We start from the raw sequence: 56971 nt of genomic DNA, 5'->3' as shown, positions 1-56971 counted from the left end.
GATTTACATATGGAACTGATGGTAGACAGTTATGAACGTTTCGTTGATCAGGCAATGGTCGAAGATGCCCTTTATATCTTCGAATGCTGTTTCATTCAAAACCCAGTCACGATTGGTTTGATTAAGTATGATGCAACTGAGGAAGTGATCACTTCATATGTAGAACGCCTGGCGAAAATCATTGAGCGCTTGGATCCTTTACTCATATACGTTGAACAAGACGACATCCGAAAGTCTTTCACGAAAGCATTTCATGAACGGCCGAAGGAATGGGCGGAAGGTTTTGTAAACTACTATAATAACCAAGGGTATGGAAAAACAATCGGAGCGGAAGGGTATGAAGGAACGCTCAGCGTACTACAAACCCGAAGTGATTTAGAAAATCGGATTTTCGAACAGTTACCGATGGAAAAATTAAGAATCAATAATTCTGCTTTTAATATGAATGGCATTAAAGAAACCTTAAAGAAAATATTAGATTAAAAATAAAACGCTCCTCCCACAAAACGTGGAGAGGAGCGTTTTTGCGGAGCGGGAATAGAGGATCGAAAATACGAGGCAAGAAGGAACTGGCATCTATGTTAAAATGAAAGAATGTGTGAACGAAAGAATAGTAGTTACTTTCAGCTTAGGAGTGGACATCAGTGAATAAAAAAGACATTGCGAATTTCCGCAAACAATTCAAAGTAGATACAGAATTATTAAAAATACAGGACGTCTTTTATGTGTATATCGTGAAGGAGTCTGACGTCATTTACCATCATGAAAGCATTCCGTTTGAAATGCTGGAAAAGGAACAGCAGGAGTTATTCATCGATAGCTTCAAAAGTGTCCTAACTGGACAATTGGACGAAAAGTTATTTGAATTGAAGTTCCAGCGTGATGTGGAAAATAGCAGCCAACTCATTCTCCATCAAGGATTATTGGCAAGCGATACAGAAGACTGGAAAGCGCAAATGCTCCGGATGGTTGAGAAGATGATGAAGGACAAGCAATATGAGATGGATGTTGTCATTACATTTGTCCGGGGAGAATATCGGAAACCAGTAAAATCAAGGAATGACGAGGCTGAAGTAAGTGAAATGGATTCCGTGTATTCTCATTCCTTTATTCTTTGCAGTGTCAACAAAACCCAAGAACCGAGAAAAGAATTACTCTTCGATTATGCGGAAAAAGGATTCAAATATAATATCGTCGTCGATCCAATCATCAATTTAAAAGCGCCAATCAATGGTTTCTTATTCCCCTGCTTCACTGATCATTATGCCGATGTGAATCACGTGCTATATGCAGCGGGGAAAAAATATGAATTGGACGATCATTTTATTTTAGACGTATTGAATGCTGAGGAAACGATGACTGCCCAAGACGATAAGATCATCTTCGAGGAAATTGTGAAAAAAGTGGCAGGAGATCAACTAAGTACATCGACTCTCTCCAACATGTATGATGAGATTAATCGTGTGATTGAAGAAAATGAGGAAGAAGAAATACCGAAACTGGACTATAAAGATGTAGAGAAGGTCTTAAAAAGCAGTGGTGTACAGGATGTGGATACGGAAAAGGTAGAATTCGCATTCAAGACTGTGTTGGATGATTCCCAATACGAGTTGAAAGCGAGTAACATCATACCAAAACCTACATCGAAGTCCATCAAAATCAAGACGAAATTAGCGGATATTGCGGTAAGTCCACAAGACTTGCGATACGTTCGTCAAGTCATGTTGAATGGAAAACTATGCTTAGTGATCGAGTTGGAGGAAAATACGGTCATTGAAGGTTTCCACATGATTCCGGAAGCATTAGTTGAAAAGTCGAAGGTTGAGCAGGAATAATTTAGATGCATGCTAAAAGAAGAGAGTTAGAAAATCGATCTAAGATTTTCTAACTCTTTTACTTAATTAACGTTTTTCAGTTTTTCATCAAGCAATTCAAATGCTTTCTGTAAATCTTCTTTCGGTACTGATTCGTATAAATCCCCGATGCTTACTTCATATGAACACTCATTCTCGTTAACCTCTTTAACATAGCCCGTCAATCCAATGTTAGACTCCTCATAAACACCTATCAGCACATTCTCGACACTATCTTTCGGCTTTTTAATATGAACATGGAACATATTCGAAACAATTTCTTGTGGTACTGTAAACACGTCATGGCATGAATTATAAAGGGATGCTAACTCAGTAGCCTCTTTATAGTACTGTTCAAACTTATCTTTCCGTTTTTCGTAATAGTAGTCCGAACTAATAATGTATGGATAAAGACTGATTAAATCGCCACCGTGGCGTCTTTTCCATACCTTAGATTCTTCAGTAAATGAATCTTCACCAGCAAGAATTGCTCCCGCAATGCCGCCGATTCCTTTGTAAAATGAAATATACACGCTATCAAATAGACTGCACACTTCTGCAGCAGTTTTTTGATAAAACGGCAATACTTCAAATAATCTTGCTCCATCCAAATGGAGTTTGATACCTTTTTGACGACAATAATTAGAGATTTGTTCGAGCGTTTCAAAGCTTGGCAACTGGCCGCCAATCTCCCGTTGTGGTAACTCAAGTAGAATACACGCTACATCCTCATTCAATTTCAATACATCATCGAATTCTATCACTCTGTGTGAATCTGCAAGATAGAACGTCTCAATATGATGTAATTCCTTTAACCCGTCTTCTTCGTGAATTTCCAAATGGGATAGTGGGTGATAGGCCACTTTATTTACACCTTTTCGGTCACACCATATGCGTAAAGCGATTTGTTGAGCCATCGTGCCGCTTGGGAAAAAAACAGCAGATTCTTTTCCTAAAAGATCGGCCATCTTTCGTTGGAAGTCTTCTATTATTTGACCCTTCCCATATATATCACTTTCGAGTGAGTCATCCACTCCTTCTAATGAGTCCAGGAGTACTTTAAGGTTTCTTTTACCGTTACCACCGACCTGATACGTTGTTTGTTTAAAAACTTCTATTAATGACTTTGCCATTGTGTGTATCCCCTAACTTTTGTTTTGTTCATAAGTATAACAAAGCCATTGCATTAAAGGATTAATGTTATTTTTGTTGAATAAAATAAAAGGGAAGCTTCGTTCGTTATTGAAAATTTTGTTTGGGGTGAGAAGTTGGGAAAATATATAAGTATTTTTATATTAATAATGATGGTTAATGCTTTTTTGTTTATAGCTTTAGTTAGTTTATTGAATGGGAAATATGAGGAAACATCAATTTACGTTTTTGGGATTATTATTGTTATTTTGCTTTCGGCTTTACTCACTGTACTCTTTTACATTGCAATCTTATTAAAGGAAAAGTTGTAACTAATTTTTTTGAGGTTTATTGGACTGGTTGAGAAATTATGGAACTATTTATCGATACAAGTTTAATAACGATAGAGTTGATAAAGAAGAAATTATATTAGAGGATATCAATATTCTTAACAATCGCAATGGTGACATAAAGGAGATATCTAATGGACTACAAAATCGTATTTTTTGATGTGGATGGGACTATTACTAATCATTTGGATGGAACGATTCCGGAAAGCACTAAGAATTCAATTAGAGAATTATTAAACAGTGGAATTAAAGTGGTAGCTGCAACAGGAAGACCATTATCTATGTGCAAAGAATTAGTGGAGTTGGGAATAGATACTTTTATTACAGCTAATGGGGGCTATGCAAAGCATAAGGATGAAGTGATTCATAAGATTCCGCTGGATAAGCAAATTCTCCAGGAAGTATTTGAATTTGCTGCTAAAGAAAATCATGCTCTTTCCTTTTATACTGAGGAATTTAGTATGAACGGCATAAATGACTCAAACATACTAAAGGCACTAAAGGAAACATTGTCATTAAACGAGTATCCTTCTACAAACACGGTAGTTCACAATGAAGAAGTATATTTAATGTGTTTATTTGCGAATGATGAAGACGTACAAAAATACATAAACAGATTTCCTCACCTGACTTTTAAAAGATGGCATCCTTACGTATTAAATGTTCTACAACATGATGTCTCAAAATCAATCGCCATTCAAAAAGTTTTGGACTACTTTGGAATTGAACGATCGGAAGCGGTAGCTTTTGGGGATGGTGAAAATGACATAGATATGTTGGAGCTTGTGGGTCTTGGAGTTGCCATGGGGAATGCAGGTGAAAGACTGAAGAGTATTGCCAACTATGTAACTAAAAATTCCAGTGAGAATGGTATTGAATTCGCACTTGAAAAGTATGGTTTGATCCAAATGAAAACGGTAAAGGTATTCAACTAAAGGCATTTTAGTAGGAAGGAAGAGTAGTTAAGACACGAATGGAGGGAATATTTATGGGTTTTTTTGAGATAATCGTAGTTATCTTAACTGTTTTTGGTTTCTACTTCACACTTACATTTTTCGAACATTTAAAATCTGGCGAGCAAAGAATAGTAAGACAATCAAAATTAGCGGCTGTAATTTGTATTGCTCTGGCTTTAATCTTGTGGTTCCCGCTATAAAACGCGACTGGCTAGTTGAAGAAAGGTAATACAGAAAAAAGAAGATTTGTTCATATATGAGACTATTTTTTTTATAGAGAAATGGGTATTAAAAATGACAAGACGAGGTACTGGAATTGCGTTTATAGCTATATCTGCTTTTTTAATATCCACGAAATATATAAGTGCTACGATCACTGTTTATGAAGACGGAGTAATTCAATATGACGATAAAGGAATACCGGGAAGGCTTTTGCAGTGCACCAATCCAAAGAAGGATACGAGATATTCTATCAGAATATCCTTCATGCTATGAAAACATACGAGAAAAATGAGCATTAAGACCGGATCGTTCGCTGGCTTGATCGGTATTTTCCGGAGTTTACACAAGTCTATCCAACCTTCGGGAAGATGGCCTTTGCTACTCTCGAGAAAACACCGTTACCACAGGATATCGTAGGAAAAACGGCTGAAGAGTTAGTCATCATAAGCATCGCAGAAATCCATTGTGCATCGAATAATGGATAAAAAAAGCTTATGTTTTTCATTAGTTTTAGCGAAGCGTACTCTCGCTTTGGTAATAAAAACAATAAATTCAAAACTATGTTTATAAATAAGGAGAAAAATAAATGTAATCCATAAGAAACAACCCAAGCTATAAGTAGTTAATGTAGATATCCCTCATAAACAAAGGAGAGCTGAAAATGAGAAAACTTGTTCTGTTTTTGCACACATCGCTTGACGGTTTTGTTGAAGGGCCAAACGGTGAAATGGACATTGGCTGGGTTTCCTATGATGCCGATTTGGAGAAACACGCGAAAGAAATTCTGAGTACTGCCGACACTGTCATTTGGGGACGTAGGACTTATCAGATGATGCACAGTTACTGGCCATCTGTGCCATTGAATCCATCAGCTTCGCAGCATGAACGGAATCATGCCGAGTGGATAGAAAAGACAGCTAAAATCGTGTTTTCCACGACGTTGGAGGAAGTCGAATGGAATAATTCCAGACTCGTGAAAGAAGATGTCGAGGAAGAGATCAATAACCTCAAACAGCAGCCAGGCAAGGATATGGTCATCCTCGGCAGTCCAAGGTTCGCACATTACCTTATGCAGCTTGATTTAATTGATGAGTATAAAATTACGGTTTCTCCCGTCTTGATTGGAAAGGGGTTGCCGTTATTCCAAGGTCTCAAGGAGAGGATCAATCTTAAGCTAATCGAAAACAAGACCTTTGATTCTGGAGCCATAGGTCTCGTTTACAAGACGATAAGATGACTTCGTCACTTAAGATGAGGACGCTAACGGGAGAAGATAGCTTAATTAACCGCCTTTTCACAAAGACGGTTTTCTTATGGTCAAATATCATTTAACATAGCCAATAATAAAAGTGGAGACACCTGGAGACAATTTATTGATAGTGACGAAGGACCAAGTGATTGGGAAATGATAACTTTGCCTATGGAATGTCGTCTATAATGTTTTTCTTCTTCAACTACCATGAAAATAAAATTCCCTGATCAACAGAATTTGGCAACACTAAAACAGACGCTTCTCAGTCAATTTTTTAAAAAAGGGGAGAGCGCCAAATCTTTAAACTATTAAGGGTTTATTGATTGGATTAAGATGCATTGGGCTCGGTTAAAGAAACGGTGTATCCTAAACTTTCAAGCCTTCGTAGCGAATGCCGAACGATCGATTGCTGTCTCTTTTTATCAAAGTAATCCTCACCTAAGTCTACGTACATTTCTTTACGGGTTAAGAGATAATAGGCGATACGTAAGATGGCATGAGCGACGACAATTCCTGCCCGTTTCTTTCCTTTTCGTGCAGCGATGCGTCGATACAGTGCTCCAAGATAGTTTTTTGAACCACGGACTGAATGGGCTGCCTCTATTAATGCTGATCTTAAGTACTTATTGCCCTTTTTGGTTTTGGATGATTTCCTTTTTCCAGCGCTTTCATTGTGTCCGGGGACTAATCCTGCCCAAGAACACATGTGGGCCGCGCTTGGAAACTGCTTCTTAATGTCAGTCCCGATTTCAGCTAAAATCTGCTCAGCCATCCTGGTCGCTATGCCGGGAATTGAATCCAAGCGTTCTACATCCTCTTGAAAGGGACGTACCCGTTGAGCGACTTCTTCGTCTAACATCTCGATCTGTTCAGTTAAGAAATCGATGTGTTTTAGAATGGTTTTCAACATCAGGCGTTGATGAGGATTGATATATCCTTTAAGAGCTAAGGCAAGTTCGTCTTTCTTCTTTTTCATTGAACGACGTGCAAAGTTAGCAAGTTTTTCAGGATCTTCTTCGCCGTCGGCGATGGCATCCAACATATCTCTTGCCGAAACACCCATCACATCAGAAACGACAGAACCTAATTTGATATTCGCTCCTTCTAATACCTTTTGAATACGATTAAGCTGTCTCGCACGTTCTTCAATGATGCTCCGACGGTAGCGAACAAGCTCACGTAATTCTCTTTGTTCTCGATCAGGAATATAACTCGCTTTAAGTAGACCATGACGCAAAAGCTTGGCAATCCATTCGGCATCTTTGACATCCGTTTTACGTCCTGGTACAGCCTTCATGTGCTGAGCATTCACAACTAAAAAATCCATATTCTCAGCTTCGATCAAATTCACGATAGGCTTCCAGTAGACGCTCGTGCTTTCCATGGCAACATGCGTGCACTGATGTTGCTTAATCCAATCAACCAACTGTAGTAGGAATACAGTTTTAGTGGAAAACGTCTGAATCTCCTTTCCTTCTGGAGTAATGATGCAAGCAGTGATACTGTCCTTATGGACATCCATACCACATGCTCTTTCAATGACTACTTCCATTGAAACTTCATCCTTTCTACGGCTCGCAATATGATTAGAGGCTGGTGCAGCAACCAGAATAGGATTAATCTACCATGTGTGCTTCCCGTAAGGGAGCGACAGTCAGTGGTGCACCGTGGTCGTTGGAGTCAGACTATAGGATGGGCTCTCACGCACCATAGTTGATCGACCTTCCTCTCCCAGCCGTAGAAATCTATACCCAGGATATAAACATTTTCATTCCCTGTGGTGCAGCACTGATTTTACGCTGCATGAGTGGCTATAGTGGGCTTTAGAGAAAGCGTATCTTTAAAGCTTCTTCTTTATTTAAATGTGTCTCAAGAGAATAGCTTACTAAAAAAACTGAAACCTTTTTTCGCTCAAGGTCGTAGAAAAGTTATAAATAATCAGGAGGCGGTAACGGTGACAAAGACAGAAACTGTACTTTTTAATGTCTCAGCCAATTTGAAAAAAGGAATTGAAACAGTTGGTGGTAAGTTAAAAATTACAGATGATGAAATCATTTTTACTCCTCATAAACTGAATGTACAAAGTGCACCAGTAACAATTAATATCGGAGAGATCAATAGAATCGAAAAAAGAAATAATTTATTTATTGTCCCTAACGGTATGTCTGTCATTGTAAAAGACGGTACTGAGTATAAGTTTGTCGTTAATAAGCGGGACAAATTGGTTGATCATTTAAATCAAACAATAGCCTCAAAATAAAATTTGAGGTTACGCCGGAAAATTTTTTACGCCAAACAACTCGTTTGGCGTTTTGTAATTTTTTTCAAGTAACTATAATACGTAAGGAGTTATATATGTTTAATAAGCATGGAATTTTAGTCAGTTTGTTAATGCTATTTGTAATGGTTCAATTATTATCTGGATGTTCAAAGGGAATTGATGCAAAGGAAGCAGAGGACATAGCGATTCAAACCGCTATAGCAGAAGGTTATGCAAACCCCCGATTATTTACAAAGTACAATGTAGAGACTGACCAAGTATATCAATTTTCTATTAAAGAAAATAAGGATCTAAAAACTTGGAAAGTAACATTAATCACAGATGAAAGAGAATACGTAGAGGGCATGCTTGGAGATATTGTTTATTTTATAGATATTCAAAACGGTGAAATTGTAGATAAGATTAGTGGAGTAGATTGATTTTGAATGTCAGTCGGGAGTAATCTACTTTTTTTGACGGGTGCTAATCCTGAAGGGATTGATGCCCTTTTGAAATTATAAGTACTGATTGGAGGCTGATGATGGTGGAGAACGAAATCTATGCGTATCACTTGGTTACTAAGAAAAAGTTCAGTCTTGGTCAGACAATTAACTTCGACGAGAACCAAAAGAATACCTTGTATAGCTTCTTTTTTGAAAGAGACCAAGTCAATTCTAAAGGCGAAGACTTCATTGATATTCTATACAGTCATTACTCTGATGAGGGATTGAACTTGAATAAAGAAAATGCTGAAGTTGCCATTAAATATGTAAGTCAGACAATTAGAGCTATTAGAGAAGTAATCGTGGAGATGGTGAGGCTACAAGAATACCCGGAATATCCTTCAAGATTATCCTGTTTATATGCTACAAAAAGCTATGAAGAGGCTTTGAAATGGAAAAAGGTGTTCGAATCTTATAACCGGAAGGTTCTACAAATTGTGAAACTACGAGTTAATGGAAGGTCGTTTGAAGGGGATGGAACCCTTTTGCCAAAGGAGGATGGGGTGCCTTTCTCCAAAAAAATAGAACAAGCAAGGGAATATTGGAGAGGAAACGTGAAAAATGAGCTTCCTGAACTTTTGGTTTGCGGGAAAATTGAAGTAGTAGAAATTATTGATGACTTCTCATGCTAAATACTATGCAATAAAAGACAATGGAAAAATTCTTGATTACATATAAAAAAGAGACATCCATTTCACAGAGGATGTCTCAATAATCTTCCAATCACGGAAACGGATTAATCGTCCAGCCTATAAAGAAGATGACAATGAGAAAGAAAATGAAATACAGGCTGATCAGTAATCCCCACAGTCCGAGTGGCCGGCTATGTTTCTTAAATAACGCAATGATTGCAAATAAGAAAGACAGGAACAGTAAAAGAGAAAATTGGTTTGATAGCGGCACATCGTAACCGGATAATATTGAAATATTAGCGATGGCCAATACAATTAAACCAATTACTACACTTAGCCATCCGACCCAACGGAAAATATCCTGTTTCAACGATTCCAATTCCATAATTTCACCTCTCCTACTTTCATAGCCCGGATCATGTCGGATCCTTGCAATGCTTCAATTTCATTCTTCGGACCCGTCACGACAACACCATATGTTTGGAAGCCATTGTTTTCAATGTAATTGATACGCTCTGGCAATTCCAAATTTTTGTGCGGGGATATTTCTTCTGCAATTGGCTCATACGGCACAAGCCCTTTCAGCATATCCAAAAATGTTTCTTCGTGCGATCTGGAACCTCTGAACGGAGACCAGTAAGTATTGTCCGGTTGTACCGGATAACCGATCGGGGAGACGAGTTCGCCATTTGCACTGATGAGGTCGTCCTCAACGCCTGTATAGATTGCAGCCCACGTAACATCCACGTTGTTCATAGCTTTTTCCACTTCGTCTACCGAGTATAATTTGCTAAGTGAAAGATAAGCTTCTACAACCGTTTCGTCTGGCAAGCCGGATAACACACGCCATTCTCGTTCACTGAAGAATTCCATCTGATTATTCGGATGAACGAGCCACTGGTTCGTCTGTGTTGGATTTTTTGGGTACACCTTCTCCAACTTAGAATCGATCTCTTTATTAACCAAATCATTTAAGACAAATTTTAAATCATATGTTTTAGCCGGGTACACTTCGCCACCGATCTGTTTATATTGTTGAAAACCGAGATCCATGGAGAACAAGGAGAAATCCATATCGAACTCCAACTCCTCTAACGTCGTGTTTGGCTCGGTAATATAAAGTGTATGGCTTGTGATATCCATTAAAGTTGTCGATTTCGTCCCGAAAGCATAGTAGAAAAACGTCATCATATAGCAAGTCGGAACGATAAGCAATGCAACGGTGATTGTCATAAGGACCATCCGCCATTTAGAAGAAGTGATCGCTTTTTTTACATTTCTCACTCCGTTTTTTGGTTCGAGAGTTTCCTTCTTTGCGTCATTGATCAATTTATCGTAGGAATCCATTAGTTCGCCTCCTCGGCTAATAGTACACGCAGTTTCTTTCGTCCACGTGACAGATGGCTTTTCAATGTGTTCAAATTCAAGTTCAAGATTTCTGCAGCCTGTTCATTTGTACAATCATGGACATCACATAACAGAATTGCCTGTTTTTCAATCTGCTTAATCCGATCCAAGTAAAGTAGTAACCTTTGGAAGGAGTCATTCTCCATTACGACTGTTTCAGGAGTCTTCAAGTCAATCATGTCGAAATCCTCTTTTGGGGCGACCTGTTTCTCTTTACGGTAGCGATCTATGTATGTATAATAGCCAACCTTGAAAAGCCAAGGCTTAATTTCTTTTATGTCGCTGGTTAGCAGGGCTATATATGCTTTCGTAAATGTCTCTTGCAACAAATCTTCTGCTTCTGCATGGTGTTTAGTCAGTGAAAATAAGTAACGGTATAAGTCATTCACATAAGTTATGTAGATCTCTTCAATCTCCATCCCTACCCACCTTTCACTGTATCCACGAGTGGCAATTCAAAATGGTTGCAAAGAACATCAAAAAATTGAACCCGCTCTATTAAACTAACAGATAATTGTTTCTTAATCCTCTTAACCAATCAACTATTAACTTAAACAGCTCACATTTTATAGGAATGTTTCTATGTATTATTAATCAAATATTCATACTAATCAAAAGGCGATAATGATAACATGGAAATGTATAGTTGACGAGGGGAAGTTGAACAGAAAAGGCTTTATGTACTTTTTGTTGAACTTATTGTACTAATGCGGAAGATTAGCGAAGAACACAATAAGGAGGGGAAATGATGGTAAGGATTTCAGCTAAATTGGAAGTTTTAGTAGGGATATTAACACTTTTAACAGGGTTACTTTATTTATTTCGAGTATTTGGTCCCACTGAATCTGAAGTTATTACATGGGGACTTTTAGCAGTAATTTTAGGTGGTGTTTTTGTTTTATTGAGTACTACCAAATTCCCAAATTTCATGAAAATGATTGTTGCATGTTTACTGGTGGTCATTCAAATTCCAGCCATAATTTTATGGGTATCATTTCATGGCAGCGGAATATCTGATGGCACACCAAAAAGTAATTTTGTAGCACATTGGATTTTCGCTTTTCCGCATATGATGATTGTAGTTTTAGGTATACTTTTAGTTTTTTCTCTAATCGACAGAAAAACAGAGAAATCATTAAACTAAGCACGACAGTCTATTTTAGTTAAGAAATTAAAATTCACACTTTTAAGGGAGGAAAGATTGTTGGTACAGAACACTTCAAATATATACAATCCACCAAAACATATCGTTTCAGCAGCAACTATTGTACTTAATGAGGAAAATGAACTTCTATTAATTAAGGGACCTTGGAGAGGTTGGGAAATGCCAGGCGGGCAGGTTGAGGAAGGGGAATCATTGAAAGATGCTGCAATCAGGGAAACTAAAGAGGAGACAGGTATTGATGTTGAGATTTTAAAATTTTGCGGGATATTTCAAAATGTAAGCAAATCAATTTGTAATACGTTGTTCTTAGCTAAGCCCATAGGAGGCGAATTGACCACGTCATCAGAGAGTTTAGAAGTAGGATTCTTTCCGATTGAGCAAGCATTAGAGATGGTAACTACATTGAATTTCAGACAAAGAATTGAATACTGTCTGGATGAAAGCTCTCATCCATTTTACATAGACTTTTGATTTTTTTACTTTTGATATTAGAATAAATAACTCTAAAAATCTTAATACAATAACAGGACTTTGTTCCATTATAGGATTAAGGTCCTTTTTTGTTGAATACTTTAACTAATGGCTTAAAGATATTTTTGTGAAAAAGACTAACAAAGGGGGTTTTTTTATGGTGTTAATTTTATTGATTTTGTACGGAATTATTACGGGGATTTTTATTTCAAAGAGAAAAATGAAAATTTCTCAAGCAGTCATACCAATGATGGCCTTTACAATTCTTTCAAGTGTTGCATTAGGCCAAAATTATACAGTTAGTTTAATTCCTGAAGCTAATGATGGGATAGGTATTTCTAATTTTTTTGCTGCATTTTTATTACCTGAAAACGGTTGGACTAGTGAGATGTTTTTAGCGAAATATGAATTATATTTGGGTATTTCAATTGCGTTAATTCTTTTATACTTCACACTTGTGATTGTAGATATGACAAACTCGAAAGTTAAAGCATAAGGGTCTTTATTATTGTGCTAGCATTGAGGGTAGGTTTAAGAAGACTTTTTACCGAACTAATAGGTAAAAAAGAAAGGCGGAAATATGAGTAAGATCATTAATTACTATAATCAATTTGATGAGTGGGGAAGACTTGAACGTGAACCTATTGAATTCCAAGTTAATTGGCATTATATAAAAAAATATATGCCCGAGAATGGCTGCATTCTTGATAATGGAGCTGGACCAGGAAAATACGCAATGGAACTTGCTAAAGACGGTTATAAGGTAACATTGACCGATTTAACGCCAAGATTAGTGGAAGTTGCAAAAAATAAAGCAAAAGAACTTGATATAGAAGGATGCTTTGAGGGATTTTATACAGCTGATGCCAGAGAACTTACTATGATTAAAGATGCACAATTCGACTCTTCATTAATGCTTGGTCCTATGTACCATTTACAGGAGGAAGATGACCGTATTAAAGCAGTTAAAGAGTTAAAAAGGGTGACAAAAAATGGAGGACTGGTTTTTGTTGCTTTTATGCCAAGAGTAAGGCACATACTGACATCACTTTTATTCCCCGAGAATTGGAGACCAAATGATAACTTGGACACAATAAACCAGTTTTCCAAAACAGGGTGCTTTAATCACGCAGAAGAAGGACGTTTTACAGGTGCGTATTATTTTAATATAGAAGACATTAATCCATTTATGGAATCACAAGGATTTGAAACATTAGACTTAATAGGATCTAATGTTGGTGCTATTTTAAACAATGACAGTTGGAATTACTGGAGAGGAAAAGGTGATGAGGAAGTAACAAAAATTATCAATTTACTAAAAGAAAAAGCTACAGACCCATACATACTTGGAATTTCATCTCACCTTCTTTACATCGGTAGGAAGAAGTGATTTTAGTATTTTCCTTGTTTAACTATAAGGGAGTTGAATCATTAAAGGATTTAGGCCCTTTATTGTTGAATCCTTTAGCTAAAGAGGCAGGATAATTTAAGCGAGAGTAAGAGGAGATTGAAATGCAGAAAGTTATCGAGAAACTAAAGGAAATTGAAACAGGGGAAATCGGAATAATTATTTATTCTAATTTTAAACAAGAGATAGTTTTGTCATTAAATAAAGAATTGATCGTCCCTTTAGCTTCTTCCGCTAAAGTTGCAATTGCATTTTGTATTGGGAAGTTCGTAGAGGAAAGACACTTTAAATGGAATGATCTTGTCAAAGATATTAGTTTTAACCCAAATGAAGATAGTAATCAGATATACCCTCACTTTCAAAATAGAGACGCCTTAACATTAGCAGAAGCCGTAGAAGTGATGATAGCCTGTCACGATAGTTACGTTGCTAATAGAATCGTTGAAATCTGTGGTGGTTGGAAAAGTATTGATAAAAAAATAAAATCATATTTCAGTAAAATTAATATTACTCAAAATCCAAGGGATCTTCATAACAACGGAGAAGTGAGCCAACTGTTAGAACTTTTGCGATTGATCTTTCAAGGATACAAAAATAATCCAGAACTATGGATTCCAATTATTAATGGTTTAGTTAGGCAAAGAGGTGAGGTCGAAGGAATACCGACCCAGTTCTTGAATCATATGACGGGTGGATTAGATAATGTTGTAGTTGATATTGGAATAATGGGAGAGTTCTCTCGAAATCCATTATTATACGTGTTGGGTGCAAAGAATTTACCTAATAGATATACAGACAAAGTGGCAGATGACAAAATTATTTATGCTCTAAAGTTACTGTATGATGAGTATTTGAAAGAACAAGGATAATTTCGAAGTCGATATTCAACTAATGTTGGTGTTGAACCCAAGAAGGAATTGATGTTCTTTTTGTTAATCTACGAAACACTAAAGAAGATTTAGAAAGGAACAGAAAATACATGATTACAAAGTACGTTAATTGGGGAGAAGCAAAAGTAAAATTAACTTGGAAACGTGAAAATCAACTCCCTCCAAGAGAACTTATAACGAGTGTTCATGGATTTTGTTTTAAAGATCATAATCTTTTATTAGTGAATTTAAATCATAGAGGTTGGGACTTCCCAGGGGGGCATATTGAGTTAGAAGAAAGCCCAGAAGAATGTTTTAAGCGTGAGGCATATGAGGAAGGATATGTTACAGGTAGTTGCTCATTTTTAGGGTATATAGAAGTTGACCACAATAATAACCCACTATGGGATGAAAATGGTCCTTACCCCAAAATAGGCTATCAATTATTTTATCGCATGGATATTAACCAATTGCATGAATTTAATGCCCAGTATGAGTCTGGAGAAAGAATTCTAATAAATCCCCATGAAGTAATAAGGTACTATCATGATTGGAATGAACTGTACCAAGAAATACTTGAATATGCGTTAAGGCAAAAATAATTCTCCTTCAACAACAGGGACGTTGATCTATTAAAGGATTAAGGTCCTTTTTTGTTGAATAGTTTATTTAATGCAATAGGGCGTCCAACAAGTATTTAAGTCCTTAGGGAGAAATAAATAACACTATTAAAAAGTACTGTATTTAGAAATTGAGATAATAAAGGGAGTTAGTAAAGTATGAAACCATTACAAGGGAAGATTGCTGTTGTTACAGGTGCATCCCGCGGAGCTGGTAGAGGAATAGCTTTCGAACTAGGCAGTGCAGGAGCGACGGTGTATGTGACTGGCCGAAGTGTAAAGGGAGCTACAACTGATAATAGGCCAGAAACCATTGAGAAAACTGCTGATGGTGTTACTTCACGAGGAGGTAAAGGCATCGCGATACAATGTGACCATACAAGCGAAAGTGATGTAAAAAAACTATTTGAGCAAATTGAACGGAAACACGGTCGGATTGATATTTTAGTCAATAGTGTATTTGGCGGCTCCGAAAGTTCTTTGCCTTCAGGAGATGGACGGCGTTTTTGGGAGCGCCCATTGGAACATTGGAATGCTATGATGGTCGCTGGTCCGAAAGCTTATTTGCTGACTACTCGTTATGCAGTACCTCTAATGACCAAACACCGTAAAGGGGTAATTGTAAATATCACTTTCTTTATCAAAGACAAAATCTCAAGTAATTTATATTATGATTTGGCAATGAATGCTATCAATCGAATGACATTAGGGATGGCAAAGGAATTAAAAGACTATAATGTTTCAGCCATTGCTGTTTGTCCGGGTTGGATGAGGACAGAAAGAGTTATAGATTCAGGTTTCGGTCCAGAGGATGGAGCTACGGAAACAACAGCGTATGTAGGTCGTGCAATTGTTGCATTGGCCACAGACTCCACTATTTCAAAGTTTTCTGGTCAATCAATAATGGTGGCTGAACTAGCAAGAAAATATGGATTTACAGATGTAGATGGAACTCAACCTTTGCCGTTTGAATAACCCAGTTCTAAAAAAAAATTGTGAAATAGTGCATTTAAAATAACTCCTCAATTTAATCGAAAAGGTTCAAGCTCTAAGAAGCTGTGCTGTTAAACGCCTTTTAAACTATCAAATACTATTACTAAACAAGGAGGGGAAAAGATGAAAATTATGCAACAATGGACTCAAGAGGATACTGATTATATAAAGAAGAAAGTAATTGAGCATAATCTTAAGAATGTTCCTGAAGAAGTAAAACATCCAGTGAAAAACGTAAGTTTTATACTTAGAGATGAAAAAGAAAACATTTTAGGTGGAATAACTGGAACAATATTTTGGTATCACTTACATATAGATTTCTTATGGGTTGATGAAACCTTAAGGGGTAAAGGTTATGGAGAACAGTTATTACGAAGCATAGAGGAAATCGCCATGACCAATAAATGTAGATTAATTCAACTGGATACCTTTAGTTTCCAAGCACCAAAATTCTATCAAAAGTATGGTTATGAAGTAGTTGGAATAGTTGAGGAACATCCTACAAGAGAACATCAACAATATTATCTCCTAAAGAGATTGACTAATTAGTGTTCCACATATAAAGGCGTAGATCCATTAAAGGATTTACGCCCTTTTTGTTGAATAGTTTAATTTAACAGAACAGTGTGGCATTTAGTTAAATACTTTACTCATAAGAGAAGGGGGCGTGCATGATTAGCCAAGTCGAAAAGCAAGTAATTGATATTGACACTACTCCGGGTAAGAGAAAGTTTGATATGGAGAGGATGAACGAATGGACGAAGGAAGAGTGGGAAGCATGGGTCGGTACACCGGAAGACCATCAAGGTATTCAAATTGACCTTCTCGATGAACATGATTTTTACATTAGAATCTCAGGTATTGGCCTCCATGAGCCTACGAGGGAAACGATCGTATGGTTTGACGTGGAAAACAGAAAAGATACCGATATTCAAGTAAGGTTTAAGTGGATCCAAACTGATCAGATTAAGATGAACGTTGAATATGCACCTCCAGTAATTCTTGAAGCTGGATCAACTGTAAAGGATGTTGAAGTCCGAGTTCCTGATGAGAATTTAGGTAACTGGATACATGGAGAATTCCAGGTATTTGAAAATGAAACTAATCATTGTATAAGGGATATTGTCTTTAATATAAAGATTTATCATGACTAATGAAAAGGGGGTGTTGATCCGGGAAGGGATTGATGCCCTTTTTGTAGAAGTTGTAAAGCAAAAGAGGAAGTTTAGTGAAAGAACTATCACAATTTTAAACCTGAAAAATTAGGAGTGATTAGTTATGACACTTAAATGGTTGTGGATATTGGTGATTGCGTTTAGTGTTTTAGAATGGGTTTCCCTTCCATTCATAGCAGCATTTACGGAAAAGCTGTACCAAGTAGTGGACGCTATATTCATTATTGCTTTTATAATTTACCCAATTTTTTACTTCATTTCTTTATTGCTATTACAAAAGGAGATTAGAAAAGTGGGTGCAGTAATCTTACTTATTCCGCTAATCATATATGCACCTTTGTTAATAAGTCTGCAACCATTGATTAAGTAAGTGTATTACATATTGATTTTGCTACGGGGGTACATATGAAAACTCATTATTATTTAGGATGGTTTAACAATTCTTTTCCAGAGAAACTGAGCAAGGTGTTACAGGAGGATATAAAACAAAGAAAGTTGCTCGTTATGATCAGCTCGAATCCATTTCATTATGAAAATGTTGGTTCTGCTGAACGCTCGTGGCTCGACCAGGCTGGCATTACGTTTGAAGAATATCGTTTAATTAATTAACGAGTGCAGAAGGATGATGCCCAAAAAATGATTCAAAATGCTTCAGTCATTTTCTTGTTGGGTGGAGATACGATTAAACAAAATGAGTTTTTGGTTGAATATGAATTATCGGATTCGATTAAAGGTAGCAATGGCGTTGTAATCGGGGCAAGCGCTGGTGCCATCAACATGTCAGCTAAATGGTTATGCTCAAAAAACTTTGGATATGAAGTTGAAATCAGCACTGTTTACGATGGAATCGGTCTGGATAATTTCTCCGTCCTGTCTCATTTTGATCTTGAAAATAATATGGCGATGGTTCAAAGCGAACTATCTTTCCTATCGGAAGAGATGGATGTTTATGCTTCGAACAAAGATTGCGCTGTACGTGTAAAGGGGGACAAAATCGATATTTTTGGAGATGTTTATTTAATTTCTCACTCAAAGATGCAGAAATTGGATGAGACGATCTAATAACACTTAATAAAAAGGGGAAGAAAAATGAAATTCTATGTAGCATCAAGTTTTAGTAATAGAGAAGCTGTAAATCACGTTGCCAATCATTTGAAAAAAAGAGGCCATATTCAAACCTATGATTGGACAATAAACGCAAAAGCAAAGGAAGAACAAACTTTTACATTCGATGACTAAAGAGATATAGGTCAAAAAGAGAAGAATGCGGTAATAGAATCGGACTTTGTTGTGATTATATTACCAGGAGGGAAAGGTACTCATATTGAATTCGGTATTGCATTAGGACAAAGCAAAAGAATTTTCATTTATTCACCAGGTGGGGAAATCAATAATTTTGAAACAACCAGTACATTTTATCATTTGCCTGAAATTGAAAAATGCTTTGGTACCGTAAATGAATTGATGGATACTATAGATTCAAAAATAGGCTTATTAAACTAATGGGGCGTTTATCCGAAAAGGGAGACAACCCCCTATTGTTTAGCTTATTGGGCAAAAGAGGAAGTATGGTTGAACAAGTAATTTCGTTATCAATACAAACTTTTATAATTGGAGAGGTGAGAATATGAGATTAGTTGTGAGTAGAGAATTAGGCGAGCAACTGGAAGATTCGGAAATAGAAACGTTAAGTTCTAGACTCAATGAAATTCAAAAAATAAATGGGAACTCAATGGGTGTAGAGATTCAAAAGTTTGGACATGCAACAGCATTTTCAGTGAAAAACATACCAGGTCCATCATTCAATACGGTTAAAGGGTTAAAAGGTACTGATGTAAAACAAATTAATAAAATAATAGAATTTTACAGGCAAAAGGAAATACCTGTACGATTTGAATTGACTCCGGCTCATACCTCTTCAGAATTACTTACCAGCCTAAGTGATGCTGGTTATTATCATAATGATTTCCATTCCACTCTTTATGCTCCACTTTCAAATGATTTAAGCGAAAGTCATGATTTAAATGAATCAAGGATCACAATTCGTAAGTTGAAAAGAAACGAATTTGATACGTATGCGGAAATATACATAAGAGGATTCCAAATGCCAGCTTTCTTAAAGAGCGGAGTAGCACAAAACAATGAAATACTTTATAACGTAAAAAATTGGACGTTTTATTTAGCAAGCTATGAAAATGAACCTGCTGGAATAGCTGCTTTGTTTATAAAAGATCGAATAGCTAATTTAGCTGTTGCTGCTACCTTACCGGATTTTAGAAATAAAGGGATCCAACGTGCATTAATAAATCATCGTATACACCAAGCAAAGTTGCAAAAGTGTGACTTAATTGTGGGGCAAGCAAAATTCGGCTCAATTAGTCAAAACAATATGGAAAGAGCGGGAATGAGTATAGCTTATACAAAGGCAATATGGATTGAAAAGTAAGTTCATGATCTCAGTAAACTTGTGGAGTTGATCTGATAAGGATTTTTCTTTATTAACAAAAGGGAGCAGCTTTTGTACAAGAAGAATATTGAGATTCGAAAATATAATTAGGAATTGGCCTTTTGGAGAATACTACTGCCTGAGACTCCAATAAGAATTGAGGAGAGCAAACTGGACTATCTAATTCGTTTTTCAATGGTCCTGCTCCTGCTTTCTTGTTATTCAACTGCAAGTATGGCTAACGAAATAAAGCATAATCATGATAGCAAAACGATTTCTGAAATACAGAAAGAAGTTATTTTTTAGTTTTTACGCCAAATAGAATTCTGAGGTTTACTAAGTAAAGTAAGGTATATTATATTATTGAATAGTTTCTCTTTAAGGACATGAAAAGTAGGTGAACAAAGTGGGAAAATATCAATTGGATTCCAAAGGTAAGGTAGCTGTGACAAAGTTTCATGAAAAACAGACGCCTTCCAAGTTTGATAAAAAGCAGCATCTTGAAAAAATACGTGCGGAGTATTTGAAAAAGAAGCAAAAACAAAATGAAACGGATTAATATTGAAGCAACCGTTTAAAGAACTAACAGTGGATTTGTGTTAGTCAATATTTTGATGTTTTTTGACGCCAAACAAGTAGTTTGGCTTTTTTTATTACCCTATTTGGGCAACAAAATGAAATGGCAAGGAAAATTTCTCTCTTTAAAATACGTGGATAGAGGGTATATATATAAGGTGATTTCTTTTAGGGAATACTGCAATTGACCGAAAAAGAGAGGAGTTTACTATGAATAGTAAATATCAGCCGTTATTCGAAGGTTATAAATTACCTTCAGGTGTTGAACTGAAGAACAGGCTATTAATGGCACCTATGACACACTCCTCTTCCAATAAGGATGGAAGTGTTTCTACTCAGGAGTTGTCCTATTATCGGGAGCGTTCTGCAGGAGTGGGTGCTGTCATTACTGCTTGCGCTTATGTGCAGCCAAGTGGCAAAGGGTTCAAGAATGCATTTGGGGCAGATGAGGACCAGCTTGTACCTGGTTTAAGCGAGCTGGCAATGACCATTCAAGATCAAGGAGCCAAGGCGATTCTACAAATTTTCCATGCCGGCAGAATGGCCATTCCTGATTTGTTGCCAGATCGGCAGCCGATTAGTGCAAGTGCGGTAGCTTCTGAACGTGAAGGTGCAGTAACTCCTCGGGAGATGACGGAGGATGAAATTGAAGAAACAATCATAGCTTTTGGTGAAGCGACAAGAAGGGCAATTGAAGCGGGATACGATGGAGTCGAAATTCACGGGGCGAACACGTATCTGATTCAGCAATTCTTTTCACCACACTCCAATCGGAGAACGGACAAATGGGGTGGGAGCGTTGAAAAGCGGATGTCGTTTCCATTGGCAGTCATTGATGAAGTGAAAAAGGCGGTTAAGGAGTATGCTGAAAATCCATTCATTGTCGGATACCGACTATCTCCTGAAGAACGTGAAAATCCGGGTATTACAATGGATGACACATTGCAACTTGTCGATGTATTAGCCAAACAGGGACTTGACTATGTTCACGTCTCCATGAGGGACTTCTTTGATGGATCGATGAGGGATCAAGACGATGAAGAGTCACGTGTAGTACTGGTTAAAGAGAGAGTCGGGGATCGTGTGCCTGTAATTGGCGTCGGTGACATTTTGACACCAGATGCTGCGATGAAAGCCTTTGAAACTGGTGTGCCGTTGCTTGCATTAGGACATGCATTGATCATGGAACCTCAGTGGGTCCAAAAGGTGAAGGATGGTCGGGAAGACGAGATACGAACAACATTATCTAAAACTGCTCAGACAGAACTTGTGTTGCCTGACCCGCTATGGATTAGTATTACACGTACTCCAGGGTGGTTCCCGGTAGTGGATTGAAATAAAAATGGAGATGCACTTTTGCATCTCCATTTTTATTTGGCATAATATAGAGTCCATTTTAACTTTGACGTATGACGGTTGATTGAAAATCCCCACCATGAATTTGAGTAAACATCTGCCCTGCTGCATTCAAAAGCTCTTTCGCTTCGTTTTCCTGCATGGAGGGACGCAGGAAGAATATTTCCATTGCCTCGGTCGTATGTTCTGTGACGGCTGTTCTTGCAGAATCAACGAATGGACTTCCGAAAGGTCCTTGATCATCATGCAGGGTCAAGATTCCTTTTAAAGAATTAAAGCGACCATTCAATCCTTCATATCCCGTATTCTCATCTCCGACTTGTAGCTGTACGTTTCCTTTAAGCTTATGTACATCGTAAATTCCAACAGGAATCTGATATTCCAAAGAGAAGAAGTTGTTCAGATCCACAGCCGAGTGGAACGGTTGCAAATAATTCTCCTTGGACACTCGTCTCATCAGTGCTTCCGCAGAATGGCGATAGCGGTTCGGATCAGCCCCAAACTGTTTCCAAACTTGCCGCCACTCCTTAATGCCTTCCTGTTCATTGACCGGCTTGTCCTGAAGTTCGAAAAAGAGCTGCTCTTGGAACAACTGTAAGCGACCTTTCAACATTTGGGGAGATTCTGATACCGTTATTTTGGTATAATGGATCATGCCCAATTTTAAATCTGGGTTGATGTCAAATAGATTTTTGTCTATCTCGATATTCATAGCTCCATCACCTACACACATTTTTGTATAGTTTACCATAGAAGGAGGGAACGGAATGAATGTGAAGGAGTTTCAGGAAGAGTTAATCGCCTTCGCTTCCGAAATCGGCATTGATAAGATCGGTTTCACTTCTGCTTCCCCGTTCAACGAATTGAAGAACCGGCTCGTCCGTCAACGGGAGCTTGGCTATCAGTCCGGTTTTGAAGAAAAGGACCTGGACAAACGCACACAGCCAAAGCTCTTAATGGATGAAGCGGAAAGCATCATTGCGATTGCAATCGCTTATCCATCCAAAATGGAGAACGCTCCTACAGGGAAGAAGGGTAGCCGACGAGGCATTTTCGCCCGAGCGTCTTGGGGTGAAGATTACCATACCGTGTTGCGGGACCGCCTCCGCCAGTTGGAAGAATTCATTCTTTTCCATGTTCCAGACGCGAAAGTGCGGTCGATGGTCGATACGGGAGAGCTGGTGGACCGTGCAGTGGCCGAAAGAGCCGGAATCGGTTGGTCCGGGAAGAATTGTTCGATCATCACGCCCGAATTCGGTTCGTATGTATATTTGGGTGAAATGATTACGAATATCCCGTTCGAGCCGGATACGCCGTTTGAGGATGAATGCGGAGACTGCCGTCTATGCTTGGATGTCTGCCCGACAGGGGCTTTAGTCGAAGGTGGGCAACTGAATGCACAGCGTTGTATCGCTTTTCTCACACAGACGAAAACCTCGTTGCCGGATGAGTTCAGGACGAAAATCGGTAACCGTGTGTATGGCTGCGATACGTGCCAAACCGTTTGTCCGAAAAATAAAGGGAAGTTGAATCTTCATCATCCGGAATTCCAACCGGATCCTGAAATCGCGAAGCCATTGCTGCAGCCGTTTCTGCAAATGTCCAACCGTGAATTCAAAGAGAAGTTTGGACGAATTTCCGGGTCATGGCGAGGCAAAAAGCCGATTCAACGGAATGCAATATTGGCTTTAGCACATTTTAAGGAAGAGGCGGCTGTGCCGGAATTGATTGATCTGTTGAAAAAAGATGAGCGGCCGGTCATTCGAGGAACTGCCGCTTGGGCAATCGGGAAAATCGGAAGTGAAGAAGGAAGGCTTGCATTGATCGAGGCAATGCAAAAAGAACAGGACGAAGAAGTGATCTTGGAAATTAAAAAGGGACTCCAATTCGTCGAAGAAAAAGGAATCAGCTAAGGAAGTGTAAGAATGCCAATACATGTCGTTTTATATCAACCATTAATCCCATCGAATACGGGGAATATATCAAGGACTTGTGCGGGGACATTTGCGAAACTGCATCTGATCAAGCCACTCGGATTTTCAACTGACGACAAGATGTTAAAGCGGGCAGGTCTTGATTATTGGGAGAATGTCGATTTGACTTACCATGAAAATCTCGAGGAATTCTTCGCTGCGTATCCGGATGGCGAATTTTATTACATTACTAAGCACGGAGAGAAAACCTTTTCGGATTATGACTTTTCCGATTCGGAGAAAGATATTTTCTTTGTTTTCGGGAAGGAAACGACGGGTTTGCCACCGGAGTTGCTTGAGGCAAACAAAGAGAACTGTCTACGGATTCCGATGAACGAGCATATCCGTTCATTGAACTTGTCAAACACAGCGGCAATCCTGATCTATGAGGCGCTCCGCCAACAGAATTATCCGAAGTTAATCTAAAGAAAACGGGACATAGCCGTAATGGCCAGTCCCGTTTTTTGGTCTTATTTCTTTTCTGGTGCGCCGACTTTGTCTTCATAACCTGCACAGAAGATGGAAGTCAAGAAGGCTACGGCAACGCCGCAAACAAGAAGTGTACCCATCTGAAAAAACCTCCTATTATGCGTATGATAATAGTATACCTCATTTCAACTGGGAAATGAAAGGATGTTCCTGAACGGTTTATGTCGAAAAATGAAACTTTTCCGTTGGACAACCGTATTACAGACAGGCAAAAGATATAAGGGAAGGCGATGTAAGATGAGAATTTCAACAGGAATGAAATGGCTGACAGGCCTTTGCGAAGTGGTATTGGGAATTCCCTTTATAGGCGCTTCCATCATTATAGGGTCAGGATGGTCGGCGTTAGGTGTCATGTTAATTCTTCATGCGATTACACTAATTTTATCCATCCGGGATATGGAAGGAAAAGGCGGTCCTATTTTAGGACTTGTGACAAGCGTAGTAGGTTTGATTCCGTTTGTCGGGATGGTCTTACACTGGATTACATCCATTACCTTGCTCATATCAGCATACCGGGAAACCACTCACTGATTTAAAAATAAATACCTTTATCAAATGAATTCAGTTTACAGACAAAAAGCATCTCGAATGGAGACATTCGAGATGCTTTTTTCAGTAAATCATATTGGAAAGTCTGTGATATCTCAGGTTCAATCCGAACGCGATATCAATGAGGTAAAAAGATCAGTTGATAAATAAACAATACAGCAAAGATGTATAGGAGCGGGTGGACAGAACGCCACTCTCCCTTCACGATCTTCAGTACTGGATATGAGATGAATCCTAATGCAATCCCTGTTGCAATGCTTGAAGTTAGTGGCATCGTCAAGATCACTAAAAATGCAGGGAACGCTTCATCAATTGAATCCCACTCAATTTGCTTTACAGCGCCAATCATTAGACTTCCTACAATGATCAGTACCGGAGCAGTAATCGCTGCAACGCCTGACAGTGCACTGACAAATGGGCTGAAGAAGGAAGCGATGATGAATAAAATCGCTACGGTGACAGTAGTTAAACCAGTCCGCCCGCCTGCGGCAACACCTGCAGAAGACTCGATGTATGCGGAGGTTGGGCTTGTACCAAACATCGCACCTGCAGTGGTCGCGACAGAATCAGCGAGAAGCGCTTGACGGACACGGGGCATCTTATTGTCTTTAATTAGCCCAGCTTGCTTGGCGACGCCGATCATCGTACCCGTTGTGTCGAACATCGTGACTAATAGGAATGATAAAACGACACCCCATAATCCATAGTTAATAATGTCTTGAATGGCCAACGCTGGATTCCAAGTCATGATCCCTTCCGGGAGATGTGGCATTTTCATAATGTTTTCTTCAAACTTCAAATGCCCTGTAAAGAAGGCGGCCACAGCTGTGATAATCATTCCAAAGAATATCGCGCCGTGGATATTGCGGACCATTAAGATTAATGTAACTAATAGCCCGAACAACGTTAGAAGAGTATTCGGTTCTGCCAGATTTCCAAGTTTTACAATATTGCTGTCTTCAGAATATACGATGATTCCGGCCATCCTTAGGCCAATGAAAGCGATGAAAAGTCCAATACCCGCAGTAATAGCATGTTTCAAGTTTTCAGGAATCGCTTCAATTAGCTTTTCCCGGAACGGTGTTAAGGAAAGAATGACAAAGATGATCCCGGCTATGAAAACTGCAGAAAAAGCAATCATATAATCGATGGCTCCATCTGAAGCGCCAACTACTGCATACGCAAAATAAGCGTTCAATCCCATTCCGGGAGCAATAGCAATTGGATAGTTTGCAAATAGGGCCATCCACAATGTACCGATGACGGTTGAAATGATGGTAGCCATAAAGACTTGATCGAATGGAACGCCAGCATCACTCAAAATGATAGGATTGACAATTATTACGTAAGCCATAGTTAGGAATGTCGTGATTCCGGCTAACACTTCTGTTTTGACTGTTGTTTGATGTTCTTTCAGTTTAAACATTGGTAATCTCCCCTTTAAATACGAACAATTAACACAACGTTTTATATATTATTCGTATTTTGATAAAAAATCAAGAGTTAGAATCAACTAATTAGTAATATTCCCAACTCATCGGTAAAATAATGATACGGAAATGAAAGGAGAGATTCGTTTGACACTACTTATACAATCTACAAAAAAGTTAAGTAATGGAGTAGAGATGCCGCGCTTCGGTTTAGGGGTATATAAAATGACCGAAAAGGAAGAGGCATTCAATGCAATGGTAACAGCCATTAAGTCAGGATATCAGGCGATTGATACGGCTGCTGTTTATCAAAATGAAGAGGAAGTGGGAGAAGCGGTACGGGCATCTGGCACACTGCGAAAAGAACTTTTCATTACCTCAAAAGTGTGGAATACCGATCAGGGCTATGACGAGACGCTTCGTGCATTTGAAACGACATTAAATAAATTGAAATTCGACTATCTCGATTTGTATTTGACCCATTGGCCGCATCCTGAAAAATTCGTCGATACATACAGAGCGATTGAGCGGTTGTATGATGAAAAACTGATCCGTGCAGCTGGGGTTTCGAATCACCACCAACATCATTTGGAAAAGCTCTTCGCAACGGCAAATGTGAAACCGATGGTCAACCAGATTGAACTTCATCCGAACTTATGCCAAGTGAGCCTTCGCGAGTTCTGTGCGGAAAATGATATTGCTGTTACTTCCTGGTCACCATTGGCGAGAGGACGACTGCTTGACGACCAGACATTGAAGGGAATAGCGGAGAAATATGGAAAAACGACGGCGCAAGTCATCATTCGCTGGCATTTACAGCATGACTTGATCGTCATCCCGAAATCCGTGACACCGGAGCGAATCAAAGAAAATGCGAATGTCTTCGACTTTGAACTGACTGCTGAGGATATGGCAAACATCGATTCATTGAATAAAAACGAGCGGACTGGTACAGATCCCGATAAGATGTTTTCATAAGGACAACAACTGAACTATTATGAGGTGATTGACCGTCAAATTGTTAAATCTTTAACAGTTTGACGGTTTTCCTTTTAGAAAGAATGAAACATTTTGGGCAAAATGGTGTCTAATTGGTAAAAGGGGTAGGGGAGGAGCTCTGTTGCAAAAGATAGCGATCATAATCATGAGTTTGTTGTTATTGTCTGCTTGTAATGAGGGGAAATCACAATCCTTGGAAGAGTTTTATAAAGATGCTTCTATTGAGAATGTTGACAAAGTGATCATTCAGGATGGATCAACAGGTGAGTCAATCGAAATTACTGAGGAAGTGCAAATTACCGAATTCCTTTTGTTGATTAATGAGATCTATTTTACTCCTCAGGAAAATCAGGAAGGAAGAGTTGGATGGCGATATGGCATTACACTTTTTGATGGTCCGAAAAAATTCCAATTTACATTAAGCCAAATTGAGGATACTTATTACGATTCAACCCCGGATATCTATCCGATTGTAGATGCCTACTATAAAAAGCAAGAAAATGATTGAACAAATCTATTGAAAAATAGGAAGGGGGCATTTTTTTGAAGTTTAAACATTTTAGTATACTTTTTGTCCTATCGCTAATTCTTTCTGCTTGTAATACTAATACAACAACAGAGCCACAGGATCGATTAGGAGAAATCTATAGCGCAGCATTGGACTCCATTATGGAAATGGATGAAGGATTAAATGGTGAGATGGAATATATAGCAATTGATATGAGCAATTTCGATGGAATAGATGAACAAAATAAAAAAGTGATTTTTAGCTACTTTGAAGAAAAATACAACGTTGAAGTAATGGATACTACTCTCGATCAACTGAAAGAAAAGGGATTATTTCATACAGACACGATGAGTTTGGATGGTGTACTTTTAAGGATAGATAAGTTAGTGGTCTTATCCAACAATACAGTCCCTTTTGAAGGATCTAAATTCCGATCAGCTTTGGGGGGAGTTGGAGTTGAAGGTATAGTAAAGTATGAAGAGAATAAATGGAAAGCAAAAGAAGTGAAAATGATGTGGATTAGTTAGTTTTGAAAAGGGTTAGAAAGTTCCTCCTCTGGCGTTAGTCCTTAAAAAGGAATAGCGTCTTTTTTGTTGAATACTATATTTAAGAACAAATTGTTGTTTTAAGAAACGCTATAATTATTAGTAATACTATATTTGAATCAGTTGAAGTTGGGGGAGTTGTAGAGTATGAGTTTAATTGAGCGACGTTTGGAAGAGTTGGGGTTGGAGTTGCCTGAAGCTGCTGCACCTTTATATCACTATGTTCCTGTTATGATTCATCAAGGGGTGGCGTATGTAAGCGGACAGGTACCAAGGATCAATGGCGGAATACCGTATCCAGGCAAAGTAGGAGAGGGCGTAACGGTTGAGCAGGCACGAGAACTTGCTGAGTTCTGTGTGCTAAAAGGTCTTAGTAATTTAAAAGCTGCAATCGGTAGCCTTGATCAATTGGAGCAAGTATTAAAAGTGACAGGCTATGTTCAAACTGCACCAGGTTTCAATCAACCTTCCAAAGTCCTGGATGCTGCATCTGAATTACTTGAGAAAATTTTCGGAGAGAAGGGACGCCATGCTCGTACGGCAATTGGAGCAGCAGAACTTCCAGACAATACCCCGGTTGAAATCGACTTTATCATTGCAGTGAAATAGGAGGCTTCTGAACAATGATTTCTTTAAAAGATGTAATGGATGCCAGAGAACGAATTAGTGAGATTGCATATGAAACGCCGATCCTGCAATCAGAACAACTATCAAAACTATGTGGAAATCAACTTTATATGAAATCCGAGCATTTACAAAAGACAGGGTCATTTAAAATTCGGGGAGCGAGTAATAAAGTCATCCACGCAATTGAAAATGGTGCGAAGTATGTAACAACTGCTTCGTCCGGCAATCATGGACAAGCCGTTGCCTATGTTGCAAATAAATATGGGGTTCCCGTTACGATTGTCGTGCCTGAAAATGTGAGTATGTGTAAAGTGAACGCAATTCAGGCTTACAATGGAAAGATTGAAAAGTGCGGGACCACTTCCGGAGAAAGATTGCCAAGAGCACAGGAGATTGCAGTTCAGGAAAGCGGAGTATACATCCCTCCTTACGATGACCCATTTGTTATGGCAGGACAAGGAACGGTCGGCTTGGAAATCTTGGAACAGGCGGAGAATGTCGATGTAATCATCGTCCCGGTGGGCGGTGGGGGACTACTATCAGGAATTTTGACTGCAGTAAAAGAATCGAATCCGAAAGTTAAAGTAATTGGTGTAGAGCCTGAACTTGCCAATGATACATATCTTTCATTACAAAACAAAAGAATCACCACAATTCCAGCGACCTCTACCATTGCAGATGGATTAAGAACCAACCAGCCAGGTGACCTGACTTTCCCTGTACTGATGAAGTATTTAGATGATCTTGTCCTTGTCAGTGAGGAAGAAATCCGCCAAGCCTTCAGTTTCGTCTTAGAGCGTACAAAACAATTCATCGAACCTTCAAGTGCCACAACAATTGCAGCTGCATTATTCAACAAACTGAACTTCGAAGGGAAAAATGTAGTTACTGTGATCTCCGGCGGAAACGTCGACTTGGATAGCGTTCATCAATTGATTGTAAGCACGACAGAGTGACTAAGTGGCGTTAATTCTTTTAAAGGATTAGCGCCATTTTACAAATGGGATCGTTTAGTGGAAATAGATAAAAGAAGCGATTCTACCAGGAGGAATATTGAATGAGTCCTGTAGAACTTATTGAAATCACCATATGGGGTACGATACTAACTATTTTCTTAGTTGTGTTGTGGATTGTATTTCGTAGGAATAAGAGAATGGTTGTTGCTGTGACTATTTGTTCAGTCCTTCTCTTCTCATTATTTTTTGCTTTAAAACCTGTTTATATTAAAAAGCAACATACTAAGAGATATACGATATTAGTCGATTATTTAAATGAACGATATCCTGACTATGAGTTTCAGGTAACACCAAAGGAGCTCGAGAATGGTTACATGCCCTATCACTATCAAGTCATGGCTAATGGTTACCAATCTCGCACTGAGATTTTCCAAGTAGATCGAGACGGTACTGTTAGATTTACGTCTATTTCTACCAAGGAATACGGTAATCAGGACGAACTTAATGATCTAATTTTAAATAGGGTCTATGATCAACCGTTTGAGTATTTAGATAGTAAAGAGGAAATAGAAGAAATCTTACGTCATGAAGAAGAAGATTTTTTAGTACGACTGATGCGTGTAAACGGAAAGGTCATACTCTATAACTACCTTAAAATGGATGATGGCCAATACTTTTTAGAACAGGGAAATAGGTCGGACAATAATAACAAATTTATTACTATGAATGTTTCACTAAAACATGACGAAAATTATTTTGTCTTAGCAACGTTACCTGGATTTAAGAAAGAGGAGTGGGAAAAAGATAAGAAAACTGTTCCGGAAATTGAATTTAAAGATAAAACTCCAGCTATATATGTAGTTCCAAACTAAAGCCCTCAGTTTTTACTTCGTTGATAAATTAATCAGTTCATTCGTTAACGTTTCTCCACTAATTGCTTGAATTTATAAGTGGTCATGTAGGTAACTCGTTTTTGAAAAGAGGTTGATTCTAATTAAATCTAAAGCAGATTATCCTTTTATCTATCTCCTAATAGAACATAATTTAGTTTTTGTATATCGCATTGAATCTCCACAATACATAACTATTTCGAATTTGAGTGACGGGAGTAAGTTGGAGGCTTTTGAACTTGTAAATGATGATTTCCAAACCTTTAACGTTCAGGGAAGGCAATCCGTTGAAGGAAGGGGTTTTTTCTTAAATCAGGAGGACATGGTGAAATTGGCGGATGAAATAAATAAACATATTCAAAAATTTCGTACTGGATATCAATTAGGACCGGTTCATATTGTAACATCGGAATCAGCTGCCGGTTCATTAAGGGTAAGTCTTCCGAGGCCGAAGTGTGTAATCGGTTTCCCCGACTCCTTTTCGATTGGGCCTTTGTGGAAGCTGGACGAAAAGGTTGGCCAAAGTAATCGCAAAGAATGGTTATTTGAACATATCAATGACGAGTCAGAGGAATACGAATATGAAAATAAATATGTTAACACATTGCGCGAAATTGAGGATATTCCACATGATGTACCTATTTATGTGTGGTATGGCGATAATCCTGATGAACAAACAGGTATGCGTTTTTTCCTTTACCTGTTACGAGAGAAGACAAATGAAATCTTTCTCATTAACTCCACTGTTGAAGGGAAACAACTGTTCCATACTGCCCAATTGGATTCCGATATCGTGAGGCAAATTTTCGACGGGAATAAAGAGAACAAGGCATTAACCAATCATGAGCGTATTCATCTCCAAAAGGAATGGGAGCAGCTATCGCAAACTCAAGAATTTTTACGAATATGGGTAGACGGAGAAATTAGGGGTGTACAAGAAAATTATTACGATCCGTTGATCATTGAAACGATAAAAAGTCTTCACTTCCAACAAGAAACAAAAGACTTTATCAAGACGGCGGATGTCGTTGTAGATATCTTCACAAGGATGAATTCTTATTTAGATCTTTTCTTTTTAGAATATCGAATCAGGGAATTAGTGTATAGTGGGGTGCTTGAATTAAAAGGTATCCCAAAATCAATGAGACATTATAGTGTCAAACTAAAGTGATCTGAAAAACACAATAGCAAGTACAACGAACAGGAGGTTGATCCTTAAAGGATTAATTTCCTTTTTTGTAGAATATCTTAACTAAGGGAAGTCATTGGAGACTAAATGAAGGGGACGTGAAGGAATGAATACCAAGACTAAATCGACAGTTTCTACAGGCATTACATTCGGTTCAGCTTTAGCTATTGCTATTTCTTGGAGTGTACACAAGTCTATTCTTTGGGCTTGTATTCATGGATTATTTAGCTGGCTATATGTAATTTATTATGCGCTGACACGTTAACTTATTTATTTCGCAACTTAGATGTACAAAAAGGTATTTGTTGAACTAACAGGGGGTTTGATTCATTAGGTTTAAGCCCATATTTAGATGGAGTTACTTTAGGATGTTAAATGTGGGTTTTGATATTGGGAATCAAATTATTTCCCATTTCACCAAATATCTGTTATCCTAAGAGAGAATTATTTTTGTTCTTTTTTCAGATTAAAAATGGATTTTGTTTTTCGTCTAAAGTATTTGAGCAAGGATAGTAACACATTATGCGGAGATTCGCATATAGGAGGCAACAATAATGGAACAAGGTACAGTAAAGTGGTTTAATGCAGAAAAAGGTTTTGGATTCATCGAGCGTGAAGCAGGAGAAGACGTATTCGTACATTTCTCAGCAATTCAAGGCGAAGGTTTCAAATCTTTAGACGAAGGTCAAAGTGTAACATTTGAAATTGAAGAAGGACAACGTGGCCTACAAGCTACAAACGTTCAAAAAGCTTAATAATAGCTGAGAAAAGACCCTATGTAGGGTCTTTTTTTGTGGTTAATTTCAATAATCATTAGAGCAGCCGATTATAAAAAGGATAAATTGTTGCCCTTCTCTGGTTTACTTCGTACAGATCCACATCGTTTTTATGAAATTAAAATGAATACGATAAAGTAAGTTATGTGTTTAAAAGAACTTTAATATAATCGGATAGACACTGTGGGCTTAGTTTTAAGAACTGAGCTTTTTTAGTACAAAAAGCACCGCGATAAAATGCGGTGCTGAAAGGATCTTACTGCTTCTTCATATCCTCAATGACGAGGTGCTTTCCCGTAAATGGATGAATAAACTCCAATTTAAAAGCATGGAGTCTGTATCCATCGGGCTGTGCTGGACCACCGTAAAGTGTGTCCCCGATAATGGGATGTCCGATATGGGACATGTGCACGCGAATCTGATGGGTCCTTCCGGTTTCCAACGTCACGTGGACAATTGTTGAATCCTTTAATACCTTTATTTTACGAAAATGAGTAATTGCGTTCTGCCCGCTCGGTGAAACCCGTCTTCTCGTGGGGTGATGCCGATCTCGGCCAATGGCTGCATTTACCGTACCCTCATCCTTTTTTAGCTGACCTTTCACTTCGGCTTCATATGTACGGACAATTTTCTTTTCCTCTAACATCCTGTCGAAAACTCCTTTAGCAATCGGATGCTTCGCAATAAGCAAAAGACCGCTTGTGCCGGAGTCAAGACGATGGGCATGTTCCGCATATTCTCCGCCGTAATTCTTGATATAAGCCATAACTTCATTCATAGCTGTCCCTGTCTCGTTAGGAGCATTCGGATGTGTCGGCATTCCTTTCGGTTTAGAGACAACCAGACAGTGTTCATCTTCAAATATAATAGTTAGTTTGCATTCCTCTTCGGGTATATAGCTTGAAGAAGCATCCGGCAAGTGGAAGGTGAGTTCAGTTCCGGGAGGAAGGGGTTCATTCCAACGGAGTGGTTCTCCGGAAAGATTGGTAATGCTTTTAGCCATTCGCATCTCATGTATAGCTTTTCGGCTGACCATCCATTTTTCACGGAGCAGTTGCTCAATGGTCATTGATTCGTTTAACTTATACGTCCATTTTTCGAACACTGCAGATCCCTCCAAAAAAAGGATCATGTTTCGCAACATGATCCCGCTTTACCATTATTTTAATACAACTTCATCGAAGAATAGTTTAATATTTTCGTCCGGCACCGCTCCGACTGTGCGATTCACTTCTTTCCCGCCTTCAAAGTGGATCATTGTTGGAGTTGACTGGATCCCGTATTGCTGCCAGCCTTGTTGGAATTCATCCAAGTTATATTGGACGATATCCACACCCATATCATCTGCAATGGGCATTAGGCGAGGAGTCATTTCCTTACAGTGTGGGCAAGTCGGGCTAAAGAAATAAGCTGTAACCGGCTCACCGCTTGCGATTTTTTCTTCAAGCTCGTCCGGTAAAATGATGTTCTGATAGTTCGGATCATCCAACTGGTCGATTGTCGGTTGTGTTAAATCAGTTGTTCCGTAAGGGTTGTTACCTGAAACTTTCATTTTATTTGATTGATTGTTCAATACAATGATCAGGGCAAAAATTGCGATGATGACACCGCCGATGATTAAAAGTTTTTTCATATCAATTCTCCTTTTGCCACTTAAGCATCAAGAAGCTCAAAACGGCAATGATAATAAATGCTGTTAACGCAAGGAATGGAATCGTGATAAAACCGAAATAATTAATGTATTCACCTGTACATGGTACTCGTCCACAAGCTGGAGCAGATTCTGATAAGAAGTCAAACTTCTGTATACCATAATGGTAAAGGGAAATACAGCCGCCTATGATCGAGAACGTAGCAGTAGTTACCGCAATTTTTGTGTTTTTTTGTATGTAAGCAACGGTCAAGATGAGTACAAGCGGATACATAAGGATTCGCTGATACCAGCACAGTACACAGGGTTCATAGTCTCTAATTTCCGAGAAGTACAGTGAACCGGCAGTTGCAACGACGGCAACCGTCCACATGGCGAGCAGCGCATTTTCCATTTTTTTATTCATATGCTTCTCCTTAGGATATTCAATCTCTTTTCAAATTATAGTTGATAGGGAAGAGTCACGTAAAACATTTCATCTTAGAAAAAGGTTTGAATTTGAAGTTTTTGTGAAAGGGTTGACACAGATGTCAGAGGAATTCGATTTGTCGTTTTTTGAGAAGAGTATGGTCATTCGTGAGATGAAGGAAGAGGATATCAAAGCGATTTTAGATATGCAGGAGATTTGTTTCCCAGGAATGACACCTTGGAAGAAAGACCAGCTATACAGCCATCTTTCCATTTTTCCGGAAGGTCAATTTGTAGCAGAGTTGGATGGTGAAATTATTGGATCCTGTTCCAGTCTCATTATAAATTTTGACGAATATGACGACCGTCATACTTGGGACGATGTGACCAATGAAGGGTATATTACGAACCATAATCCGGATGGATACAATTTGTACGGAATTGAAGTAATGGTCCACCCCGAATATAGAAGAATGAAGGTTGGTCACCGTCTATATGAGGCAAGGAAAGAGCTTGCCCGGGAAATGAACCTGAAATCCATCATAATTGGCGGGCGGATTCCGAATTATCATAAACACGCAAAAGAAATGAGCCCTCGTGAATATGTGGATGCTGTTTCAAGACATAAGATTTACGATCCGGTTTTATCGTTCCAGCTGATGAATGACTTTACACTCATGCGGATCAATCCGAACTACTTGCCGGATGATAAGGCATCTGGTAAATACGCAACGTTAATGGAATGGAATAATGTCGATTATGCTCCGGTGACGAAGCGACACTTCAAAACAAGTCACCCTGTAAGAATCTGTGTCGTCCAATATATGATGAGGAAAATAAATTCTTTCGAGGAATTGGCGCATCAATGCGAGTATTTTGTGGATGTTGCAGCGGATAATCATTCAGACTTTGTGGTGTTCCCTGAAATTTTCACAACCCAATTGATGTCCTTTATGAATGAACTATCCCCAAGCAAGGCGGTTCAAAAGATGACTGTCTTTACGCCAGAGTATATCGAGATGTTTACAGACTTGGCTGTCCGTTACAATGTCAATATTATTGGCGGATCGCACTTCGTGGAAGAGGAAGATGAAATCTATAACATCGCTTATTTATTCCGACGGGATGGCTCCATCGGCAAACAATATAAAATCCATATTACGCCGAATGAGCGAAAATGGTGGGGAATCAGTGCAGGAGATAAAGTGAAAGTGTTCGATACGGATTGCGGGAAAATTGCTATTCAAATCTGTTATGATGTGGAGTTTCCGGAGCTCGCTCGGATTGCAACGGATATGGGAGCGAATATTCTATTCGTACCGTTCTGTACTGAAGATCGACAAGGGTATTTGCGCGTTCGTTATTGTGCACAAGCAAGAGCCATTGAGAACCAGATCTATACCGTCATTTCCGGTACGGTCGGAAACTTACCGCAAACGGAAAATATGGATATTCAATACGCTAAGAGTGGAATTTTCAGCCCATCCGATTTTGAATTCCCTCGCGATGGTATTGTGGGGGAAACCGAAGCTAACGTGGAAATGGTACTGATCGGCGATGTGGATTTAGAGACATTGAGAAGAAAGCGCCAAGGCGGAACTGTGAAACAATTGAAGGACCGCAGGCAAGATGTATATCGGATTTCGTATTTGAAATGAATGAGGTAGCCGCTTCTGAAAAATGGAGCGGCTTTTTATATGGGGGTGAGTTTTAAGGGACTACTAAGTGCAACTGACTGGGGTTTACAACCAAAGCGTGGAAGTGTACAACAATTCGGGAGAAGTGTACAACTAAAACTTCGAAGTCTACAACAATTTTGATGAAGTGTACAACAAAGCGATCTGAGTGTACAACATGAAGTAAACTGTGCAAATTCTGAGCCCCATTTCCTAACAAGTTGTCGGTTTACAACAAACGTGTGGAAGTGTACAACAATTCGGGAGAAGTGTACAACTAAAACTTCGAAGTCTACAACAATGTTGAGGAAGTGTACAACAAAGCGTTCGCAGTGTGCAACATGAAGTAAACTGTGCAAATTCCGCTCCCATTCTCAGAAGTTGTTGATTTACAACCAAAGCGTGGAAGTGTACAACGATTCGGGAGAAGTGTACAACTAAAACTTCGAAGTCTACAACAATGGTGTGGAAGTATACAACAAAGGACTCCAAGTCTACAACAAAATAAAAATCAGTTTGTTTTCCCATCAAGAAAGAGCTTAGCAGTGCATTTTAAGTAGGAAAAGCATCTCAATGTTGGTAAAATGATGGCATGAGGAGGCGTTTGAATGAGCTATTTGGATTCATTAAAAAAATGGCAGGCATTTGATGGCCTGGAGAAGCAATGGAAAGAGGATTTACAGCTTCTTATGGCAGATGAAAAACGGGCAGAAGATGCTTTTTATAAAAATCTTGAGTTCGGTACTGGTGGAATGCGCGGAGAAATCGGTGCAGGTACGAACCGGATGAATACATATACAGTGCGGAAGGCTTCAAAAGGTGTGGCGGATTATGTTCGTGAAGCTGGAAAGGAAGCGATGGAACGCGGGATTGTCATAGCACATGATAGCCGCCGAAATTCGCCGGAGTTTGCGTTGGAAGCAGCGAAAACTTTTGCTGCTAATGGTGTGAAAGCTTATATATACGATGGCCCCCGGACAACGCCACAGCTTTCATTCACTATCCGACAGCTAAGTGCATACATGGGAATTGTAGTAACAGCGAGCCATAACCCGCCGGAATACAATGGATATAAAGTATATGGGGAAGATGGAGCACAGCTCAATTTGGAAGATGCTGATGCAGTCATCCGCTATGTGAATGACGCAGGGGACGAATTATCCCTGAAAGAAGGCGATGAAAAATCGTTGCGTGATTCAGGAATGATCGTCACAATCGGAGAAAACTTGGATCAGGCATACTTAACAGCTTTAAAAACAGTTCAATGTCATTCTGACTTATTGGCATCTACCGACTTGAAGGCAATCTTCACACCGCTCCATGGTGCTTCAGGCGATACGATAAGGCGCCTGTTTAAAGAAATCGCCTATGATCACATCCAATATGTTGAAGAGCAAATGAAGCCAGATGGAGAATTCCCGACTGTTTCTTCCCCCAACCCGGAAGAGGCTTCTGCTTTTGAGTATGCAATCAGACAAGGGAAAGAATCTGGAGCAGAATTGTTAGTGGCGGCGGATCCAGATGGGGACCGAGTAGGTGTAGCTGTTCTACATGATGGTGACTACCGCTTACTGTCAGGTAACCAAACGGGTGCAATCCTACTCGAATATTTACTGACACAGCGAAAAGAACGTGGGGACATGCCATCTAACGGTCGTGTGTTTAAGACAATTGTCACTTCGGACCTTGGTAAAGTAATCGCTGAATATCATGGAGCATCGACAGAAGATGTTCTCACAGGGTTCAAATTCATAGGAGAAAAGATTAAGCAATACGAAGAGACGGGCGAATACCAATTCCTCTTTGGTTACGAGGAAAGCTATGGCTATTTGATCAAAGATTTTGCGCGGGACAAAGATGCAATACAATCGGTTTTGGCTATTGTGGAAGCGGCGGCCTTCTACAAAACAGCGGGTAAAACATTAGTGGACGTTCTTCATGAGTTATACGAACAACACGGCTGGTATCGTGAAGGGTTAGTATCTGTTACAAAAAAAGGGGTAGCAGGGGCAGCAGCTATAAAAGGTTCCTTAGAAAAACTCCGGCAAGAACCATTAAAGGAAATCGGTGGAATCAGTGTCGAGACACAAGAAGATTATTCGAAGCAAGAGCGGAGCTATACAAATGGTCGTTCGGCTGAAACACTTAAACTTCCGAAATCAAATGTTATAAAGTATTTCCTAACTGACGGATCATGGGTTTGTGTCCGACCAAGCGGTACGGAACCAAAGATTAAATACTATTTCAGTGTTAAAGGTTCGACTGATGGAGAAAGTGAAGAAAAATTATATCGTTTAAAAGAAGACTTCACAGATAAAATGGAAAAACTATTTTAATACAAAAAAGGTCCCGCTCAATAGAGCTGGGACCCTTTTCTTATCTTTTTTTAACTGGACGCTTTTTTGCTTCCTTCGTTAACTGTTTCCATTTGTTCCGTTCAGCACGTTGGGCGGCAGCATCCGTTTTTCGCTCGATGAACGCTAATTCTTTCTTCAGCTTTAAGTAGCTGTTATAGCGGTCTTCTGCCAATGTACCATCTGCCAAAGCCTGTTGGACTGCACAGCCTGGCTCATTTCCATGTTCACAGTCTCTGAACCGGCAACGGTCGGCGATTTCGTCAACATCCTTAAATCCGACGTCAAGACTTTCACTATTGTCCCACAGCTGGAATTCCCTCATCCCAGGTGTGTCGATCATAAGTCCGCCAAATGGCAGTTTGATCAGTTCCCGATGAGTTGTCGTATGGCGCCCTTTGGCATCATCTTCACGGATGTTCTGAACAGCCATTACCTCGATTCCTGATAACGCATTGGTCAATGATGATTTTCCAACACCGGAAGAACCAAGCAAGGCCGCTGTTTTTCCACCTGTGAGCATTTTTTGAAGGTCGTCAATTCCTTCCCCCGTTACACTGCTGACGGCATAAATCGGAACGCCAAATGCAATGCTTTCGGCTTCTTCAATGTAAGGGAGCGGATCTTCACAGACGTCTTTCTTCGTTAATACAATAACCGGGCTCGCACCTGAGTCATAAGCAGCCAGCAAGTATCGTTCAAGCCTTCGCACATTGAAATCCTGATTAAGAGACGTCACTAAAAATATAATGTCAACATTTACGGCAACAATTTGTTCTGCTGTTGTAGTACCTGCTACTTTCCTGGAAAAGAGGGAAGTACGAGGCAATATGGAATGAATAATCCCTTTATCTTCTCCTGCCATCTTCTCAATGGCTACCCAGTCCCCGACAGCCGGATAATCCCGGCGTTCAGCCGCGGCGTGCTGGAAAGCACCTGAGCAAGTTGCCAACCATTCACCTGATTCGGTTATGACACGGTACATATGTTTATGTTCTAATATCACCCGTCCAGGGATACAGTTTTCAAATTTATCGTTCGTTTGGAGTTCATCCCATTTGGTGCTCCAATTTTCATTCCAGCCAAATTCATTCATGTTTGTCAAAGTTAAATCCTCCTGTTTTATGCATATAAAAAACCGTGCTGCGGATCGGCAGTCACGGTTTTCTCACGCACAACAGAAGAGACCTGTCTTGACTAAAAGTGAAGACACGTGTGGTGAAGGCACATAGACTTTCCAATCCGCATTTTTACAATTGAAATCTGCTGTTTGTTTGCCATAATGCCTCACCTCTCTTTTCTTAGTTGATATTAACATATCACCCCGTTCAATCTCCGTCAATGGGCAAAAGAAATAAAAAAAGTTTGTCTAAATCCTCAATGGGTAATAAACACATAGATAAACCTTTAGGAGGTAATGTATATGAATTTAAAATACTGGAAATTAGGTGCTTCTGCTCTTTTAGCAGCCGGATTATTAGCAGGATGCGGAGAAGATCCAGATGATGACGTAGATGTAGATGTCGATCAGCCGGAAGAAGAAGTTCCGGTTGAAGATGAAGGTGAAGATACCGACGTAAATGTCGATACAGATGATTCAACAGAAACAGATACAGAAGATTCAACAGAAACTGATACGGAAGATTCAACGGACACGAATACGGATGATTCATCCGGCACTGATACAAAAGATGACTCCACGGACACTACGGAAGACGGTTCTGATTCATCTAACTGATCGACAAAAAAAGAGTGGGGCGCAAATCGCCTCACTCTTTTCAATTTACTCTTCTATGAAGGTTCGAACTATTTCACCACCGGCTGCTTGGATCCGGGTTTTGGCAGTTTCTTTCATTGTACTTTTCACCATTTGGCCACCCTGAAATTCTAATAGTTCACCGGATTTCGTTGTGAAGATCACCTTATCAATTGTAACTGTGCCATTAACGTTTCGAGCTTCCTCCTCGAACTTCGAGAAATCAGACCACGCATAATCCGTTGCAGCTAAAGTAAAAGGGCCGCTCATTACGAATTCATCTTTAGTGATATAGTAATAATCACGAAGTGATAATAAGATTCCAGCCGTTGAAAAAACAAATAGCACGATCGCTAAAACCCATTTTAAAACTGGCTTTTTTACAAAAGCCATGACTATAAATAAAAGCGAAAGTAAAATCAGGCCCGCCCCACCGGTCAAGATAGACCAAGCAGATGTACCGATACCATCATTTCGAAGTGTAATGAATCCTGCTTTTAAAGGATAGAAAATAGCCGCTGGTGCAATGAATGCCATTATTAAAGAAATAACGGCGAGTGAAAGAATAATCCCCTTTTTTTGATCATAGATTCCCTGCATTAGAATCCCCCTTGTTCTCTATAAATTAAAGGTGCGGTTCTATATGTACGAGCACCGTTGAAAAAGGTTTCGCTTTGGAAATTTTTCTTTCTATTTCCTCTGTTATCCTGTGACTTTGGAACACATTTAAAGCTGGGTCTACTGTAACAGTCAAATCGATAAACACCATATTCCCGTGGGTTCTTCCTTTAATATCTTTTAGCAGGATGACCCCTTCAACATTCTGTACGAGGTGGGATAATGTCTCGACTTCATCGATGCTGAAACCATCTGACAGCGTATAGACAGCCTCCTTAAAAATCCCTGCAGCAGTATAAATAATGAGTACCCCTATCAGTAGAGCGGTAATGGAATCGATAATCGGAAACCCGAAAATCGCACCAGTAATTCCGATGGCTGTGCCAAAACTAACTAAAGCATCAGATCGGTTATCGAAGGCAGCAGCCCGAACAGCAGAACTTTTAATCCGTTTTGCCAGCCGTAAGTTATAACGATATACAACATACATCACTAACGCACTTCCGGCAGCAACTACTCCTGTCAGAATGGAGGGTTCAACGGTACGGCCTTCACCGATATTTTGAACAGCATTTATTAAAACTTGGATTCCTACAACTGCCATGACGAATGAGGCGATTAGAGAAGCGATCGTTTCAGCACGCAAGTGTCCATAATGATGATTCTGGTCAGGCGGTTTTTGAGAAATGCGGAGTCCGATCAGTACTGCCACGGACGCAATGATATCTGTCGTATTATTTAGTCCATCGGCTTTCAAGGCTTCAGATGAACCGATAATCCCAACGGATAATTTTACAGCACTCAACAATAAGTAGGTGATGATGCTGAGCCATGCTCCCTTTTCGCCTTCTTTTAAATTCGAGTATAGTTCCATACTTTGAAACCTCCGCTCTGTTGCGTGAGAAAAGAAAAGAATCTGCAAAAATCCAGCGGGACAGCAAGCGGTTAACATCTCCTAATGAGTGGAGTGAGTGGGTCGCTTGCCCGCAGAATGCGAGCAGATTCTTTTCCGTTCTATAAATTCTAAAGGGAACCTGCAATCTGATTATATTATAGTGCAGGCTGTTCCTCTATATATTCAATTTCCTCTTCTGGAATTTTAACGACTTCCAAATAGAGTATGTGATGGCCTTCCATATCTTTAACCATAAATTCAAAGCCTTGTTCAATTATTTTTTCGCCTTTAACTGCATCGAACCGTTTTGTCATGAACCAACCGCCAATTGTATCAATGTCTTCTTCATCAATCTCAATACCTAACGTATCGTTAACATTATCAATCAGCATTTTTGCATCAAATATATAGTGACCTTCTCCGATTTTCTGGATTTCAGGTACTTCATCAATATCAAACTCATCTTGGATATCACCAACGATTTCCTCAATGATGTCCTCGATTGTGAGTAAACCTGAAGTTCCACCGTATTCATCCATTATAACCGCCATGTGGATCCGCTCCCTTTGGAACTTCAATAAGAGGTCCCCTACAGGAATCGTCTCAATGACTCGGATAATAGGTTGAACGTAATCAGAGACAGGGCGATTTCCGTTATCAAGATCTTTAATGTACGCAGTTAAGAGATGCTTCATGTTTACAAGTCCTATAATATGGTCCTTGTCTCCATCCGTTACAGGGTATCGTGTATATTGTTCAACACCCATCACTTCAAAGACTTCATGAAGAGTCATATCTTTTTCGATCGTCATCATTTCGGTACGAGGCACCATGATTTCTTTAGCGATCCGATCGTCGAATTCAAAAATTTTATTCACATATTTGTACTCTGCCTGGTTAATTTCCCCGCCTTTAAGACTGTCCGATAAAATCATCCGTAATTCTTCTTCAGAGTGGGCAACTTCAGATTCAGAAACTGTTTCCAATCCGAATACCCTTGAGGCTAAGAAGCGGGCAGATCCATTCATCCCATGGATAACCGGATACATGATCTTATCGAAGATTACGAGCGGTTTAGCTACTGCCAATGTAATGGCCTCCGCTTTTTGAATGGCAAACGTCTTGGGGGTTAATTCTCCGACAACTACATGTAGGAATGTTACAAGTGAAAATGCAATGATAAAAGAAAGAATGGTGTTTACCGATTCTGGTAAATCAAAGTAAACGAACAACGGATGTAATATCTTTTCAATGGTCGATTCACCCAACCAACCTAATCCTAATGCGGTAATCGTTATACCAAGCTGGCAGGCAGAAAGATATTCATCCAGATTGGAAACGACTTTTTTGGCTGTTATAGCTCGTCTATTTCCTTCGGCAACTAACTGGTCGATCCTTGTGGTTCTAACTTTAACAATTGCAAATTCACTGGCAACAAAGAATGCAGTGAGCGCGATTAAGACAGCAAATGCTGTCAATCGTATGGGTATGGCTAAGTCCAAATAATCCCTTTGCTCCTAACCCGAATGAGGGTTGAAACAAAGTGTACACCTCCTGTGGCGATAAAATAGTTATTTAACATAATGATAAATTATCCATAGTGGAATATCAAATGTAAACTCCATGTAAAGAATCCCTATAGAACCTTTCGATGGACAGTGAAATATGTGTATGATACATATACGAATAATCATTTTTAGGAAGGTGAAAGATGCTTGGAAAATAGTAAGAAATACAAAGAAATAATTACGGCTTCCACTAAATTAGGGCTCACTTCTTTTGGTGGTCCTACTGCACATTTAGGATACTTCCGTGAGGAATATGTGAACAAAAGAAAATGGCTGGATGATAAATTATATGCAGATTTAGTCGCCCTTTGCCAATTCTTGCCCGGTCCGGCGAGTTCACAAGTCGGAATTGCAATCGGATTGCTCCGAGGGGGACTCTTAGGAGGCATACTTTCCTGGATTGGCTTTACTCTACCATCCGTACTTCTGCTCATGGGATTTGCATGGCTGATTACGACAGTAGGTTCGTTTGACAGTGGTTGGCTTTCAGGTCTTAAAATCGTTGCCGTAGCAGTCGTAGCACACGCACTGCTTGGCATGGGGAAGTCATTGACCCCTGATCGCCCGAGAATAACGATCGCTTTCTTGGCAGCTGCTCTAACTTTGCTTATACCGACCGCTTTAGGTCAAATCTTCATCATTGTCGGTTCAGGAATCATCGGCTACTTCATGTATAAAAAAGACAAAACGCCTGATTCTATACATATTCCGATAAAAATCGGAAAAAGGGCCGGGATTGTAGCTTGGATTCTATTTTTTGCACTTTTGGTTCTTACGCCTTTATTCCGTCCTTTCTTCAGTTCCACCTTATATTCGATCTTTGATATTTTTTACCGGATCGGATCGATTGTTTTCGGTGGAGGACATGTCGTACTTCCTATGTTGGAACGGGAAGTTGTCCCTTCTGGCTGGATGAGTGCGGATGCTTTCATCACAGGATACGGAGCGGCGCAAGCGGTACCAGGACCGCTATTTACTCTTGCCAGTTACTTAGGGCAAATCATGGCCGATGTTCCAGGAGCAATCATTGCCACGATCGCCATGTTCCTACCGTCATTTTTACTGGTCATTGGAACTTTGCCGTTTTGGTCTGTTATCCGAACAAAATCAGCAGTGCAGGCTTCACTTAAAGGTGTTAATGCTGCAGTAGTCGGAATATTGCTTGCCGCATTGTATGATCCGGTTTTTGTAAGTGCTATTCAAGATCATTATGATTTCATCATCGCATTGATCGCTTTTGGATTACTTTCATATTACAAATTAGCTCCTTGGATCGTCGTTGTCATAACCGCAGTCCTTGGCGCAGCAGTTCATTATTTAATATAAATCAGGTCTTCCTCTTCGTTTTGAAGTTGGAAGACTTTTTTAATGGATAATTCGTTTGAAACAGGGAATTTTACAGAGAAATGGATGGAAAATAGGACATTCACCGCAGTTTGTTGAGATTATAGGTCGGGTAAAAGGGAATATCGCATTTTATGCAACTTACATGGACGATAAGGAGTTTGTTTTATGAATTTACTATCCTTGCTCAAAGCGATCGGGATACAACCACACCCGGCACATGAACAAATTGAAATAAAAACATTATGTACAAATTCTTCAACGGCATGTGAAGACTCTCTATTTGTTGCCATTACCGGTTATGAAAAAGATGGCCATGAATTTATAGATGATGCCGTCCGATTAGGAGCGACTGCCATAATTGGCGAGAAAGAAATGGTTGAAGAGAGAATCCCATATTATCAGGTCAACAACAGCAGACTGGCGCTTTCGGCCTTAGCAAGTGAATTTTACGGCAATCCTACAAGAGGGAAAATTGTAATTGGCGTTACAGGAACGAATGGAAAGACGACTACTTCGTTTATGATTCGGCACATTTTGGAACAAAGCGGATTGAAGTGTGCTCTTTTTGGGAGTGTCTATACCATTGTCAACGGTGAAATCACGCCAGCACCTGCCAATACAACACCTGATGCTCTGGAATTCAACAAGCAAATGGAACATAGCCAAGATGATGTAGTCATTATGGAAGTATCGTCTCATGGGATTGCCCAGCATCGGATTGCTGGACTTGAATTTGATATGTGCTTGTTTACAAACCTGGATCAGGAACATCTGGATTACCATAAGACAATGGATAACTACTTCAATATTAAGGCATCCCTATTTAATCAGTTGAAGGAAGAGGGAATAGCTATCATCTTATCCTCCGATACATGGGGAGAAAAGCTGGTAGAACATGTTCGAAGCCTTGGCAGAAAAGTGGTCCGTGTCGACGGAGTAAACCCTGACTACTATATAGGCAAATACGAAATACAGACGGCAAGCGACAGTTATTTGGATCTGTACCGTCTAAAGACAGGAATGTTCGGTCGCCATAATATCGAAAATGCGGGCATGGCATTTGCGGCAGTATGTGAATTAGGAATTTCGAAAGAAGCAGCAGAGGAAGCACTTTCAAACTTCAAGAACGTTCCGGGCAGATTTGAACTATTCGATCATCCAAAACAGGCTGTTGTCGTAGTGGATTATGCTCATACCGCAGGAGCATTTGAGCATATACTACAAACGGCAAGAGAAATGGGAGCGAAACGTATTTTCCATGTCTTCGGGTTTAGAGGTAATCGAGATCCGGAAAAGAGAGAATACATGGTGGAAGTTTCTGTGAAATATAGTGACCGTTCTATTCTTACTTTTGACGATTTAAATAAAGTATCTCCAGAAGCGATGGAAAAAGTTTTAACAGAGCTGAATAAGTACGAGGAAACTCTGGTCATTCCGGATCGAACGATTGCGGTGCAAACAGCATGGGAACAGTTGCAAGAAGGGGATTGGCTTATTATTACAGGAAAGGGTCATGAGCTTTACAAAGACCGATATGTATATGCAGCAGAGTCGGATATTCAGCTTATTCAATTTCTGCAAAATGAGGAAAATGTAAGTCAAAGGGTAAGTGAAAATAATTCCTATCTGTCGAAAAACAAATTATTTTTAGAAAAGTGTTGACTTTATAAAAACTGTTTTGGTAGGCTTTATATATTACAAAAATTATGAAAAGGAGGTATGGAACATGTTGAAACAAATTGTAATGAAAAAAGAACTAATCACTGTAAGTGACAATTTTATATTTCCATACCTACCATTAGGCTTGAACTAATTTATTGCATACTTTGGTACGGTATTTTTCCGTACCTTTTCGGAGCACGCGCATCCCAAAAGGAGCGTGTGCTTTTTTGTGTTCTTTTATTTCCAAAATTTGGTGTCCGGAGGAAACTCTTTCACATATAAAAAAACATAAAAAGGAGTGCTGAAGATGATGAATCAGCAAAAGCAACTATTAATCAAGGAATCGCTTGAAGGCGGATAGTGAAATCCCAAAAAAAGAGAGAGAGAAAGAAGGTAATCGTTTATGTTTTCGGTTTTATTTAAATTAAAATGGTTTTTTGCAGAGAATTGGAAAAGGTATACAATCGCTGTTGCCCTATTAATGGTAGCGAATGTATTCGAAGTCATACCTCCATGGCTGGTTGGGGCATCAATTGACTCAATTGCTCAAGGGACTTTGACCCGTGAACTATTATGGACGTTCATCGGGATCTTGACTGTAACATTAGTTGTGAACTACATCATTACGTATATATGGCAATACCAGTTGTTCGGTGGGGCATATGTAATCGAAAAGAAACTTCGAGGAAGATTGATGAAGCACTTCCTACGGATGACGCCGTCATTCTACGAACGAAACCGGACGGGCGACCTGATGGCGCGTTCGACAAATGATTTGCGCGCTGTATCGGAAACGGCAGGCTTTGGAATTCTGACGCTTATCGATTCGACACTGTATATGTTGACAATCTTACTTACGATGGGATTCTTAGTGTCGTGGAAATTGACTCTTGCTGCATTGCTTCCACTGCCGATTTTGGCCATTATTATGCAAATCTTAGGAAAACGGATCCACGAACGGTATATGAGTGCACAAGATGCATTCGGTGATTTGAATGACCGTGTGTTAGAAGCAGTTGAAGGAGTCCGTGTAATCCGTGCCTACGTACAGGAACGTCCATCTGAACGTCAGTTCGATGACATGACGGAAGACGTGTATAAGAAGAACATGGAAGTTGAAAAAATCGATGCCCTGTTCAACCCGATCACGAAAGTGTTAACAGGCCTAAGTTATATGATTGGTCTCGGATATGGAGCGTACTTAGTGTCGCAACATGAAATGACTGTTGGTGAACTGGTATCATTCAATGTCTATTTAGGGATGATTGTCTGGCCGATGTTTGCTATTGGAGAACTCATTAATGTCATGCAACGAGGAAATGCTTCTTTGGATCGTGTCATGGAAACGTTGAACTACGAAGAGGATGTAAAAGATCCATCCAAACCCGTTGTCGTTAGCCAACCGGATTCAATCGAATTTAGGGATGTCCGATTCCAATACCCTCAGTCTCAATCCATTAACTTGGACGATGTAAATGTCCACTTAGGACGTGGGCAAACGTTAGGGATTGTCGGAAAGACGGGAAGCGGAAAGACGACTTTCGTCAAACAGCTACTCCGTGAATATCCTGCTGGTGAGGGAGACATCACATTTACGAATGTGTCCATAACCGAGCAAACGAAAGATCAGGTACGGAACTGGATCGGATATGTTCCACAGGACCATGTATTGTTTTCGAGAACAGTAAGAGAAAATATATTGTTCGGGGCACCGGATGCTACAGATGAAGACATTGCTGATGCAATCCGCCTATCCCACTTCCAAAAGGATTTAGAAATGCTTCCGTTAGGTCTGGAAACACTGGTCGGAGAAAAGGGCGTTTCATTATCCGGAGGGCAAAAACAACGTATTTCAATAGCACGTGCGTTAATTAAAAACCCTGAAATTCTAATTTTGGATGATTCTCTGTCTGCGGTTGATGCGAAGACGGAATCTAAAATCATTGAGAATATCCAGAACGAACGTAAAGGGAAAACAACCATTATTACAACTCACCGTCTATCCGCAATCCAACATGCAGACTGGATAATTGTATTCGATGACGGGAAAGTTGTTGAAGAAGGTACACATGAGATGCTGCTGAAGCGGAAAGGCTGGTACAAAGAGCAATATGACCGCCAGCAGATCGAGGAGGTGTAATCATGGGTACAGGAAAACGTTTAGTGGGCTATGCCCTTCAATATAAGAAATTATTATTCACAGGTTTAGGAATGTTAGCGATTGCTGTCGGAGCTGACTTAGCAGGACCATTTGTAGCCAAGAAAATCATCGACAACCATATCGTTGGTGCAGAAGGCACAGATATACAATTCGGCCCTATTGCTGCACTATTAGCGATATTCTTCGGTTTGGCAATCGTTACAGCGATATTCCGCTACACTGAATACTTATTGCTACAAAAAGCATCAAACCGGATCATCCAAAAAATGCGGAACGATGTATATGGGCATATTCAAACGCTGCCCATCCGTTATTTTGATAATTTGCCGGCTGGAAAGGTCGTTGCAAGAATTACAAATGACACAGAAGCAATTCGAGAACTGTATGTAACGGTATTATCTCAATTTGCGACTAGTGCGATGTATATTACAGGTATTTACGTAGCGTTATTCTTATTGGATCCAACTATGGGTGCGATCGCATTATTCATCGTTCCAATCCTAATAGTGTGGGTGATTGGTTACAGAAAGTATGCATCGAAATACAATCATGTCATCCGTGAGAAAAATAGCGAAATGAATGCCATGATCAATGAATCCATTACAGGGATGACGATCATTCAGGCATTCCGCCGCGAGAAACAGATGGATGATGAATTCGAGCAACTGAATGGGAAACATTACAATTACCAAAACAAGTTGCTTAAACTGGACGCGTATACGTCTGGAAACCTTGTTGGTGTGTTACGCTCCATTACATTCGTGTTGTTCATCGCCTATTTTGGTGGGTCATTTTTATCTGGAATTGAAGTGGTGTCCGTAGGTGCTCTTTATGCATTTGTCGATTACATTCAGCGGATGTTCAATCCGGTTTCCGGAATCGTTAACCAACTTTCTAAGTTGGAAAGGGCATTGGTTGCGGCAGAAAGGGTATTTGACCTGTTGGATCAGCCGGGCGAGCCTGTAAGTGACGATAAGGTTGCACGATACCGCGGAAATGTCCGCTTTGAAAATGTATGGTTTGCTTATAAGGAAGAAGAGTATGTATTGAAAGACATCAACTTTGAAGCGAAGCAAGGTGAGACAATCGCTTTAGTCGGTCATACTGGGTCCGGTAAGAGTTCTATCATGAACTTACTTTTCAGGTTCTATGATGTGACAAAGGGTGCCATTAGTATTGATGGTCAAAACATCAATGATCTATCACGTCAGACAGTACGTGACCATATGGGTATTGTCCTGCAAGATCCTTACTTGTTTACGGGAACCATCGAATCGAACGTAAGCTTAGGAGACCCGCGTATTTCCCGGGAAATTGTCGAAAAAGCGTTGGAAGCGGTCGGTGGGGACAGAGTCCTGAAGAACCTTTCAAAAGGACTGGATGAACCTGTCATTGAAAAGGGGAGCACATTGTCCTCCGGGCAGCGTCAGCTCATTTCATTCGCCCGTGCATTAGCATTCGACCCGGCCATTCTAATTTTGGATGAGGCTACATCCAATATCGATTCAGAAACGGAAGAAATCATCCAGCATGCGATGGATGTATTGAAAAAAGGGCGGACGACTTTCATCATCGCACATAGACTATCCACGATTAAAAATGCGGATAAAATCTTGGTGCTTGACCGTGGGAAAATCGTTGAGGCTGGCAATCATGATGAGTTGCTTGCTACAGGAGGCATCTATGAACAGATGTATCGTTTACAATCGGGAAAGTCTAAATCGCAAGTGAGTTAATAAAAGGGAGGATTTCCTCCCTTTTTGTTTGCTCTAATTCTACTTTCATTTTAAACGTATAGTTTTACCGGAATTCAGCAATCTAATGGTGAAGTACGTTAAAAGAGGAGGTTAGAGTATGACATACAAAAACAATCCAAAGCCGGATGACCGTTCGGACAACGTAGAGAAATTGCAAGATGCGGTTCAGAATACTATTGGAAATATCCATGAAGCTGAAGAAACGATGAAGTTATCAAATGAAAAAGACCAGCAGGATATCCAAAATAAGAACGAACGCCGTCGTGAAGCTATTGAAGGTATGCGTGAGGAAATTAAAGACGAATCCGCAGCACGTCAAGATGGTTATCAATTTTAATCAGCGAGACTGTCCTTTGAGGGGGCGGTCTTTTTTAAATAGAGGGAATTTGAATGCAATCGTTGATATAGCTGTAAAATCGTTGATATAGTCAAAAATCGTTGATATCTATTAATTAGAGGATTCTTTTGAGATGTAATGATAATGTGGAGCTATTCTAAGTTGAACTGCACCCCAATTGTTAGACACATTTAACAATTGGAGGTGCTTTTTTATTTTCATCAATCGTACACATGAAACAGCATTAATTCATGGATCATCTTCTTGAGTTCGTCTTCATTAGGTGGCGTAGGTCCAGTCCACGTGATAGACCCATCCTTTTGATACTCGCCGCTAAATGGCTGTTGTTTATAATAGAAAGAAAATGTCCAGCCAGGTAATTGTTTATTTTCATACATTGGCTTGAAACTGAAGTGATGAAGCATTCCGTCGTCCCCCTTGTACTCATAGGAGCCTCTTCCTTCGCATATTCATATATAAAACCGCCGAAGGAGTGCTCAGTTGTTTGTCGAAAATCTGAAACAGGCCATTGAAGATGAATATCGGGCTTATTATTTCTACAAAAGCATGCTCCAATTAACGAACGATCCCTATTGGCAGTCGTTTATCAAACATGCTTTAGAAGATGAGAAAAGCCATTATGAAATGTTCCAGCAACTCTATTATATGATGACAGGAAGCTTTGTACAAAATCCTAAGAAACCAGTACCCGCCTATAATCTAAAAGATGCTGCAAAGCGATCGATCGTCGATGAACTGGATGCAGTCGATACATATAAAGAAATGTTGTTGACAATCCCAATTCAACAAGCTTATAATCCACTATTCATCGCTATGCAGGATGAATTGGAACATGCCATCCGTTTTTCGACTATGTATAACGCTTTATAGTAAAGGTCTCACTATTTCTATCATTTTCGACTCTCTGTTATAATGAGGAAAGTGAAAATGTGGAAAGGTGAGGCTTTTGAATTCTTTTATATTGATTCTATTTATGGCCGTTGTGGGTGCACTGATCGGAGGTTTAACAAACCATTTGGCGATTAAGATGCTGTTCAGGCCACATGGTGTGAAATATATCGGTTCTTGGAGAGTACCTTTTACACCGGGGTTAATTCCAAAAAGACGGGATGAATTGGCAAAGCAGTTTGGCAGGACGGTCGTAGAGCATTTGCTGACACCTGAAACTTTCCGCAAAAAGCTATTTACACCCGATATGCTTGAAAAAATAAGAGGTTATATTCAAACGGCAATTGATCGGACTGTGTTTGGACAAAATAAGACATTGTCGGATTGGGTCGAGATGGCTGGTGTCCAGCAACTCGATCAAAAAGCTGAAGAGAAGCTAAGTGGGATCATAGATCAGCAGTTTGCAACGTTAAGGAGCAGGCTGGCTGAAAAGAGCATTCGCGAATTGACACCGATTGAGTGGCAAGAACAGGCTGACCAGAAGATTCCCCAAATAACACGTTACGTGTTAGAGCGGGGGGAGGCGTTCTTCGATTCTTTTGAAGGGCGAATGGTTATTAAGCGGTTGATCGATGATTTTCTCGAAAGTAAAGGTACCCTCGGAAATATGATTCATATGTTCTTCGGTGAATCACAAACACTCGTGGATAAAGCACAAAATGAAATCAAGAAGTTTTTACATTCTCCAGGAACATTTGAGCTCATCAATTCATTAGTTGTGAAGGAATGGGAAAAATTGAAGGACCGGCCAGTGGATGACTTAATCGGTGATTTCGATTTTGAACCAGCCCTCCAAGCGGTAAAGGATTATACGACACGAGAATTGAATATATCGGAACGCTTAAATCAGCCGCTGATTCATTACTGGCCAGCTGGCCCTGCGTGGACGAATGAACATCTGATTCCTATAGTGACGGAGATGGCCTTCCAAAAAGCAGAAGAGAAGCTCGAAGAGGCATTGCGAAGACTGAAGATTGAAGAGATGGTCAAAGAACAGGTCGATTCATTCCCCGTTGCCCGTCTGGAAGAATTGGTGCTCGGTATTTCAAAAAGGGAATTTAAAATGATTACAGTCCTGGGGGCATTACTTGGAGGATTAATCGGGATTGTCCAAGGAATCATTGCTTTGTTCCTCGGATAATTGAAAAGGAGAGAGTGACATGGTGAACATATACGATGACATTAATCGGTTAGAAGTATCATTTCGAAAGACTCCGGAATTTGCAGCTGTCCAGCAAGCAATCGGGGAAGTGAAGAAGGATCCGGAGGCTTTAGCCATTTTCCAGAATTTCAGGAAAATCCAATTATCACTTCAAGAACAACAAATGCAGGGTAAACAGATTTCCGGCGAGGAGCTGGAATATGCGCAAAAGACTGCACAGTTAGCTCAGCAAAACCCGAAAATTGCTGCCATGCTTCAAGCAGAGATGAATTTAAGCAAAATTATTGAAGAAATCAACCGGATCTTGATGAAGCCGGTCCAAGATCTATATACAGGAATGTAATTGCTATTAGTCATTATTGTAGACATCCAATTAACTTAATTGGATGTCTATTTTAGTGGAAATTATATAGGCGGGAACAAAATATTATACTATCGAGTTGAGCCTGAAAATTCCCTCTGTTTCTGTTTGATCCTTTTTACAAATTCTCGATCATCCCAAATAGCAGGATTGTTAATTTTTAGATTTTCTCCACGCACAAAGAAATCATAACTATCCTTTGCCCCCATATACCAATCCACGATGACTAACTTGCGGTTTTTATTCTGCACAAGAAACTCAGTAGGCTCACCAAATCCACCACCATTCTTGTGAACGTGTGCTGGCAATAGTAAGTAGAGATAATTTCCTTCCTCCTCATCCGCAAACTCCACCTCCCAGTCTACAACCTCAACATTTTGTACTGGATCATTAGAGTTGGCGTGCAAGTCGTATTGGGATTGTATTTTCTTTTGCATGTATTGTTTAAGATTATCGCTCTCGATGAATGTGTACAATTCAATATCAGAGCCGTTCCAGACGGCTTTATAATAGTCAGTCAGCGCTCTCGCACACATTTCATAAGCCATTTGAGAATCCTGGTCAGTAAGACCTTCATCATATTCAGCTAAATATTGTACAACATTCTGTTCCATGCTATTTGTCATTTCATTGGTAGTCGGAAAATCTTCACTGCTTTCCTCAAAGACTAAAGGTGTATCATTTGTTCTATTATGATTACACCCAACTAATACAAGTCCACTTACGATAAAAAGTTTCAAATATCTTTGTATAACATCAGCTCCCTTCCTTTAAGTCGATTATGATTTAACGGAAGTTACAAAAATTCATTAAATTCCTTACTATTTTTGCTTCAATCAATAAGGAATGTAATCCTTTAGAGTATTAAGGGATTTGAAATTGTTGATATGGTGTATGCTGCTGCAAATTAGGCACAGCATTTGAATATTTTCATACTATATATTTGGGGGGATAAAATGCCAAGAGTAAAGTATCGGAATGCTGACGTTGACTTGATTGCAAGAATGATGAGGGCGGAAGCTGAAGGTGAAGGTAACCAGGGCATGTTATATGTTGGTAATGTCATTGTTAACCGTGCCGTGGCAGATTGTTTAGACTTTAAAGATGTCAGAACCATTGAAGACGTTATTTATCAGGTGCAGGGAGGAAATTATTCTTTTGAAGCTGTTCAAAAAGGGAATTTGTTTTATTCACCTGCAAGGGAAAATGAAAGAAAATTAGCAAGAAGGGTTTTGGAAAATTGGAGAGTTCATCCAGCAAAATATTCCTTATGGTATTTTAATCCTTATGCGCCATGTCCTTCTACCTGGTACAATCAACCTTTTACAGGTCAATATAAAGACCATTGCTTCTATGAACCGATTGCTGGAACATGCGATAGTGTGTATCTCGGTTAGGCCAGTGATCCAAATAAAACCTAACTAAAATAAGCACTGCTTTTTCCGCAGTGCTTATTTTGGGTCAATCGATATATGTTGTTTTTGGTTTTTGAAATGATTTTTGGATCTTATGATGAACCAAGCTAAAAGAGTACCTACGACTAATAAACCCTCCAACGTAAAAATGTACCATGGATATGGCCCCATTAAGTCGAAAAGACTTGGGGTATCGGGTTTATGACGTAAAAACCAATAGTTGCCGTTATTTCGATCATTTACATACAAAATTATCGGTAAAAGAATATTAATGAAAAGTAGTAGTTTGATGACGGAATGGAATGTCAGCTTATAACCTCTGACCCACATGAAATATAGCGCAACCCAGACAATCACCATATGCGTGTAGAAGAAATGGAAGAATCTAAAGTGGGGAAAGCCATAGGTTAAAGCAGGAGTAAATATCGCTTGTGTTGCGCCAAAAACGGCAATGAAAAATAATAATTCAAAAATTGCTTGTTTCCTCGTCAGCAACAAAAAAATACTTAGAATGAGACCGATATTACATAATTCTAATGGCAATGAGCGGCCAACGATCCAGATCCCGCTATGGATCATCCAAAATTGGTTGGTGACTTCAGAAATTATTAAAGTCATAGCCAATCCTATTTCGTACTTTCTTAATTGTTCTTGATTTATCTTGCTTCGGTAGTGGAAGAGTATGAAAGTAATCGTCACGAAGAGTAATAAGACCACTACATGGCTGATTGAAAACAAGTAAAAAGCCGAAAATTCATTGTTTGGACCAAAAAACACCATTTGACACCTACACTTTCCTTAAAGTATAAGGTGTACAATTTTCGGAGGATTATACAGTTGACGTAATAGATTTTTGTTAGACTAGTATGAATACTGGTGTACTTATAAAAAAAACATAGACAGCCCATTGTTAAAAGAATGGACTGTCTATGCGTAAAAAGGTGTTCTTCAATTACATTGACGCTAATGACTTGGCTGATTCGGATATTTGCTCTGAGCTCGCATAGATTGAGTTCAAGCGTTCCGAAACGTTTAAAATACTATCAGCTAAGGAACCATTTCGTTCTTTTAATTCTTCCATCGCTTTAACAATGGAGGAGAATGAGTGGCCGGAAGCGACAATCTGACTTCGTTCATCATCTGTCAACTGTTGCAAATCCTGTACATTGGATGCGATAGCTGCAGTTTTTGAGTCTGTTTCCGCTAATATGGTTTCAACTTCACTAAGTGATGATTTTGTGTGTTCGGCAAGCTTCCGGACCTCGTCAGCAACAACTGCAAAGCCTTTTCCGTGTTCTCCTGCCCGAGCGGCTTCAATGGAGGCATTCAAAGCAAGTAAGTTTGTCTGGTTCGCAATCTGAGTGACAATTTGAGCAATCGCTGTAATCTGTTCATTCAACTTATGAAGATCTGTTACATTTTGATGGATACTGCCCATCTTTTGTTTCAATTCGTTACTTTTTAACTCGGTTTCATTGAGGCGTTCCAATTCAACCAGTGATTTGCTTGCCATCTCATCCGCAAGAGCAAGATTTTCTTGAGATAATGATTCGACTGTCCCGATAAAATCCTGCATTTTGTTTAAGTCATGGGAAGAGCGGCTGATTATTTCCTCCAAGTTAACAGAACTGTGGCGTAAACGATCCATTAATATGGACTTGCGTTCATTCTCCTCAAGAAGTGCCTCTTCGTTTTTCTCTTCGTATATCGTTAGTACCAACTGCTGTTCGAAGTTAAGCATTTTAGAAAGCGATTTAAGTATTGTCAACTGTTCAGAAGGGTGATAATTTGTTTGTTGGACAATCTCGAAAAAACTGTTCAGCAAATCTTGGAAAGCACTTAAATACCATTTTGGAACGAGACCGATCCTTGCGTGAATGACTGCAATTCGGCGTCTTTTTTCAACGAACGCCTGATCAATTGTTCCATCAAACATTTCCGATATATGACGGGTCAATGTAACGCGTAGCCGTTCTACACTGCTGTGGTCACCTATGATTTCTTGAAGCGTATTTTCCTTCTCCAAGTTCAGGTAGAAGTTTGCTACAATGGTATGGACATTTTGATGGAGCGGTTCTTGCATAGTTTTCAAAATGGCAAGATCTTGTTCAGTTAAGTCAATCATTGAAAGACATGTTGTAATGTCTGCTGGCAAGTCTTTAGAAATGCTGACGAAGGGAAGCTGCTCCTTTGCCGCTTCTGTTAAAGAGTGTTTTGTTTGTTGTTTTCGTTTCGTAAATAAGGTCAATGTCTTAACTCCTTCAGAAAGTTGGTTTATAAATGAAATCTATCAAATTG

The 56971-nt window shown here is 39.5% G+C and carries 66 protein-coding genes and 2 pseudogenes (2 of these 68 cut by a window edge); 50 read left to right on the top strand and 18 right to left on the bottom strand.

Annotated features, from left to right (window positions below):
- Positions 1-483, top strand: the 3' portion of a protein-coding gene (locus tag ACFOZY_RS14460; protein WP_378156767.1) for a P-loop NTPase family protein. The gene continues 345 nt to the left of window position 1, outside the view; only the last 483 of its 828 coding nucleotides appear in the window; its start codon lies beyond the left edge, outside the window; its stop codon occupies positions 481-483.
- A 161-nt stretch (positions 484-644) separates the two neighbouring features.
- The gene (locus ACFOZY_RS14455; protein ID WP_378156765.1) at positions 645-1835 is read left to right on the top strand and encodes a DUF4317 domain-containing protein; all 1191 of its coding nucleotides are present in this window, start codon (positions 645-647) and stop codon (positions 1833-1835) included.
- Positions 1836-1897: 62 nt separating this feature from the next.
- Here ACFOZY_RS14455 and ACFOZY_RS14450 read toward each other — a convergent pair whose 3' ends face one another.
- Positions 1898-2986 (bottom strand): threonine aldolase family protein, encoded by a 1089-nt coding sequence (locus tag ACFOZY_RS14450; RefSeq protein WP_378156763.1) that lies wholly within the window; start codon positions 2984-2986, stop codon positions 1898-1900.
- Positions 2987-3468: 482 nt separating this feature from the next.
- Here ACFOZY_RS14450 and ACFOZY_RS14445 point away from each other — a divergent pair, with 482 nt between their 5' ends.
- Together ACFOZY_RS14445 and ACFOZY_RS14440 are read left to right on the top strand one after the other, a co-directional pair.
- Complete coding sequence (locus ACFOZY_RS14445) at positions 3469-4269, top strand: Cof-type HAD-IIB family hydrolase (protein WP_378156761.1); 801 nt, start codon at positions 3469-3471, stop codon at positions 4267-4269.
- A 904-nt stretch (positions 4270-5173) separates the two neighbouring features.
- The gene (locus ACFOZY_RS14440) at positions 5174-5749 is read left to right on the top strand and encodes a dihydrofolate reductase family protein (protein ID WP_378156759.1); all 576 of its coding nucleotides are present in this window, start codon (positions 5174-5176) and stop codon (positions 5747-5749) included.
- A gap of 343 nt (positions 5750-6092) precedes the next feature.
- Here ACFOZY_RS14440 and ACFOZY_RS14435 read toward each other — a convergent pair whose 3' ends face one another.
- Entirely contained in the window at positions 6093-7316 is a 1224-nt protein-coding gene (locus ACFOZY_RS14435; RefSeq protein WP_378156756.1) for an IS110 family RNA-guided transposase, read from the bottom strand.
- Between the two features lie 264 nt (positions 7317-7580).
- On the opposite strand from ACFOZY_RS14435, the gene ACFOZY_RS14430 reads away from it, so the two are divergent.
- From ACFOZY_RS14430 to ACFOZY_RS14420, 3 genes are all read left to right on the top strand, one after another.
- The gene (locus tag ACFOZY_RS14430) at positions 7581-8024 is read left to right on the top strand and encodes a GRAM domain-containing protein (protein WP_378156754.1); all 444 of its coding nucleotides are present in this window, start codon (positions 7581-7583) and stop codon (positions 8022-8024) included.
- Positions 8025-8119: 95 nt separating this feature from the next.
- On the top strand, positions 8120-8464 hold the full coding sequence (locus ACFOZY_RS14425) for a hypothetical protein (RefSeq protein ID WP_378156752.1): 345 nt from the start codon (positions 8120-8122) through the stop codon (positions 8462-8464).
- Positions 8465-8562: 98 nt separating this feature from the next.
- On the top strand, positions 8563-9159 hold the full coding sequence (locus ACFOZY_RS14420; RefSeq protein ID WP_378156750.1) for a DUF2441 domain-containing protein: 597 nt from the start codon (positions 8563-8565) through the stop codon (positions 9157-9159).
- Positions 9160-9250: 91 nt separating this feature from the next.
- Here the strand turns inward: ACFOZY_RS14420 and ACFOZY_RS14415 are convergent, their stop codons facing one another.
- The 3 genes from ACFOZY_RS14415 to ACFOZY_RS14405 are packed head-to-tail and all read right to left on the bottom strand — an operon-like array spanning position 9251 to position 10985.
- Complete coding sequence (locus tag ACFOZY_RS14415; RefSeq protein ID WP_378156748.1) at positions 9251-9544, bottom strand: hypothetical protein; 294 nt, start codon at positions 9542-9544, stop codon at positions 9251-9253.
- On the bottom strand, positions 9526-10506 hold the full coding sequence (locus ACFOZY_RS14410; RefSeq protein WP_378156746.1) for an anti-sigma factor: 981 nt from the start codon (positions 10504-10506) through the stop codon (positions 9526-9528). The genes ACFOZY_RS14415 and ACFOZY_RS14410 overlap by 19 nt, the downstream gene beginning before the upstream one ends.
- Positions 10506-10985, bottom strand: a complete 480-nt coding sequence (locus tag ACFOZY_RS14405) for a sigma-70 family RNA polymerase sigma factor (RefSeq protein ID WP_378156744.1) — start codon at positions 10983-10985, stop codon at positions 10506-10508. The genes ACFOZY_RS14410 and ACFOZY_RS14405 overlap by 1 nt, the downstream gene beginning before the upstream one ends.
- Before the next feature lie 326 nt (positions 10986-11311).
- On the opposite strand from ACFOZY_RS14405, the gene ACFOZY_RS14400 reads away from it, so the two are divergent.
- The 17 genes from ACFOZY_RS14400 to ACFOZY_RS14320 all read left to right on the top strand — a co-directional run bounded on the left by ACFOZY_RS14400 (position 11312) and on the right by ACFOZY_RS14320 (position 21624).
- Positions 11312-11710: a hypothetical protein gene (locus tag ACFOZY_RS14400; RefSeq protein ID WP_378156742.1), complete on the top strand. Its 399-nt coding sequence runs from the start codon at positions 11312-11314 to the stop codon at positions 11708-11710.
- A gap of 60 nt (positions 11711-11770) precedes the next feature.
- A complete protein-coding gene (locus ACFOZY_RS14395) occupies positions 11771-12202 on the top strand; it encodes an NUDIX hydrolase (RefSeq protein ID WP_378156740.1) in 432 nt (143 codons plus the stop codon).
- A 157-nt stretch (positions 12203-12359) separates the two neighbouring features.
- The gene (locus ACFOZY_RS14390; protein ID WP_378156738.1) at positions 12360-12698 is read left to right on the top strand and encodes a hypothetical protein; all 339 of its coding nucleotides are present in this window, start codon (positions 12360-12362) and stop codon (positions 12696-12698) included.
- An 84-nt stretch (positions 12699-12782) separates the two neighbouring features.
- Entirely contained in the window at positions 12783-13592 is an 810-nt protein-coding gene (locus tag ACFOZY_RS14385; RefSeq protein WP_378156736.1) for a class I SAM-dependent methyltransferase, read from the top strand.
- Between the two features lie 122 nt (positions 13593-13714).
- Positions 13715-14479, top strand: a complete 765-nt coding sequence (locus ACFOZY_RS14380; RefSeq protein WP_378156734.1) for a serine hydrolase — start codon at positions 13715-13717, stop codon at positions 14477-14479.
- Positions 14480-14589: 110 nt separating this feature from the next.
- Entirely contained in the window at positions 14590-15081 is a 492-nt protein-coding gene (locus ACFOZY_RS14375; RefSeq protein WP_378156732.1) for an NUDIX hydrolase, read from the top strand.
- 177 nt (positions 15082-15258) lie between these two features.
- Positions 15259-16074 (top strand): SDR family NAD(P)-dependent oxidoreductase, encoded by an 816-nt coding sequence (locus ACFOZY_RS14370; RefSeq protein WP_378156730.1) that lies wholly within the window; start codon positions 15259-15261, stop codon positions 16072-16074.
- Between the two features lie 141 nt (positions 16075-16215).
- Positions 16216-16641 (top strand): GNAT family N-acetyltransferase, encoded by a 426-nt coding sequence (locus ACFOZY_RS14365; protein WP_378156728.1) that lies wholly within the window; start codon positions 16216-16218, stop codon positions 16639-16641.
- 122 nt (positions 16642-16763) lie between these two features.
- Positions 16764-17246 (top strand): hypothetical protein, encoded by a 483-nt coding sequence (locus tag ACFOZY_RS14360; RefSeq protein ID WP_378156726.1) that lies wholly within the window; start codon positions 16764-16766, stop codon positions 17244-17246.
- A 124-nt stretch (positions 17247-17370) separates the two neighbouring features.
- Positions 17371-17637 carry a hypothetical protein gene (locus ACFOZY_RS14355; protein WP_378156724.1) on the top strand — a complete coding sequence of 89 codons (267 nt, stop codon included), beginning with the start codon at positions 17371-17373 and terminating at the stop codon, positions 17635-17637.
- Between the two features lie 35 nt (positions 17638-17672).
- Positions 17673-17876, top strand: a complete 204-nt coding sequence (locus ACFOZY_RS14350; protein ID WP_378156722.1) for a hypothetical protein — start codon at positions 17673-17675, stop codon at positions 17874-17876.
- Positions 17877-17879: 3 nt separating this feature from the next.
- Positions 17880-18329, top strand: a complete 450-nt coding sequence (locus ACFOZY_RS14345) for a Type 1 glutamine amidotransferase-like domain-containing protein (RefSeq protein ID WP_378156720.1) — start codon at positions 17880-17882, stop codon at positions 18327-18329.
- A 27-nt stretch (positions 18330-18356) separates the two neighbouring features.
- Entirely contained in the window at positions 18357-18506 is a 150-nt protein-coding gene (locus ACFOZY_RS14340) for a hypothetical protein (protein WP_378156717.1), read from the top strand.
- Between the two features lie 51 nt (positions 18507-18557).
- Positions 18558-18770: a hypothetical protein gene (locus ACFOZY_RS14335; protein WP_378156715.1), complete on the top strand. Its 213-nt coding sequence runs from the start codon at positions 18558-18560 to the stop codon at positions 18768-18770.
- 124 nt (positions 18771-18894) lie between these two features.
- Positions 18895-19713: a GNAT family N-acetyltransferase gene (locus ACFOZY_RS14330; RefSeq protein WP_378156713.1), complete on the top strand. Its 819-nt coding sequence runs from the start codon at positions 18895-18897 to the stop codon at positions 19711-19713.
- A gap of 406 nt (positions 19714-20119) precedes the next feature.
- Positions 20120-20272 carry a hypothetical protein gene (locus ACFOZY_RS14325; protein ID WP_378156711.1) on the top strand — a complete coding sequence of 51 codons (153 nt, stop codon included), beginning with the start codon at positions 20120-20122 and terminating at the stop codon, positions 20270-20272.
- Positions 20273-20499: 227 nt separating this feature from the next.
- Positions 20500-21624, top strand: coding sequence for an NADH-dependent flavin oxidoreductase (locus ACFOZY_RS14320; protein WP_378156709.1), 1125 nt, complete (start codon positions 20500-20502; stop codon positions 21622-21624).
- Between the two features lie 61 nt (positions 21625-21685).
- On the opposite strand, the gene ACFOZY_RS14315 is transcribed toward ACFOZY_RS14320, so the two are convergent.
- Entirely contained in the window at positions 21686-22357 is a 672-nt protein-coding gene (locus ACFOZY_RS14315) for a B3/B4 domain-containing protein (RefSeq protein ID WP_378156707.1), read from the bottom strand.
- Positions 22358-22412: 55 nt separating this feature from the next.
- Here ACFOZY_RS14315 and queG point away from each other — a divergent pair, with 55 nt between their 5' ends.
- The 3 genes from queG to ACFOZY_RS14300 all read left to right on the top strand — a co-directional run bounded on the left by queG (position 22413) and on the right by ACFOZY_RS14300 (position 24638).
- Positions 22413-23558 (top strand): tRNA epoxyqueuosine(34) reductase QueG, encoded by a 1146-nt coding sequence (gene queG / locus ACFOZY_RS14310; protein ID WP_378156705.1) that lies wholly within the window; start codon positions 22413-22415, stop codon positions 23556-23558.
- A gap of 12 nt (positions 23559-23570) precedes the next feature.
- Complete coding sequence (gene trmL, locus ACFOZY_RS14305) at positions 23571-24044, top strand: tRNA (uridine(34)/cytosine(34)/5-carboxymethylaminomethyluridine(34)-2'-O)-methyltransferase TrmL (RefSeq protein WP_378156703.1); 474 nt, start codon at positions 23571-23573, stop codon at positions 24042-24044.
- A 300-nt stretch (positions 24045-24344) separates the two neighbouring features.
- Complete coding sequence (locus ACFOZY_RS14300; RefSeq protein ID WP_378156701.1) at positions 24345-24638, top strand: hypothetical protein; 294 nt, start codon at positions 24345-24347, stop codon at positions 24636-24638.
- A gap of 136 nt (positions 24639-24774) precedes the next feature.
- Here ACFOZY_RS14300 and ACFOZY_RS14295 read toward each other — a convergent pair whose 3' ends face one another.
- Positions 24775-26082 (bottom strand): NCS2 family permease, encoded by a 1308-nt coding sequence (locus ACFOZY_RS14295; protein WP_378156699.1) that lies wholly within the window; start codon positions 26080-26082, stop codon positions 24775-24777.
- A 133-nt stretch (positions 26083-26215) separates the two neighbouring features.
- Here ACFOZY_RS14295 and ACFOZY_RS14290 point away from each other — a divergent pair, with 133 nt between their 5' ends.
- From ACFOZY_RS14290 to ACFOZY_RS14250, 9 genes are all read left to right on the top strand, one after another.
- A complete protein-coding gene (locus ACFOZY_RS14290; protein ID WP_378156697.1) occupies positions 26216-27064 on the top strand; it encodes an aldo/keto reductase in 849 nt (282 codons plus the stop codon).
- 142 nt (positions 27065-27206) lie between these two features.
- The gene (locus ACFOZY_RS14285; protein WP_378156695.1) at positions 27207-27593 is read left to right on the top strand and encodes a hypothetical protein; all 387 of its coding nucleotides are present in this window, start codon (positions 27207-27209) and stop codon (positions 27591-27593) included.
- A 35-nt stretch (positions 27594-27628) separates the two neighbouring features.
- Entirely contained in the window at positions 27629-28120 is a 492-nt protein-coding gene (locus ACFOZY_RS14280; protein WP_378156693.1) for a hypothetical protein, read from the top strand.
- Positions 28121-28285: 165 nt separating this feature from the next.
- Positions 28286-28747: a RidA family protein gene (locus ACFOZY_RS14275; protein WP_378156690.1), complete on the top strand. Its 462-nt coding sequence runs from the start codon at positions 28286-28288 to the stop codon at positions 28745-28747.
- 14 nt (positions 28748-28761) lie between these two features.
- Positions 28762-29721, top strand: a complete 960-nt coding sequence (locus ACFOZY_RS14270) for a threonine ammonia-lyase (RefSeq protein WP_378156688.1) — start codon at positions 28762-28764, stop codon at positions 29719-29721.
- 101 nt (positions 29722-29822) lie between these two features.
- A complete protein-coding gene (locus tag ACFOZY_RS14265) occupies positions 29823-30593 on the top strand; it encodes a hypothetical protein (protein WP_378156686.1) in 771 nt (256 codons plus the stop codon).
- A 340-nt stretch (positions 30594-30933) separates the two neighbouring features.
- Positions 30934-31782: a DUF1835 domain-containing protein gene (locus ACFOZY_RS14260; RefSeq protein ID WP_378156684.1), complete on the top strand. Its 849-nt coding sequence runs from the start codon at positions 30934-30936 to the stop codon at positions 31780-31782.
- A gap of 124 nt (positions 31783-31906) precedes the next feature.
- On the top strand, positions 31907-32065 hold the full coding sequence (locus tag ACFOZY_RS14255) for a hypothetical protein (RefSeq protein ID WP_378156682.1): 159 nt from the start codon (positions 31907-31909) through the stop codon (positions 32063-32065).
- A gap of 289 nt (positions 32066-32354) precedes the next feature.
- Positions 32355-32555: a cold-shock protein gene (locus ACFOZY_RS14250; protein ID WP_378156680.1), complete on the top strand. Its 201-nt coding sequence runs from the start codon at positions 32355-32357 to the stop codon at positions 32553-32555.
- A gap of 277 nt (positions 32556-32832) precedes the next feature.
- Here the strand turns inward: ACFOZY_RS14250 and ACFOZY_RS14245 are convergent, their stop codons facing one another.
- From ACFOZY_RS14245 to ACFOZY_RS14235, 3 genes are read right to left on the bottom strand one after another with little or no spacing between them, the layout of a single operon-like run.
- The gene (locus tag ACFOZY_RS14245) at positions 32833-33681 is read right to left on the bottom strand and encodes an RluA family pseudouridine synthase (protein WP_378156678.1); all 849 of its coding nucleotides are present in this window, start codon (positions 33679-33681) and stop codon (positions 32833-32835) included.
- A 54-nt stretch (positions 33682-33735) separates the two neighbouring features.
- A complete protein-coding gene (locus tag ACFOZY_RS14240) occupies positions 33736-34209 on the bottom strand; it encodes a thioredoxin family protein (RefSeq protein WP_378156676.1) in 474 nt (157 codons plus the stop codon).
- Between the two features lies 1 nt (position 34210).
- Positions 34211-34633: a disulfide oxidoreductase gene (locus ACFOZY_RS14235; RefSeq protein WP_378156674.1), complete on the bottom strand. Its 423-nt coding sequence runs from the start codon at positions 34631-34633 to the stop codon at positions 34211-34213.
- 103 nt (positions 34634-34736) lie between these two features.
- On the opposite strand from ACFOZY_RS14235, the gene ACFOZY_RS14230 reads away from it, so the two are divergent.
- Both ACFOZY_RS14230 and ACFOZY_RS14225 read left to right on the top strand, forming a co-directional pair.
- Positions 34737-36293 carry a GNAT family N-acetyltransferase gene (locus ACFOZY_RS14230; protein WP_378156672.1) on the top strand — a complete coding sequence of 519 codons (1557 nt, stop codon included), beginning with the start codon at positions 34737-34739 and terminating at the stop codon, positions 36291-36293.
- 626 nt (positions 36294-36919) lie between these two features.
- Positions 36920-38647 carry a phospho-sugar mutase gene (locus ACFOZY_RS14225; protein ID WP_378156670.1) on the top strand — a complete coding sequence of 576 codons (1728 nt, stop codon included), beginning with the start codon at positions 36920-36922 and terminating at the stop codon, positions 38645-38647.
- A 40-nt stretch (positions 38648-38687) separates the two neighbouring features.
- Here ACFOZY_RS14225 and rsgA read toward each other — a convergent pair whose 3' ends face one another.
- Complete coding sequence (gene rsgA / locus ACFOZY_RS14220; RefSeq protein ID WP_378156821.1) at positions 38688-39761, bottom strand: ribosome small subunit-dependent GTPase A; 1074 nt, start codon at positions 39759-39761, stop codon at positions 38688-38690.
- Between the two features lie 327 nt (positions 39762-40088).
- Between rsgA and ACFOZY_RS14215 the strand changes: the two genes are divergently transcribed.
- Positions 40089-40403 (top strand): hypothetical protein, encoded by a 315-nt coding sequence (locus ACFOZY_RS14215; RefSeq protein WP_378156668.1) that lies wholly within the window; start codon positions 40089-40091, stop codon positions 40401-40403.
- Between the two features lie 45 nt (positions 40404-40448).
- On the opposite strand, the gene ACFOZY_RS14210 is transcribed toward ACFOZY_RS14215, so the two are convergent.
- From ACFOZY_RS14210 to ACFOZY_RS14200, 3 genes are all read right to left on the bottom strand, one after another.
- Complete coding sequence (locus ACFOZY_RS14210; RefSeq protein WP_378156666.1) at positions 40449-41021, bottom strand: hypothetical protein; 573 nt, start codon at positions 41019-41021, stop codon at positions 40449-40451.
- 25 nt (positions 41022-41046) lie between these two features.
- A complete protein-coding gene (locus ACFOZY_RS14205) occupies positions 41047-41913 on the bottom strand; it encodes a cation diffusion facilitator family transporter (protein WP_378156663.1) in 867 nt (288 codons plus the stop codon).
- Positions 41914-42089: 176 nt separating this feature from the next.
- Positions 42090-43412, bottom strand: coding sequence for a hemolysin family protein (locus tag ACFOZY_RS14200; protein WP_378156661.1), 1323 nt, complete (start codon positions 43410-43412; stop codon positions 42090-42092).
- Positions 43413-43649: 237 nt separating this feature from the next.
- Between ACFOZY_RS14200 and chrA the strand changes: the two genes are divergently transcribed.
- The 6 genes and pseudogenes from chrA (at position 43650) to tlp (ending at position 50766) form a co-directional block, all read left to right on the top strand.
- Positions 43650-44828, top strand: coding sequence for a chromate efflux transporter (chrA, locus tag ACFOZY_RS14195; RefSeq protein WP_378156659.1), 1179 nt, complete (start codon positions 43650-43652; stop codon positions 44826-44828).
- Positions 44829-45014: 186 nt separating this feature from the next.
- A complete protein-coding gene (locus ACFOZY_RS14190) occupies positions 45015-46511 on the top strand; it encodes a UDP-N-acetylmuramoyl-L-alanyl-D-glutamate--2,6-diaminopimelate ligase (RefSeq protein ID WP_378156657.1) in 1497 nt (498 codons plus the stop codon).
- A 403-nt stretch (positions 46512-46914) separates the two neighbouring features.
- On the top strand, positions 46915-48651 hold the full coding sequence (locus tag ACFOZY_RS14185; protein ID WP_378156655.1) for an ABC transporter ATP-binding protein: 1737 nt from the start codon (positions 46915-46917) through the stop codon (positions 48649-48651).
- Between the two features lie 2 nt (positions 48652-48653).
- Positions 48654-49532 (top strand): annotated as a pseudogene (locus ACFOZY_RS16100) (ABC transporter transmembrane domain-containing protein); the annotation flags it as partial.
- Between the two features lie 129 nt (positions 49533-49661).
- Positions 49662-50408 (top strand): annotated as a pseudogene (locus ACFOZY_RS16095) (ABC transporter ATP-binding protein); the annotation flags it as partial.
- 118 nt (positions 50409-50526) lie between these two features.
- Positions 50527-50766: a small acid-soluble spore protein Tlp gene (gene tlp / locus ACFOZY_RS14175; RefSeq protein WP_378156650.1), complete on the top strand. Its 240-nt coding sequence runs from the start codon at positions 50527-50529 to the stop codon at positions 50764-50766.
- Between the two features lie 221 nt (positions 50767-50987).
- On the opposite strand, the gene ACFOZY_RS14170 is transcribed toward tlp, so the two are convergent.
- The gene (locus ACFOZY_RS14170) at positions 50988-51191 is read right to left on the bottom strand and encodes a YheE family protein (RefSeq protein WP_378156648.1); all 204 of its coding nucleotides are present in this window, start codon (positions 51189-51191) and stop codon (positions 50988-50990) included.
- A gap of 76 nt (positions 51192-51267) precedes the next feature.
- Here ACFOZY_RS14170 and ACFOZY_RS14165 point away from each other — a divergent pair, with 76 nt between their 5' ends.
- From ACFOZY_RS14165 to ACFOZY_RS14155, 3 genes are all read left to right on the top strand, one after another.
- Positions 51268-51657 (top strand): hypothetical protein, encoded by a 390-nt coding sequence (locus ACFOZY_RS14165; protein WP_378156646.1) that lies wholly within the window; start codon positions 51268-51270, stop codon positions 51655-51657.
- A gap of 91 nt (positions 51658-51748) precedes the next feature.
- Positions 51749-52876: a DUF445 domain-containing protein gene (locus ACFOZY_RS14160; protein ID WP_378156644.1), complete on the top strand. Its 1128-nt coding sequence runs from the start codon at positions 51749-51751 to the stop codon at positions 52874-52876.
- Positions 52877-52895: 19 nt separating this feature from the next.
- Positions 52896-53240 (top strand): YlbF/YmcA family competence regulator, encoded by a 345-nt coding sequence (locus ACFOZY_RS14155; RefSeq protein ID WP_378156642.1) that lies wholly within the window; start codon positions 52896-52898, stop codon positions 53238-53240.
- 89 nt (positions 53241-53329) lie between these two features.
- Here the strand turns inward: ACFOZY_RS14155 and ACFOZY_RS14150 are convergent, their stop codons facing one another.
- The gene (locus tag ACFOZY_RS14150) at positions 53330-53884 is read right to left on the bottom strand and encodes a hypothetical protein (RefSeq protein WP_378156640.1); all 555 of its coding nucleotides are present in this window, start codon (positions 53882-53884) and stop codon (positions 53330-53332) included.
- Positions 53885-54250: 366 nt separating this feature from the next.
- Here ACFOZY_RS14150 and ACFOZY_RS14145 point away from each other — a divergent pair, with 366 nt between their 5' ends.
- The gene (locus ACFOZY_RS14145) at positions 54251-54655 is read left to right on the top strand and encodes a cell wall hydrolase (protein ID WP_378156638.1); all 405 of its coding nucleotides are present in this window, start codon (positions 54251-54253) and stop codon (positions 54653-54655) included.
- Positions 54656-54709: 54 nt separating this feature from the next.
- Here ACFOZY_RS14145 and ACFOZY_RS14140 read toward each other — a convergent pair whose 3' ends face one another.
- Positions 54710-55453 carry a YwaF family protein gene (locus ACFOZY_RS14140; RefSeq protein ID WP_378156636.1) on the bottom strand — a complete coding sequence of 248 codons (744 nt, stop codon included), beginning with the start codon at positions 55451-55453 and terminating at the stop codon, positions 54710-54712.
- A 172-nt stretch (positions 55454-55625) separates the two neighbouring features.
- A complete protein-coding gene (locus ACFOZY_RS14135) occupies positions 55626-56921 on the bottom strand; it encodes a protoglobin domain-containing protein (protein ID WP_378156633.1) in 1296 nt (431 codons plus the stop codon).
- A gap of 32 nt (positions 56922-56953) precedes the next feature.
- Between ACFOZY_RS14135 and ACFOZY_RS14130 the strand changes: the two genes are divergently transcribed.
- Positions 56954-56971, top strand: the start of a protein-coding gene (locus tag ACFOZY_RS14130) for a coproporphyrinogen III oxidase (protein ID WP_378156631.1). It continues 1485 nt past the right edge of the window; only the first 18 of its 1503 coding nucleotides appear in the window; its start codon is at positions 56954-56956; the stop codon falls past the right edge of the window.

The sequence above is a fragment of the Chungangia koreensis genome (genome assembly GCF_042651785.1).
Taxonomy (GTDB): Bacteria; Bacillota; Bacilli; order Bacillales_A; family Planococcaceae; genus Chungangia; species Chungangia koreensis.
Note: the sequence above shows the minus strand (reverse complement) of the source record. Positions and strands in the feature narration are given on the sequence as shown.

Excerpts from the sequence above, each read along its gene's own strand:
- ACFOZY_RS14450 (WP_378156763.1), bottom strand. The coding sequence starts at position 2,986 with ATGGCAAAGTCATTAATAGAAGTTTTTAAACAAACAACGTATCAGGTC.
- ACFOZY_RS14445 (WP_378156761.1), top strand. The coding sequence starts at position 3,469 with ATGGACTACAAAATCGTATTTTTTGATGTGGATGGGACTATTACTAAT.
- ACFOZY_RS14440 (WP_378156759.1), top strand. The coding sequence starts at position 5,174 with ATGAGAAAACTTGTTCTGTTTTTGCACACATCGCTTGACGGTTTTGTT.
- ACFOZY_RS14435 (WP_378156756.1), bottom strand. The coding sequence starts at position 7,316 with ATGGAAGTAGTCATTGAAAGAGCATGTGGTATGGATGTCCATAAGGAC.
- ACFOZY_RS14425 (WP_378156752.1), top strand. The coding sequence starts at position 8,120 with ATGTTTAATAAGCATGGAATTTTAGTCAGTTTGTTAATGCTATTTGTA.
- ACFOZY_RS14420 (WP_378156750.1), top strand. The coding sequence starts at position 8,563 with ATGATGGTGGAGAACGAAATCTATGCGTATCACTTGGTTACTAAGAAA.
- ACFOZY_RS14415 (WP_378156748.1), bottom strand. The coding sequence starts at position 9,544 with ATGGAATTGGAATCGTTGAAACAGGATATTTTCCGTTGGGTCGGATGG.
- ACFOZY_RS14410 (WP_378156746.1), bottom strand. The coding sequence starts at position 10,506 with ATGGATTCCTACGATAAATTGATCAATGACGCAAAGAAGGAAACTCTC.
- ACFOZY_RS14405 (WP_378156744.1), bottom strand. The coding sequence starts at position 10,985 with ATGGAGATTGAAGAGATCTACATAACTTATGTGAATGACTTATACCGT.
- ACFOZY_RS14400 (WP_378156742.1), top strand. The coding sequence starts at position 11,312 with ATGATGGTAAGGATTTCAGCTAAATTGGAAGTTTTAGTAGGGATATTA.
- ACFOZY_RS14390 (WP_378156738.1), top strand. The coding sequence starts at position 12,360 with ATGGTGTTAATTTTATTGATTTTGTACGGAATTATTACGGGGATTTTT.
- ACFOZY_RS14385 (WP_378156736.1), top strand. The coding sequence starts at position 12,783 with ATGAGTAAGATCATTAATTACTATAATCAATTTGATGAGTGGGGAAGA.
- ACFOZY_RS14380 (WP_378156734.1), top strand. The coding sequence starts at position 13,715 with ATGCAGAAAGTTATCGAGAAACTAAAGGAAATTGAAACAGGGGAAATC.
- ACFOZY_RS14375 (WP_378156732.1), top strand. The coding sequence starts at position 14,590 with ATGATTACAAAGTACGTTAATTGGGGAGAAGCAAAAGTAAAATTAACT.
- ACFOZY_RS14370 (WP_378156730.1), top strand. The coding sequence starts at position 15,259 with ATGAAACCATTACAAGGGAAGATTGCTGTTGTTACAGGTGCATCCCGC.
- ACFOZY_RS14365 (WP_378156728.1), top strand. The coding sequence starts at position 16,216 with ATGAAAATTATGCAACAATGGACTCAAGAGGATACTGATTATATAAAG.
- ACFOZY_RS14360 (WP_378156726.1), top strand. The coding sequence starts at position 16,764 with ATGATTAGCCAAGTCGAAAAGCAAGTAATTGATATTGACACTACTCCG.
- ACFOZY_RS14355 (WP_378156724.1), top strand. The coding sequence starts at position 17,371 with ATGACACTTAAATGGTTGTGGATATTGGTGATTGCGTTTAGTGTTTTA.
- ACFOZY_RS14350 (WP_378156722.1), top strand. The coding sequence starts at position 17,673 with ATGAAAACTCATTATTATTTAGGATGGTTTAACAATTCTTTTCCAGAG.
- ACFOZY_RS14340 (WP_378156717.1), top strand. The coding sequence starts at position 18,357 with ATGAAATTCTATGTAGCATCAAGTTTTAGTAATAGAGAAGCTGTAAAT.
- ACFOZY_RS14330 (WP_378156713.1), top strand. The coding sequence starts at position 18,895 with ATGAGATTAGTTGTGAGTAGAGAATTAGGCGAGCAACTGGAAGATTCG.
- ACFOZY_RS14320 (WP_378156709.1), top strand. The coding sequence starts at position 20,500 with ATGAATAGTAAATATCAGCCGTTATTCGAAGGTTATAAATTACCTTCA.
- ACFOZY_RS14315 (WP_378156707.1), bottom strand. The coding sequence starts at position 22,357 with ATGAATATCGAGATAGACAAAAATCTATTTGACATCAACCCAGATTTA.
- queG (WP_378156705.1), top strand. The coding sequence starts at position 22,413 with ATGAATGTGAAGGAGTTTCAGGAAGAGTTAATCGCCTTCGCTTCCGAA.
- trmL (WP_378156703.1), top strand. The coding sequence starts at position 23,571 with ATGCCAATACATGTCGTTTTATATCAACCATTAATCCCATCGAATACG.
- ACFOZY_RS14300 (WP_378156701.1), top strand. The coding sequence starts at position 24,345 with ATGAGAATTTCAACAGGAATGAAATGGCTGACAGGCCTTTGCGAAGTG.
- ACFOZY_RS14295 (WP_378156699.1), bottom strand. The coding sequence starts at position 26,082 with ATGTTTAAACTGAAAGAACATCAAACAACAGTCAAAACAGAAGTGTTA.
- ACFOZY_RS14290 (WP_378156697.1), top strand. The coding sequence starts at position 26,216 with ATGAAAGGAGAGATTCGTTTGACACTACTTATACAATCTACAAAAAAG.
- ACFOZY_RS14275 (WP_378156690.1), top strand. The coding sequence starts at position 28,286 with ATGAGTTTAATTGAGCGACGTTTGGAAGAGTTGGGGTTGGAGTTGCCT.
- ACFOZY_RS14270 (WP_378156688.1), top strand. The coding sequence starts at position 28,762 with ATGATTTCTTTAAAAGATGTAATGGATGCCAGAGAACGAATTAGTGAG.
- ACFOZY_RS14265 (WP_378156686.1), top strand. The coding sequence starts at position 29,823 with ATGAGTCCTGTAGAACTTATTGAAATCACCATATGGGGTACGATACTA.
- ACFOZY_RS14260 (WP_378156684.1), top strand. The coding sequence starts at position 30,934 with ATGGTGAAATTGGCGGATGAAATAAATAAACATATTCAAAAATTTCGT.
- ACFOZY_RS14255 (WP_378156682.1), top strand. The coding sequence starts at position 31,907 with ATGAATACCAAGACTAAATCGACAGTTTCTACAGGCATTACATTCGGT.
- ACFOZY_RS14250 (WP_378156680.1), top strand. The coding sequence starts at position 32,355 with ATGGAACAAGGTACAGTAAAGTGGTTTAATGCAGAAAAAGGTTTTGGA.
- ACFOZY_RS14240 (WP_378156676.1), bottom strand. The coding sequence starts at position 34,209 with ATGAAAAAACTTTTAATCATCGGCGGTGTCATCATCGCAATTTTTGCC.
- ACFOZY_RS14235 (WP_378156674.1), bottom strand. The coding sequence starts at position 34,633 with ATGAATAAAAAAATGGAAAATGCGCTGCTCGCCATGTGGACGGTTGCC.
- ACFOZY_RS14225 (WP_378156670.1), top strand. The coding sequence starts at position 36,920 with ATGAGCTATTTGGATTCATTAAAAAAATGGCAGGCATTTGATGGCCTG.
- rsgA (WP_378156821.1), bottom strand. The coding sequence starts at position 39,761 with ATGAATGAATTTGGCTGGAATGAAAATTGGAGCACCAAATGGGATGAA.
- ACFOZY_RS14215 (WP_378156668.1), top strand. The coding sequence starts at position 40,089 with ATGAATTTAAAATACTGGAAATTAGGTGCTTCTGCTCTTTTAGCAGCC.
- ACFOZY_RS14210 (WP_378156666.1), bottom strand. The coding sequence starts at position 41,021 with ATGCAGGGAATCTATGATCAAAAAAAGGGGATTATTCTTTCACTCGCC.
- ACFOZY_RS14205 (WP_378156663.1), bottom strand. The coding sequence starts at position 41,913 with ATGGAACTATACTCGAATTTAAAAGAAGGCGAAAAGGGAGCATGGCTC.
- ACFOZY_RS14190 (WP_378156657.1), top strand. The coding sequence starts at position 45,015 with ATGAATTTACTATCCTTGCTCAAAGCGATCGGGATACAACCACACCCG.
- ACFOZY_RS14185 (WP_378156655.1), top strand. The coding sequence starts at position 46,915 with ATGTTTTCGGTTTTATTTAAATTAAAATGGTTTTTTGCAGAGAATTGG.
- tlp (WP_378156650.1), top strand. The coding sequence starts at position 50,527 with ATGACATACAAAAACAATCCAAAGCCGGATGACCGTTCGGACAACGTA.
- ACFOZY_RS14170 (WP_378156648.1), bottom strand. The coding sequence starts at position 51,191 with ATGCTTCATCACTTCAGTTTCAAGCCAATGTATGAAAATAAACAATTA.
- ACFOZY_RS14155 (WP_378156642.1), top strand. The coding sequence starts at position 52,896 with ATGGTGAACATATACGATGACATTAATCGGTTAGAAGTATCATTTCGA.
- ACFOZY_RS14150 (WP_378156640.1), bottom strand. The coding sequence starts at position 53,884 with ATGACAAATAGCATGGAACAGAATGTTGTACAATATTTAGCTGAATAT.
- ACFOZY_RS14140 (WP_378156636.1), bottom strand. The coding sequence starts at position 55,453 with ATGGTGTTTTTTGGTCCAAACAATGAATTTTCGGCTTTTTACTTGTTT.